Annotated in this window: 61 protein-coding genes, 1 other RNA gene and 1 CRISPR repeat array (1 of these 63 cut by a window edge); of the genes, 41 read left to right on the top strand and 21 right to left on the bottom strand. The window is 43.9% G+C overall.

What is annotated here, in order from left to right:
• Positions 1-3 carry the 5' portion of a hypothetical protein gene (locus OCC_RS12365; protein ID WP_148290369.1) on the bottom strand. It extends 411 nt beyond the left edge of the window, so only the first 3 of its 414 coding nucleotides appear in the window; the start codon lies at positions 1-3; the stop codon falls past the left edge of the window.
• A gap of 42 nt (positions 4-45) precedes the next feature.
• Between OCC_RS12365 and OCC_RS12485 the strand changes: the two genes are divergently transcribed.
• Entirely contained in the window at positions 46-213 is a 168-nt protein-coding gene (locus OCC_RS12485) for a hypothetical protein (RefSeq protein ID WP_171814821.1), read from the top strand.
• Between the two features lie 290 nt (positions 214-503).
• Here the strand turns inward: OCC_RS12485 and OCC_RS12360 are convergent, their stop codons facing one another.
• The 5 genes from OCC_RS12360 to OCC_RS00270 all read right to left on the bottom strand — a co-directional run bounded on the left by OCC_RS12360 (position 504) and on the right by OCC_RS00270 (position 4,653).
• A complete protein-coding gene (locus OCC_RS12360) occupies positions 504-1,064 on the bottom strand; it encodes a hypothetical protein (RefSeq protein WP_020953553.1) in 561 nt (186 codons plus the stop codon).
• Positions 1,024-1,416, bottom strand: a complete 393-nt coding sequence (locus tag OCC_RS00285) for a hypothetical protein (protein WP_020953552.1) — start codon at positions 1,414-1,416, stop codon at positions 1,024-1,026. Before OCC_RS00285 ends, OCC_RS12360 begins: the two co-directional genes overlap by 41 nt.
• 185 nt (positions 1,417-1,601) lie before the next feature.
• A complete protein-coding gene (locus OCC_RS00280; protein ID WP_004066317.1) occupies positions 1,602-3,335 on the bottom strand; it encodes a hypothetical protein in 1,734 nt (577 codons plus the stop codon).
• Positions 3,332-3,877: a hypothetical protein gene (locus tag OCC_RS00275; protein WP_004066318.1), complete on the bottom strand. Its 546-nt coding sequence runs from the start codon at positions 3,875-3,877 to the stop codon at positions 3,332-3,334. The genes OCC_RS00280 and OCC_RS00275 overlap by 4 nt, the downstream gene beginning before the upstream one ends.
• A 191-nt stretch (positions 3,878-4,068) precedes the next feature.
• Positions 4,069-4,653, bottom strand: a complete 585-nt coding sequence (locus OCC_RS00270; protein ID WP_004066319.1) for a 50S ribosomal protein L15e — start codon at positions 4,651-4,653, stop codon at positions 4,069-4,071.
• A gap of 156 nt (positions 4,654-4,809) precedes the next feature.
• Between OCC_RS00270 and OCC_RS00265 the strand changes: the two genes are divergently transcribed.
• The gene (locus tag OCC_RS00265) at positions 4,810-5,880 is read left to right on the top strand and encodes an mRNA surveillance protein pelota (protein ID WP_004066321.1); all 1,071 of its coding nucleotides are present in this window, start codon (positions 4,810-4,812) and stop codon (positions 5,878-5,880) included.
• Here OCC_RS00265 and OCC_RS00260 read toward each other — a convergent pair whose 3' ends face one another.
• Genes OCC_RS00260 through OCC_RS00240 form a run of 5 tightly spaced genes read right to left on the bottom strand, consistent with a single transcriptional unit; the run spans position 5,881 to position 10,589 of the window.
• A complete protein-coding gene (locus OCC_RS00260; protein WP_004066324.1) occupies positions 5,881-6,867 on the bottom strand; it encodes an AIR synthase family protein in 987 nt (328 codons plus the stop codon).
• Positions 6,845-7,660 carry a 7-cyano-7-deazaguanine synthase gene (locus OCC_RS00255; RefSeq protein WP_004066326.1) on the bottom strand — a complete coding sequence of 272 codons (816 nt, stop codon included), beginning with the start codon at positions 7,658-7,660 and terminating at the stop codon, positions 6,845-6,847. The genes OCC_RS00260 and OCC_RS00255 overlap by 23 nt, the downstream gene beginning before the upstream one ends.
• A 12-nt stretch (positions 7,661-7,672) precedes the next feature.
• Entirely contained in the window at positions 7,673-8,512 is an 840-nt protein-coding gene (locus OCC_RS00250; RefSeq protein ID WP_004066328.1) for a class I SAM-dependent methyltransferase, read from the bottom strand.
• Positions 8,513-8,559: 47 nt separating this feature from the next.
• Positions 8,560-9,492: a dipeptidase gene (locus tag OCC_RS00245; RefSeq protein WP_004066330.1), complete on the bottom strand. Its 933-nt coding sequence runs from the start codon at positions 9,490-9,492 to the stop codon at positions 8,560-8,562.
• A 26-nt stretch (positions 9,493-9,518) separates the two neighbouring features.
• Positions 9,519-10,589 (bottom strand): hypothetical protein, encoded by a 1,071-nt coding sequence (locus OCC_RS00240; protein WP_004066332.1) that lies wholly within the window; start codon positions 10,587-10,589, stop codon positions 9,519-9,521.
• Between the two features lie 71 nt (positions 10,590-10,660).
• On the opposite strand from OCC_RS00240, the gene OCC_RS00235 reads away from it, so the two are divergent.
• The 5 genes from OCC_RS00235 (at position 10,661) to OCC_RS00215 (ending at position 14,363) form a co-directional block, all read left to right on the top strand.
• Positions 10,661-11,209 (top strand): DUF531 domain-containing protein, encoded by a 549-nt coding sequence (locus OCC_RS00235; protein ID WP_004066333.1) that lies wholly within the window; start codon positions 10,661-10,663, stop codon positions 11,207-11,209.
• Entirely contained in the window at positions 11,191-11,700 is a 510-nt protein-coding gene (locus tag OCC_RS00230) for a signal peptidase I (protein WP_004066334.1), read from the top strand. Before OCC_RS00235 ends, OCC_RS00230 begins: the two co-directional genes overlap by 19 nt.
• A 123-nt stretch (positions 11,701-11,823) precedes the next feature.
• Positions 11,824-12,573: a lipoate--protein ligase family protein gene (locus OCC_RS00225; protein ID WP_004066335.1), complete on the top strand. Its 750-nt coding sequence runs from the start codon at positions 11,824-11,826 to the stop codon at positions 12,571-12,573.
• Between the two features lie 139 nt (positions 12,574-12,712).
• On the top strand, positions 12,713-13,846 hold the full coding sequence (locus OCC_RS00220; protein ID WP_004066336.1) for a site-2 protease family protein: 1,134 nt from the start codon (positions 12,713-12,715) through the stop codon (positions 13,844-13,846).
• Positions 13,847-13,850: 4 nt separating this feature from the next.
• Positions 13,851-14,363 carry a TIGR00725 family protein gene (locus tag OCC_RS00215; RefSeq protein WP_004066337.1) on the top strand — a complete coding sequence of 171 codons (513 nt, stop codon included), beginning with the start codon at positions 13,851-13,853 and terminating at the stop codon, positions 14,361-14,363.
• Here the strand turns inward: OCC_RS00215 and OCC_RS00210 are convergent.
• Positions 14,356-15,090, bottom strand: coding sequence for an RAD55 family ATPase (locus OCC_RS00210; protein ID WP_004066338.1), 735 nt, complete (start codon positions 15,088-15,090; stop codon positions 14,356-14,358). The two genes, OCC_RS00215 and OCC_RS00210, sit on opposite strands and share 8 nt — an antisense overlap.
• A gap of 116 nt (positions 15,091-15,206) precedes the next feature.
• Between OCC_RS00210 and OCC_RS00205 the strand changes: the two genes are divergently transcribed.
• A complete protein-coding gene (locus OCC_RS00205) occupies positions 15,207-16,172 on the top strand; it encodes a TIGR00269 family protein (protein WP_004066339.1) in 966 nt (321 codons plus the stop codon).
• On the opposite strand, the gene OCC_RS00200 is transcribed toward OCC_RS00205, so the two are convergent.
• Positions 16,159-17,166 (bottom strand): radical SAM protein, encoded by a 1,008-nt coding sequence (locus tag OCC_RS00200; RefSeq protein WP_004066340.1) that lies wholly within the window; start codon positions 17,164-17,166, stop codon positions 16,159-16,161. The two genes, OCC_RS00205 and OCC_RS00200, sit on opposite strands and share 14 nt — an antisense overlap.
• A gap of 102 nt (positions 17,167-17,268) precedes the next feature.
• On the opposite strand from OCC_RS00200, the gene OCC_RS00195 reads away from it, so the two are divergent.
• Entirely contained in the window at positions 17,269-17,883 is a 615-nt protein-coding gene (locus tag OCC_RS00195; RefSeq protein ID WP_004066342.1) for a hypothetical protein, read from the top strand.
• Between the two features lie 4 nt (positions 17,884-17,887).
• Positions 17,888-18,184: a transcriptional regulator gene (locus OCC_RS00190; RefSeq protein ID WP_004066343.1), complete on the top strand. Its 297-nt coding sequence runs from the start codon at positions 17,888-17,890 to the stop codon at positions 18,182-18,184.
• Here the strand turns inward: OCC_RS00190 and OCC_RS00185 are convergent.
• Positions 18,181-20,166 carry a DUF460 domain-containing protein gene (locus OCC_RS00185; RefSeq protein WP_004066345.1) on the bottom strand — a complete coding sequence of 662 codons (1,986 nt, stop codon included), beginning with the start codon at positions 20,164-20,166 and terminating at the stop codon, positions 18,181-18,183. The genes OCC_RS00190 and OCC_RS00185 overlap by 4 nt on opposite strands.
• Positions 20,167-20,287: 121 nt before the next feature.
• Between OCC_RS00185 and OCC_RS00180 the strand changes: the two genes are divergently transcribed.
• Entirely contained in the window at positions 20,288-20,881 is a 594-nt protein-coding gene (locus tag OCC_RS00180) for a hypothetical protein (RefSeq protein ID WP_004066347.1), read from the top strand.
• On the opposite strand, the gene OCC_RS00175 is transcribed toward OCC_RS00180, so the two are convergent.
• A complete protein-coding gene (locus tag OCC_RS00175; protein WP_004066355.1) occupies positions 20,878-21,153 on the bottom strand; it encodes an acylphosphatase in 276 nt (91 codons plus the stop codon). The genes OCC_RS00180 and OCC_RS00175 overlap by 4 nt on opposite strands.
• A gap of 81 nt (positions 21,154-21,234) precedes the next feature.
• Between OCC_RS00175 and cutA the strand changes: the two genes are divergently transcribed.
• The 5 genes from cutA to queC all read left to right on the top strand — a co-directional run bounded on the left by cutA (position 21,235) and on the right by queC (position 23,816).
• A complete protein-coding gene (cutA, locus tag OCC_RS00170) occupies positions 21,235-21,540 on the top strand; it encodes a divalent-cation tolerance protein CutA (RefSeq protein WP_048874650.1) in 306 nt (101 codons plus the stop codon).
• Positions 21,537-22,124 (top strand): endonuclease dU, encoded by a 588-nt coding sequence (locus OCC_RS00165; RefSeq protein ID WP_004066358.1) that lies wholly within the window; start codon positions 21,537-21,539, stop codon positions 22,122-22,124. The genes cutA and OCC_RS00165 overlap by 4 nt, the downstream gene beginning before the upstream one ends.
• A 173-nt stretch (positions 22,125-22,297) precedes the next feature.
• Positions 22,298-22,610, top strand: an RNA gene (ffs, locus tag OCC_RS12185) — signal recognition particle sRNA.
• A gap of 39 nt (positions 22,611-22,649) precedes the next feature.
• On the top strand, positions 22,650-23,063 hold the full coding sequence (locus OCC_RS00160; RefSeq protein ID WP_004066367.1) for a hypothetical protein: 414 nt from the start codon (positions 22,650-22,652) through the stop codon (positions 23,061-23,063).
• A gap of 33 nt (positions 23,064-23,096) precedes the next feature.
• Entirely contained in the window at positions 23,097-23,816 is a 720-nt protein-coding gene (queC, locus tag OCC_RS00155) for a 7-cyano-7-deazaguanine synthase QueC (RefSeq protein ID WP_004066369.1), read from the top strand.
• 44 nt (positions 23,817-23,860) lie between these two features.
• Here queC and OCC_RS00150 read toward each other — a convergent pair whose 3' ends face one another.
• Positions 23,861-24,355 (bottom strand): THUMP domain-containing protein, encoded by a 495-nt coding sequence (locus OCC_RS00150; RefSeq protein ID WP_004066371.1) that lies wholly within the window; start codon positions 24,353-24,355, stop codon positions 23,861-23,863.
• A 64-nt stretch (positions 24,356-24,419) separates the two neighbouring features.
• Here OCC_RS00150 and OCC_RS00145 point away from each other — a divergent pair, with 64 nt between their 5' ends.
• The 5 genes from OCC_RS00145 to OCC_RS00125 all read left to right on the top strand — a co-directional run bounded on the left by OCC_RS00145 (position 24,420) and on the right by OCC_RS00125 (position 29,423).
• Positions 24,420-25,622: a hypothetical protein gene (locus OCC_RS00145; protein WP_004066373.1), complete on the top strand. Its 1,203-nt coding sequence runs from the start codon at positions 24,420-24,422 to the stop codon at positions 25,620-25,622.
• Positions 25,619-26,149 carry a metal-dependent hydrolase gene (locus tag OCC_RS00140; protein ID WP_004066375.1) on the top strand — a complete coding sequence of 177 codons (531 nt, stop codon included), beginning with the start codon at positions 25,619-25,621 and terminating at the stop codon, positions 26,147-26,149. The genes OCC_RS00145 and OCC_RS00140 overlap by 4 nt, the downstream gene beginning before the upstream one ends.
• Positions 26,150-26,217: 68 nt before the next feature.
• A complete protein-coding gene (gene trxB / locus OCC_RS00135; RefSeq protein WP_004066377.1) occupies positions 26,218-27,210 on the top strand; it encodes a thioredoxin-disulfide reductase in 993 nt (330 codons plus the stop codon).
• Positions 27,211-27,367: 157 nt separating this feature from the next.
• A complete protein-coding gene (locus OCC_RS00130) occupies positions 27,368-28,711 on the top strand; it encodes an acetyl ornithine aminotransferase family protein (protein WP_004066380.1) in 1,344 nt (447 codons plus the stop codon).
• Between the two features lie 109 nt (positions 28,712-28,820).
• Positions 28,821-29,423, top strand: coding sequence for an ECF transporter S component (locus tag OCC_RS00125; RefSeq protein WP_004066383.1), 603 nt, complete (start codon positions 28,821-28,823; stop codon positions 29,421-29,423).
• Here OCC_RS00125 and OCC_RS00120 read toward each other — a convergent pair.
• Together OCC_RS00120 and deoC are read right to left on the bottom strand one after the other, a co-directional pair.
• Positions 29,420-29,707, bottom strand: a complete 288-nt coding sequence (locus tag OCC_RS00120) for a family 4B encapsulin nanocompartment shell protein (protein WP_004066384.1) — start codon at positions 29,705-29,707, stop codon at positions 29,420-29,422. The genes OCC_RS00125 and OCC_RS00120 overlap by 4 nt on opposite strands.
• Positions 29,700-30,359 carry a deoxyribose-phosphate aldolase gene (gene deoC, locus OCC_RS00115; protein WP_004066387.1) on the bottom strand — a complete coding sequence of 220 codons (660 nt, stop codon included), beginning with the start codon at positions 30,357-30,359 and terminating at the stop codon, positions 29,700-29,702. Before deoC ends, OCC_RS00120 begins: the two co-directional genes overlap by 8 nt.
• Before the next feature lie 98 nt (positions 30,360-30,457).
• Here deoC and OCC_RS00110 point away from each other — a divergent pair, with 98 nt between their 5' ends.
• Positions 30,458-31,384 (top strand): calcium/sodium antiporter, encoded by a 927-nt coding sequence (locus tag OCC_RS00110; RefSeq protein ID WP_004066389.1) that lies wholly within the window; start codon positions 30,458-30,460, stop codon positions 31,382-31,384.
• On the opposite strand, the gene OCC_RS00105 is transcribed toward OCC_RS00110, so the two are convergent.
• On the bottom strand, positions 31,377-32,204 hold the full coding sequence (locus OCC_RS00105; RefSeq protein WP_048874649.1) for a radical SAM protein: 828 nt from the start codon (positions 32,202-32,204) through the stop codon (positions 31,377-31,379). The two genes, OCC_RS00110 and OCC_RS00105, sit on opposite strands and share 8 nt — an antisense overlap.
• Before the next feature lie 5 nt (positions 32,205-32,209).
• A complete protein-coding gene (locus tag OCC_RS00100; protein WP_004066393.1) occupies positions 32,210-32,566 on the bottom strand; it encodes a hypothetical protein in 357 nt (118 codons plus the stop codon).
• 148 nt (positions 32,567-32,714) lie between these two features.
• Here OCC_RS00100 and OCC_RS00095 point away from each other — a divergent pair, with 148 nt between their 5' ends.
• The 19 genes from OCC_RS00095 to cas6 (OCC_RS00010) all read left to right on the top strand — a co-directional run bounded on the left by OCC_RS00095 (position 32,715) and on the right by cas6 (OCC_RS00010) (position 53,112).
• The gene (locus OCC_RS00095; RefSeq protein WP_004066395.1) at positions 32,715-33,575 is read left to right on the top strand and encodes a cation diffusion facilitator family transporter; all 861 of its coding nucleotides are present in this window, start codon (positions 32,715-32,717) and stop codon (positions 33,573-33,575) included.
• 5 nt (positions 33,576-33,580) lie between these two features.
• Complete coding sequence (locus OCC_RS00090; RefSeq protein WP_004066397.1) at positions 33,581-34,021, top strand: ferritin family protein; 441 nt, start codon at positions 33,581-33,583, stop codon at positions 34,019-34,021.
• A gap of 188 nt (positions 34,022-34,209) precedes the next feature.
• Positions 34,210-38,052, top strand: a complete 3,843-nt coding sequence (locus OCC_RS00085) for an adenosylcobalamin-dependent ribonucleoside-diphosphate reductase (RefSeq protein WP_004066399.1) — start codon at positions 34,210-34,212, stop codon at positions 38,050-38,052.
• Between the two features lie 151 nt (positions 38,053-38,203).
• Positions 38,204-38,992, top strand: a complete 789-nt coding sequence (gene cas6, locus OCC_RS00080) for a CRISPR-associated endoribonuclease Cas6 (RefSeq protein ID WP_004066401.1) — start codon at positions 38,204-38,206, stop codon at positions 38,990-38,992.
• Complete coding sequence (gene cas8a1 / locus OCC_RS00075; RefSeq protein WP_004066403.1) at positions 38,961-40,511, top strand: type I-B CRISPR-associated protein Cas8b1/Cst1; 1,551 nt, start codon at positions 38,961-38,963, stop codon at positions 40,509-40,511. Before cas6 (OCC_RS00080) ends, cas8a1 begins: the two co-directional genes overlap by 32 nt.
• Positions 40,508-41,584, top strand: coding sequence for a type I-B CRISPR-associated protein Cas7/Cst2/DevR (cas7i, locus tag OCC_RS00070; RefSeq protein WP_004066405.1), 1,077 nt, complete (start codon positions 40,508-40,510; stop codon positions 41,582-41,584). Before cas8a1 ends, cas7i begins: the two co-directional genes overlap by 4 nt.
• Positions 41,585-41,588: 4 nt before the next feature.
• On the top strand, positions 41,589-42,221 hold the full coding sequence (gene cas5b / locus OCC_RS00065; RefSeq protein WP_004066408.1) for a type I-B CRISPR-associated protein Cas5b: 633 nt from the start codon (positions 41,589-41,591) through the stop codon (positions 42,219-42,221).
• Entirely contained in the window at positions 42,218-44,440 is a 2,223-nt protein-coding gene (locus OCC_RS00060; RefSeq protein WP_004066410.1) for a CRISPR-associated helicase/endonuclease Cas3, read from the top strand. The genes cas5b and OCC_RS00060 overlap by 4 nt, the downstream gene beginning before the upstream one ends.
• Positions 44,437-45,051 carry a CRISPR-associated protein Cas4 gene (cas4, locus tag OCC_RS00055; RefSeq protein WP_004066412.1) on the top strand — a complete coding sequence of 205 codons (615 nt, stop codon included), beginning with the start codon at positions 44,437-44,439 and terminating at the stop codon, positions 45,049-45,051. Before OCC_RS00060 ends, cas4 begins: the two co-directional genes overlap by 4 nt.
• Before the next feature lie 5 nt (positions 45,052-45,056).
• Positions 45,057-46,025 carry a type I-B CRISPR-associated endonuclease Cas1b gene (gene cas1b, locus OCC_RS00050; RefSeq protein ID WP_004066414.1) on the top strand — a complete coding sequence of 323 codons (969 nt, stop codon included), beginning with the start codon at positions 45,057-45,059 and terminating at the stop codon, positions 46,023-46,025.
• Positions 46,026-46,220: 195 nt separating this feature from the next.
• Positions 46,221-46,586: a type I-A CRISPR-associated protein Csa5 gene (gene csa5, locus OCC_RS00045; RefSeq protein WP_004066416.1), complete on the top strand. Its 366-nt coding sequence runs from the start codon at positions 46,221-46,223 to the stop codon at positions 46,584-46,586.
• Entirely contained in the window at positions 46,577-47,524 is a 948-nt protein-coding gene (gene cas7a / locus OCC_RS00040) for a type I-A CRISPR-associated protein Cas7/Csa2 (protein ID WP_004066417.1), read from the top strand. Before csa5 ends, cas7a begins: the two co-directional genes overlap by 10 nt.
• A 10-nt stretch (positions 47,525-47,534) precedes the next feature.
• Positions 47,535-47,756 carry a hypothetical protein gene (locus OCC_RS12730; RefSeq protein WP_020953549.1) on the top strand — a complete coding sequence of 74 codons (222 nt, stop codon included), beginning with the start codon at positions 47,535-47,537 and terminating at the stop codon, positions 47,754-47,756.
• Positions 47,743-48,270, top strand: a complete 528-nt coding sequence (gene cas5a, locus OCC_RS00035; RefSeq protein WP_020953548.1) for a type I-A CRISPR-associated protein Cas5a — start codon at positions 47,743-47,745, stop codon at positions 48,268-48,270. The genes OCC_RS12730 and cas5a overlap by 14 nt, the downstream gene beginning before the upstream one ends.
• Positions 48,260-49,459 (top strand): type I-A CRISPR-associated protein Cas8a2/Csx9, encoded by a 1,200-nt coding sequence (gene cas8a2, locus OCC_RS00030; protein ID WP_004066420.1) that lies wholly within the window; start codon positions 48,260-48,262, stop codon positions 49,457-49,459. Before cas5a ends, cas8a2 begins: the two co-directional genes overlap by 11 nt.
• Complete coding sequence (gene cas3, locus OCC_RS00025) at positions 49,456-50,934, top strand: CRISPR-associated helicase Cas3' (protein ID WP_004066422.1); 1,479 nt, start codon at positions 49,456-49,458, stop codon at positions 50,932-50,934. The genes cas8a2 and cas3 overlap by 4 nt, the downstream gene beginning before the upstream one ends.
• 136 nt (positions 50,935-51,070) lie before the next feature.
• Complete coding sequence (locus OCC_RS00020) at positions 51,071-51,688, top strand: CRISPR-associated endonuclease Cas3'' (RefSeq protein ID WP_238565088.1); 618 nt, start codon at positions 51,071-51,073, stop codon at positions 51,686-51,688.
• On the top strand, positions 51,660-52,337 hold the full coding sequence (csa3, locus tag OCC_RS00015) for a CRISPR-associated CARF protein Csa3 (protein ID WP_020953547.1): 678 nt from the start codon (positions 51,660-51,662) through the stop codon (positions 52,335-52,337). The genes OCC_RS00020 and csa3 overlap by 29 nt, the downstream gene beginning before the upstream one ends.
• A complete protein-coding gene (gene cas6, locus OCC_RS00010) occupies positions 52,327-53,112 on the top strand; it encodes a CRISPR-associated endoribonuclease Cas6 (RefSeq protein ID WP_004066426.1) in 786 nt (261 codons plus the stop codon). Before csa3 ends, cas6 (OCC_RS00010) begins: the two co-directional genes overlap by 11 nt.
• On the opposite strand, the gene cas2 is transcribed toward cas6 (OCC_RS00010), so the two are convergent.
• Complete coding sequence (gene cas2, locus OCC_RS00005; RefSeq protein ID WP_004066427.1) at positions 53,105-53,362, bottom strand: CRISPR-associated endonuclease Cas2; 258 nt, start codon at positions 53,360-53,362, stop codon at positions 53,105-53,107. The two genes, cas6 (OCC_RS00010) and cas2, sit on opposite strands and share 8 nt — an antisense overlap.
• A 521-nt stretch (positions 53,363-53,883) precedes the next feature.
• Positions 53,884-56,634: a CRISPR direct-repeat array (repeat unit 30 nt; unit sequence GTTCCAATAAGACTTTAGAAGAATTGAAAG).
• Between the last annotated feature and the right edge of the window lie 28 nt (positions 56,635-56,662).

Below are 56,662 nucleotides of genomic sequence, written 5' to 3'. Positions count from 1 at the left end.
CACTTGTCCATCCTTGATAGTAGACAACCAAAGGAGGGAATCAAAATGCTCCAAATTGCACCACATAGAGAAGCAGTAAAAGGGATGGAGTACAAGGTAGTAATCTCGATTCCAGAAAATACTCACTGCTCCATCATTCCGAAAGCTGAGCAATTCCCTAAATTCCCCACTGGGATAAAGGTAGCCATAGTGATCATACACCCTACCAGGTAAGGGTCTATCACACCCCTCACATCCATAAAAAAGACATCCTTGAGGAGAACAATGAATTGGATTCATAGTAAAATTGGAGCAAACGTTGATTTTGCATGGAAATGCTGTCAAGTTCAACAGCTCAAATCTATCCTCTGAAGGAGAATAAACCACTAAAAGTTGAGTTGATGAATTTGTAATGTTAAAAATTGTTGGGTTTCCTATTAGAGCGTTGTTAATAGTCAAAGAATGAGCTAAGTGAGTAAAGAGGAGCATTAAAAAGCAGAAAATGAGAGGCTTTTTTCTCATTTTCACCACTTGGGGCACGTATTTCTAATGTATGGAACTATGTTTATGTCCCAGTCAAAGTAATATGCCCTATTTTCCCATATACTGCCACTTATGGCTTCTTGAGAAGACACATAATCACATGCCCTCTGTAATTTATACTCAGAACTTCTAACGGCACCATCAGCCTCCATTTCTATATAAACATTGGAAGGATTACTGTTTTTTATCCATCTTAGAATATCAACTAAGAGGCTGTAAGTGTACTCTATTTGGTTGCAGTTTGCACCAATCTTATCTGCAAAGTAGTATCCTGGTTGCGGAAATACATAGTCAAAGTACTTTGACAACAGAGCAATTTCCGAGTACTTATCTAACCACAGTATTACATCATTATTTGTTATTACTCCATCACCATCTTGGTCTGTTATTGTTCCGGAGCATAGAACACTCCTTAGTGTAGGGATCCAAATAAACTGTAAATCTTTTCCAAGATCTCTTCCTACTTCTTGAATACGTCCTAAGATAGTGTTGATTTCATATTCAGTGATACGTCCACTTTGTATAGGCTTGGCATCCTCCAAACTCCAATAGAATCCCTGTAAAATAATAACTTTCAATGCTAGCAACTCCATCAATCCAACCCTCCCAGTAACTCAAGCCCCTCTTTCCTCCACTGGGAGTAAAATAGGGTATTGTTACTAAATATGGAATACCGCTTGCTCCATCTAACCATCCTTTCACTCTCAAAGCAAGCTCTCTGCCATCGTTATATCCATTACTATATAAAGAACCACTGAATTTTGTTCTTGTTCCTTCTCCATCCAAAGCCACTGCAAAGTCAAATCCATTAATATACAAATCATCTGGTGTTGCATTGCTAACTTGGGTATATTCTCCAGTGTATTTGTACCACCACAGTACATACTTTGTCATAATGTCACCTCAATTAATAGTCATTCCACGACGCTTTTAAGTCTTTTGATTTCTTAATACTTTTGATAGTATAAATAACATTCTACTCCTCTAAACAGAGTCCAGAATTATTATTCTGAAGCTAAAGGGAGCTTGGAGGGCCAAAGTAAAATATAAAGGTGGGAAAGGACGGGGTTAATAACTTTTTAGAGATTTCCACCAAGTTCATCTTTGTTCATGCTCCTCCATAAAAAATAACCTCCGATGGTTACTGAAAGTATCATAACTAGCACAAGGATGTAAGCTAGATACTTAGTATTCTCCCCGTCATTACCAATTTCTGGGCGGTTTCTCTCCCAGTCTCCACTATACAAGCTCAAAGCAATAAGAGCATAAGCATAACCATCAAAGCTTCTTGAGCCATCCTTAAGGCCTTTAGTCCCCAAGTATTCAATCGCCTTTTGAAAGCCTTCATAAGTGGTTTCATTGGAAGCATAAAGCCATATTAAAGCTACTGCCGTTGAATAAACGTCACTGCTCCATGAATAGTCAAGGATTGATGGAGGGAATTCATTTAAAAAGCACTCTTTACTTAACTCTGCTTCTTTATTGCACCTTGAATTGGAGTAAATCATGAACATTGTATCGAGGACATCAACTTTAGATGCTAGAATGGCACCAGCACGTGCATTGGTAGACCTAACTTCAATTTTAATGCTCTCATTTGGGAACTTGAACCCGTAATATGCATAAAATTCTCCCTGATAATCTTCCCTAAGAGTTCCGTTTAGAACTATCAGGGGAGTCATGTTTACTACAAAGTAAGAAGACCCTTTATATTTGTAGCCGGAGATCTCAAGGTAGATGTATTTTTCTGGAACTTTTTGACTTTCTTTTAGAGCTTCGAGTATCGTTCTCGTTGCATTATTTTCAAAAATTAAACCTTCCTCTCTCAAGTAGAGCAAAGGCAAAGCTAGGCTCTCATAAGGATCCCGATAGTCAAAATCATTCACAGGAAAGGCTAAATCTTCTCTCCACCACCATTTTGGAGGTCTTCTGTGAGAGTAGTAGATCTTTAGTTCACCTGGTTCTAGATCTTTTGTTGAGATGTTTGCAAATTCGATACAACAGGAACTTAAGGGTCGATTTATTAAGTTGTCGAGAGTAAGATACTCTTGTAGAAATTTTAATTCATCCCTGACATCATAACCGAGCTTGTGGAGAAGCGCTGTTGCATAGGCCGTTGTTGCAACTCCTGGAACTTCAATACATACACTAAAGCCTCCCCTATCCATTCTGCAAACTCTTGTTGTCCAGTAAGCCCCGTGAGTTGCATTGCTCGGAAAAGCGGATCTGCAAGGTATGATAGTCCAGTTTTCACCATAGCAACCCGGGACAAATCTACTAACATTTTCATCAGGATAGTAGGGTTTTCTTTTCATGGTTTCTAAGAGATATTGGACGCCTTTTTGAATTACTTCGGAGTTTGGGTTTTCGCCTGCTTCGAGGAGAGCTAATAAAGCCAAAGCCGTTGAGCCTGCTTTGGAAGATTCACAATACTCGAAGGTCATTCCATCAGTACTCCAAGGGTAATAAATTGTTTCTTGGAGCGGAACCGCTGGAAAAGAACCATCTCTTTCTTGCAGGCTTTTTATCGTTTCCCTTAATTTCTCAAGCCTACTTTCGTTATATCCACTTCTAACGAGTGAGATAGTCTCAATGTAAAGATAGTAAATCTTTAGAGGGGAAATCCCCCAATAAGAGTGGCAAGTGTATATAAAACTCGGGAACATATTGTAGTCAGGAAAATATCCGTTAGCTGCTCCATTCTTTACTTCCAAAACCTTTTCTTGGTACTCCTTTATTGGGCTTTGAGCATTTGCAGGGAGGGGTAGAATTAAAAAGAATACGAAAAACCATAGAACTAATTTTCTTGTCATATCCTTTCAATACCTCCTCTCATTACCAAGCTCCTATAATTATAGAGTATTATCCCATCAAACCATTGGAGCGCTTCATCTATAACCTCTTGTAAATCTGACGTCCAGTAGTGTGGGTCTTCAACAGTCATTAAAAAATACAATCTTTTACTTGTGCCTGATGTTGAATATTCAGAAGCTGAGTCACCATTCTTGGCTAAATCCCTCATCCACTTTACATACATCTCATTTGGGGTGTAGTACATCAACATTGCAACGCCTGCATCTAAATATCTTGTTAGACCCTTATTGTCATCGTAAGCCTGTCCAAGATTCCAAGCCTTCATGCAACTGTAATCTACATGATCTCTTGGAGTATGTAATACTCCAAGAAAATTTCCAGAGTACAACGGAAGATTATTAGTCATGTATACCCTCAGTACTCCAGTAGCTTCTAAGTTTGCTCTTACAACTTCTGGGCTGTCGGAGGGAGTTTGGTCTTCATGCACTCCCAAAGTTATTATTACATAGACGGGTTTGTCGTCCGGTATTCTTAACGTCATAACATCACCTCAACCCATAGTTCTTGTTATGACTATTTAAACTTTTTGATTTTTTTAACACTCTTATTAGTATTAATGAAATTTCGCCCTGTTATTCAGGTTTAGTTTGACCATCTAAAATCACAAAATTGATAATTAGAGATTAGACCTAAATGCACAGATCTAACAGAAAAGAGAATAAGAAAAGCAAATCACTTACCCCTTCCTCTGTGAGCCCTAATGCTTGGTCTGACTTTCTCGGCACCCTTACCCTTATTGAGCAGACCTCTGCTTCTCTTTCCAGCGCTTGTGAGTCCTCTAAAGACTCTACCCTTGTGGGCTTTTCCAGCAATCCAGGCTATCTTTGGATCTGACTTGATGACTGGGTGGTGTGGATCAACTAGGATAACCTCAAACCACTTGTACATACCGTCCTCGCCAACCCAGTATGAGTTGAGAACCTCAAGGTTGGGGAACTTTCTTGCAGCTTTTTCCTCAGCAATCCACTGGAGGGACTTCTTTGGTGAGTACTTAACTTGACCCATCTTTGAGGGCTTTCTTCCGCCCCTCCACCTTGGTCTTTTCCTTCCGCCTTTTCTCACTCTAACTCTAACAAGAACGTAACCCTGCTTCGCCTGGTAGCCTAAACTTCTAGCCCTATCAAGTCTGGTTGGTCTCTCAATCCTAACAACGCTTGGCTCCCTTCTCCACTTAATCATCCTCTGCTTCAAGAGTTCTCCAACGTAGCTCTTTTTTGGGCTCTTCCAGGCTTCCCTAATGTATTTGTACATTCCCATCTTTTTCACCTCGTTCTTCACTGTTTGTGGTTCTCCGCAGAGCGGAACATCCCGCGGTTTCCACCGCCTAGTCGTGGTGAATAAAGGGTGTTGCTTTTTAAAAGTTGCGCCTCATTATTTAAAAAGCAAGCCTCAAATCTTGAATGGGTGGTGAGAGTGAAAATAGTTCATCAAGACCCCAAGGAGGGCAAGATCAAAGTAAAAGTTGAGACGCTCGATGATCTCTGGCACCTCTATCACATTATTGAGGAAGGCGATGTTGTTTACGCTAAAACCCTCAGAAAGCAGAGCCAGAGGAGTGATTCCCTAAGACCCGAAAAAGTCCAAGCGATACCGGTGTTTCTTGGGGTTAAGGTTGAGAAGGTGAACCTCCACAGGTTCGCAAACGCCCTAAGGATAACTGGCCCCATAGTGTATGCTTCCCGAGAAGAGGTTCCCCTAGGCAAATACCATACAATAGCAGTAGAAGAGAACGACACGATAACGATACAGAAAGAAAAATGGAAAAAGCACCATCTTGAGAGGTTAGAAGAGGCTGTCAAGGCCTCTCAAAGGGCTAAGGTTATGATAGTTGTAATTGACGAGGGGGAAGCTGACATAGCTGTGGTTAGAGAGTACGGTGTGGACATCATAGCAAACGTGACTCACAACCTTGGGGGGAAGAGGTATAACTCTGACAGGGAGAGCGAGGAGAAAAAATTCTTCCACGATCTTGCCAAAACGATGATCGAAATAATGGAAAGGGAAAATGTTGACAAGGCTATTGTGGCTGGCCCGGGATTTGCAAAGGAGAACTTCTACAAGTTCCTAAGTGAGAATTATCCCGATCTAGCCAAGAAAGTTGTTATAGAAGACACAAGCGTTACGGGAAGGACTGGCATCTATGAGGTAATCAGGAGAGGCACCGTTGATAGGGTTTATCACGAAAATAGGGTTGCAAAGGAAATCCAGCTTGTAGAAAAGGTCATTGAAGAGATCTCCAAGAACGGGCTGGTTGCCTATGGCTTGAAAGAGGTCGAAGAGGCTGCAAATTACGGGGCTATAGATACGCTTTTAGTTCTGGACGAACTGCTGAAGGGAGAACACAAGGAAAAGATAGAGGAGATAATGGAGTTCGTGAGGGGCACAAGAGGAGAAATAGTAATAGTTAGTTCGGAACACGAAGGTGGCGAAAAGCTCAAGGCCCTTGGTGGCATTGCCGCACTGCTGAGGTATAAGGTGAAATGATTAGTACACCTCTGCATATGCATCTCTTTCAAATTCCGGGAACTCCTCTTTCTTGCCGTTTTTAATCAATACTCTTTCCCTTTCTTCTGTGAATCTCCCAATGACAAAAGCCCCTATTCCGTTTGTTTGGAGCTTTTTGATTAATTCTCTCGTATTTTCCCTTGGTGAGATAATGATTAAAGTCCCCGTTGAAGAGACGGTTAGCGGATTTACGCCGTAGAAGTTCACGACCTTCTCCACAAGCGGATGCATATAGAGGTTCTCATAATAAACCTCAAACCCCACTCCGGAGTTGTCAGCTATTTCGTGCAAAGCCGTTAAACCGCCTTCAGTTGCGTCGTGCATTCCCCTTGCAAATTCCCTTGCCAAAAGTGCATCTCTAACAACGCTCTCAAGCCTGTACATCCCCCTTAGATGAAAGATTTCTGATGGAGAGAGTACGCTCTTGAGTTCCTCGGCTTTAAACCACGCAGCTCCCACTGCGAACTCTACCGCAACTCCCTTTGTGATAACTATGTTATCTCCCGCCTTAGCTAGCGGAAGCTTTAGTTCATCCTTTCTCACAATTCCAATAACAGTTGTTGTGGCTGTAAAGTCGTTAATGGTTTTATAAACGCCAGTGTGGCCTCCCACTATAGATGTGTCGTATTTTTTGCATTCCTCTTTAAGCTCCTCCATAATCGCTTTCAGCTCTTCCTCTTTGGCTCCGGGGGGTAAAAGAAGGTCAACAATCAGCCATCTAGGCCTTGCTCCAAAAACGGCTACATCGCTTGAGGCAAAGTGGTACGTGAAAAATCCAAAATGCTCCCTTGGAACTCCGAGAACCGGGTCTGTGGCAATCACAAGGTAGTTATTCTCATCATATTCCAGAACAGCCGCATCAAAGCCCTCTTTTGGCCCAACAACGATTTTCTCATCGCCAACGGGAAGGTCAGATAGAATTATTTTTCTCAAAATTTCGTTTCTAATTTTTCCCAGAGGAAGCATTGGCAGACCTCCTTTTAATGCCTTCGAGGGCAGTTTTAGCTTCTTTAAGCGCTTTTTCATTACATCCGTGGCACATTATTCTAAAAGACGGCACAAGGACACTCATCCTTACCTTATGCTTTCTTGCAATTTTGCTTATTTCATAGTTCGCCTTATATGCCAAATCGAAGTACTCCTCCTTTATTACCTGCTCCTTGTCAATATACTGCAGAGGGCATCCTTCCCTCCACTGCCTCCTCCTTCCGTACTCATACATCCTAAAAACTCTTATATCTGCCTCTTTTGCAAGGGCTTCAACTTCTTCAGCCGTATAGTTTATTAGGGGTCTCAAAATTGGAATCCCAATCCTCGGAATGGTGCTTAGTCTGTGGTCTCCTCCCCATTGATCCAGCAAAGCGCCTTTTATTTTGTCGTTTGCGTTGTCTCCTTTAGCGATGATGTCAAACCCATTAATCCTTGCAAACCAGTAGGTGTTTTTAAGCATGACCTTCTTACAGTGAATGCATATGGGGCCCTTTTTTCCGAGAGAGTTCCTCAGAAGGCTTTCGGTTATGTCAACTAGGTAATGCTCTACTCCAAGAGAGGCTGTAAATTTAAGCATGTGTGGAAGGGGCTCTCTCCAGCTCCATCTATGAATGAAAGTTATTGCAGAGATATTTAAGCCAGCGTTTTTGAGGAGATAAAGGGCTAAACTGCTGTCCTTGCCTCCGCTAAACATAAGCAGAATCTTCTTTTCATAGAAGCCTTCTCTACTTGCAAAGTCCTTCAGTTCCTCTATGGCCTTAGAGAGCACGGCAATCACCGGTTATGGCTTTAAGGCAACTACTCCTAGGGCTTCTTCGACTCTCTTAACTCCCTTAAACCCCACCTTTCTCAACCTCTCAATCACACCTCTCTGGAGATCTTTTTTCCTGTATTTCTTGCCGGGATTTCCTACGTAGTGAAATAGCCTTCCTTTTGGCTTTAAAACCCTAAACAGCTCAGCATAAAATTCTTCACTATAAAGGTGTCCGGCAAGAGAAAACCTTGGGGGATCATGTATTATCACATCAAAGCTTTTGTCATTAAACCTCTTTATCACCTCAAACGCATCTCCCTGGATAAGCTGAATGTTTTGGGATGTAAAAACCTCCCTGCTCCACGGGTTGAGTCGAGCAAGTTCAATGACGTTCGGATCTTTTTCAATTGTAATTACATAAGCCCCTCTTTTTGCGCTTTCTATTGCCGTATATCCCAACCCCATGCAGGTGTCTAGGACAAACTCCCCTTCTCTTGGATTTACTGCTTCTACTTTACTCCGGGTGTCTTTTAAGGGATTGGTGTCCTTTGTCCTGTGCATTCTGATGCCGTTTATTTCTATGGTTGGAGGAATTGTAGGAACGAGCTTGTAAAAGCCCTCAGCGGCGATTGCGGCTTTATATAATTGCCCCTTACTCAAAAAGTAAACTGTGTTTTCGTCCTTTGCTATCCTTTTCAGGATGTCTTTTTTCACTTCACTTCCATCGGGAAAAACGACTTTATCTTCCCTAACGAGGACTACATGCGATCTGTTCGTTTTCCTCAAATCAAGGTTTACCCTAACCTCTCCCCGGGAAAGCAGTATAATTCTGGCCTCTCTAAATGTTAAGAAGTAAATTTCTTCCATGTCCCCCACTCAAGAGAGAGAAATGCAAAGGAGTTAAAAGATTTTGGTTATCCAACGACTTTTTCAAAAACCCTTTCAAAGTTTTTAAATGCTATTGCTTCAACTTCCTTCTTGCTAAAATTCTCGCTTAGTCTCTTCAAAAGCTCTGGAATTCTGCTTTCGTTCTCAAATCCCTTGATGCTTTTTCCACTCCATCCTTTGAGGTAGTAAACGAAGTCAAAACCAAATCCAACGTGTTTGTAACCGGTTAAATCCACTATGTACTCTACGTGGGCAACCATTTTGTCCAGCGTTGGGTTTTCTTTGTCTACAAAACCCGGGATTGCATTGATACCTATAACACCGTCTCTCTCCGCTAGGGCTTTTATCTGATCGTCTTTGAGGTTTCTGGGATTTGGGCAAAGGGAGTAAGCATTCGAGTGGGAAGCTATCACCGGAAACGCTGTTGTGTTGATAACGTCCCAAAAGCCCTGCTCGTTTAGATGGCTTACATCCACAACTATGCCGAGTTCTTCCGCTTTTCCAAGCACTTCTATGCCGAAGTTGGTTAGGCCTCCTTTTGTTCTCTCAAAAACACCGTCCCCTATGGCGTTTCTTAGACTCCACGTCAACGTTAGAACCCTTAAACCTAAGGCGTAGAAAACTTCAAGCAGGTCTAAGCTATCTTCTATCGGCTCTCCACCCTCCAGTCCAAGCCAGAGTGCCACTTTTCCATTCTTAATGGTATTTCTCATGTCTTTTACGCTGGTCACAAGCTCAAAGCTTGGACTCTCAATGACGTCTTTGTGAAAGTTGTTCAATACCTCCAAGGCATACCTCAATGCCGTGGCTCTTTTTTCTGGTTTTGTCCAAATAGCCATTACCCTCGACTTTATTGTATCTCCAAAGAACCTCTCAAAGTTTCTCTCTAAGACTGCGTTGCCGTTCTTTCTTTCCTCATAGATATAGGTTGGCAAATCAGAATGAGCATCGAATATCACGATTTTCACCCATAAGGTATCTGCTTTTAGTATTTTAGTATTTTTCTCAGTTCCGCCAGTGTGGCGGCACGGATATGAATATCAGGTATCAGCTCAGCTATCTTGAAAGCACCTTCAATTTCCCCACTTTTTAGCATCCCCACGGCTATTTCTGCCATAATCTCAGAGCGCAGCTCCACGTCTTCAATGTTCATAGAAAGCTTTAACGCTTCTTTAAATCTTTCGAGTTCAATCAGTAGCTTTATTACGTATTGTAGATAGTGCTTGGGCATTTGGAGTTCTTGGAGATATTTAAGGGCTGTTTCAACTATTTGGCCATACCCAAGGGTTTCGTTCTTTTTCATCCATAGTGCTACCTCTAAAAGACCAATAAACATCTTCTCGTCGTTAAATGTGCGTATAATTAATTTGGTGGCGTAGATATACTTGCCTTCCGAGACGGCTTTTCTTATTTCGGGCAAACCAACTGTGGCCAGGGTTCTCGCTAGATCGATTTCCCTTTCAACAGTCGCAGCTTTTGCTGGTACGCGGAGCTTTTCAAATAAGTCATGGGCTCTCTCGTAGAATTTGATAGCCTCTTCTGAGGGGAGCTCATCTCCAACGCTTTCTATTATGTTTCCTAAGTCTATGAGGTACTCGGTCTTCTTCACATAGTTTACCCTTAGGTTGACCACTATGTCAAAAACCCTTTCAAATAGATCCAAAGAGAGATCCACAAGTCCGGAAATGCCCATATAATACGCAATATTTGCAAGGGGGTATATCCTATCTTCAGGCTTCTTTATTTTTTCCGCTTCCTTTACTGCGTCTTCAAACAGCTCCAGGGCGTATTCTGTATCTCCTATCTTGTAATATGCAGAGGCAATATTCGCGAGTGCTTTTGCTTTCTCTCCCTTGTCTTTAATTTTTTCAGAAAAATATTCTGCATCCTCCAAAAAACCATAAGCCATCTCCATGTCTTGTGGGTAAATTACCTTAGCCATAGCACTGAGAGCTAACACTTTATCTAGATTATTGTCTAGATTGTTAACTAATTCCAATGCTTCTTCATATTTTCCGTTCCTCACCAAAAACACAATATCCCCAATCTCAACCATCGTTATCAAAAAATATATTGGGGAAACAACTTAATAAACATTCCCACTTTCCTAATATCAGGTGATTCAGGATGCTTACCTTGGCCCTCTACAATTCATACGATCCCAAGAAGCTTCACGAAGCGCATCTGAGAGCCATCGCTAGAGCGGCTCCCATCTGTTATGCCTTCGATTTCCACCTTGCCCTCATAGGGTTCCCCTTTGAAAAAAAGAAACCGGCTGAAATAGCTGAAGAGATATCCCAAAATACAACAATTGGAGAGGGCGGAAAATACCTCATAGAGCTTGCAAGGACAAACAAGTTTCACCTCATTGAGTTTCCAAAAGGCGGCTTCCCTCCCCAGTTTGGGCATATTGTGGCAACTACACGGAAGCCCAATAAAAACAAGGAAATATCTTCTCATCAGCTTGCAGAAAGGGCTCTTAAAGGGGAAAGCTTTATGCTAATTGTTGGCCTTGGAAGGCATGGACTTCCGAAGGAAATCTTTAAGTTGGCTAACTATCATTTAGATATCACCGATGGAAAGAGAATAAGTCTGGAAACATGCACTGCCATAGGTTCAATACCAACGAAGATTAGAACAATCATGGAGGAATTGAAATGGAGGAAAAGTTATTAAGTGGATGGAAGGGGGACGTTGCATTTCTTCTCATCAGCCTTGTGGTTGTTTTTGCTCTTCATAGTGGTTTAAAGATTGCCCTTCATACAGACTCGCCACTGGTTATTGTAATAAGCGGCTCAATGGAACCAACATTTTACCGGGGAGACGTTGTTCTTCTCAAGGGAGTTCCTCCGAGTGAGATAAAGGTTGGGGACGTTGTGGTTTACAAGAGACCCTACACGAGGTATCCAATAATTCACAGGGTTAGGGATATAGTTGAGTACAATGGAAAAAGGTGCTTTGTGATTCAAGGTGACAACAATTGGATACACGATTTCTACCCCCTTGACATAAAGGAGTTTCCTTATCTTAAAAACTATATCGGTCTAGCTGAGGGAGATGTCCTTCCCTGCATCCCTCAAGAGGCTATTGAGGCAAAGGCGCTGCTGGTCTTTCCAAAAATTGGGTATCCTCCACTAATCGTGAGAGAAAGGCTTGGACTGGGATGATGTGAAGGGTAGGTTGCTGAAGGGTGATGAGCTAATCGGCCCCTGACCGGAATCTTCCCCTCTATTTTTGTTCTTTAGGCACACATTTTTAAGCTCTAGCTCTCTTCACTCTTTGGTGATGTTATGAGATTCATTCCCCTAATAGTTGCAAGACCTGAAGTGCAGATGGCAATAGATGAGGCAATAATGCAGGCTAGAATTGAAGGAAAAGTTGAAGATACCGTTAGGCTTTACGTTTTCAAGCCGAGTTCCATTACCATCGGTAGATTTCAGAGCGTTGAACACGATGTTAATCTTGACAAGTGCAGGGAGCTTAACATCCCTGTAGTGAGAAGAATAACCGGCGGAGGAAGTGTCTTTCACGACCAATACGGCGAGATAACCTACAGCGTGATCATAGGGGAGGATTTTCACGAGAGCTTGAAGAACATAGAAAGAAGCTACAGGTTTTTAGCGGCTCCTCTCGTCAGAGCGCTTGAGGAATTGGGAATAAACGGTGGCTTTTCTGGGCTAAACGACATAGTGGCTAACGGCAAGAAAATCAGTGGGTCTGCACAAACGAGAAGAAAGGGAATTATCCTACAGCACGGTACCTTTATGTATGCAACTCGACTTGAAGTTCTCGCTTCAGTACTCAAAGTTTCCCGGAAAAAACTGCAGGACAAGGGAGTTTCGAGCATATGGGAGAGGGTGACAACACTTGAAAGGGAAGGGATAAGGCTCAGCAGAGATGAGGTTTATGGGCTGTTGAAGTCGAAGTTCTTTGAGGAGTTCCCCCTTGAGGAAGGAGAACTGACAGATTATGAACTTGAACTTGCAGAGAAGCTTATAGAAGAAAGATACGGTAACGAAAAGTGGAACTTCCAAAAATAATGCTCAGCGATCACCTTTCCATCCTCATCTTTCGGTTCGCCCATCACTCATCATCGCATACTTTTCTTGAGGGCTTTTGTTTTTAAGGATATGCACTATCTTTTTAAACTTCCCTTGGGAGTGAAATTAGGTGGACAAAATGGTGAGCTTAATTACAGCAATAACTTTGATACTTGGCTTCTGGGGAGTTCTATATCTCGCATTTGGAAGGAGGGGAGAAGAGAAAGAAGAAGGTCTGCAGGTTGACCTCTTCGTTGCGATATGGAGAACCAAAAGGTTTGTTAACTTCATAGACAAAGTTGGGACGAAGTATAGGAAGTTCTGGAAAGGTTATTCCACCGTTGGTATAATAATCGGCTTTATCGGAATGGTTTATGTTTTCTACACCCTCTTTAATCTTGCCATGCAGAATATTCGCACAAAAGCCGCCACCCCAGGTGTTCAGCTTGTTATACCCGGCATTACAATTCCCCTATGGTATGGGCTGATAGGGCTTATTGTAGTTATGTTCGTCCATGAATTAAGCCACGGATTTGTTGCTAGGGCTGAGAATTTGCCCTTAAAGTCCGTTGGTCTTGTGCTTTTCTTCGTGATTCCGGGTGCGTTTGTTGAACCGGATGAGGAGGAGTTGACAAAGGCTCCCCTGCTGAGTCGTCTAAGGGTTTATGCTGCTGGCTCTATGGCGAATATTGTAACGGCTCTTCTGGCTATTCTGCTTTTGAGCTATGCTTTAAATCCCATAATACAGCCAGCTGGAGTCGAGGTTTCCAAACTGGCTCCAGAGGGCCCTGCTAAAAGCTACCTCCAAGAGGGAGACATCATCGTGGGGATAAACGGCCAGCAGATAGCAACAGTGGAGGAATTCTTCAACATAATGAACAAAACAAAGGCTGGAGAAACGATAGAAGTTGAGGTAATACGCAAAAGGAAAAAGGAAGTCATTAACATCCCCTTGGGCTCTCATCCAGACAATCCGGAAAAAGGATACCTCGGAGTTTACCCAGCGCAACACATAACCTCAAAGGTGGGCTTTAACGGGATCGTGCTCCCTCTGGCGTTTTCACTTTACTGGATTTACGTGCTAAATCTTGGCATAGGATTGATGAATCTCTTCCCCTTAGTTCCGCTTGATGGAGGAAAGATGCTTGACGATGTTTTGAAAGCCTTCCTTCCTTCCAAAGTTGCCAAATCCATAACGTACCTATTTGTAGGGATAGGATTGTTTTTGCTCGCTGTGAACCTCTTCCCGGCTTTAAGAAGCCTTCTGGGGTGATAGAATGATCCAAATAGCCATAGCGGGTTCGAGTGATAATGAACCTCTGCCAAAAGCAGTCAAAAAGACAAAAGAATTCATCGAGGAGTTAGCTAAGCACAAAGATAAAGTAGTTCTCCTTACCGGAGGCAGAGGGGGCATTATGGAGATAGCGAGCAGGGAATTTGCGAAGTTTGGAGGAGTCGTTGTGGGAATTCTCCCGGAGAGGCAGGAAGGAAATGAGTTCAATACAATCAGAATAAAAACCGGGATGGACTTTGCGGAGAGAAGTGCAATTATGATTAATTCAGCCGATGTTTTGGTGGTCTTGGGAGGAGGAATCGGAACTATGGTGGAAGCATTGATGGCATATGACTATTCGAAGCCCCTTGTTGTGGTTACGGACACAGGTTATCCAAGCGACAGACTTGAGCTTCTCGCTCAGGATGGCTACTTTGACCACAAAAAACTCGTGAAAGTGCACTTTACAAAAGATGCAAAGGAAGCCGCCAGACTTGCATTGGAGCTTGCTAGATAATGTTTATCTTTCCGTTTTCCAACTTAAATATGCGCGTGGTTGGTTTAAAGTTTGGCAAAGGGGATTTTCTTATGAACATCTTCTCCTCAAGCCTTCCTTCTTGAGAGCTAAAGTCGATCTGGTACTGGCTGTAGAGGGAGAGCCATGAGAGGTATCTTTGGGAGACCCTGTCCCTGTTGAGGAGGGTTATGTTTATCGGTCTCTTCCTTTTCTCATGAAGTAGAGCGTTTTCTTTTGCTGCCAAATTCTTTTGGAGGTTCCTGAGTTCTCTTTCCTCCCCTATTAGAAACGCAAATCCATCCGCAGTTACCTGTATCCCTATTGGTCTCCTGTCTTTTATTCTCTCGCTCAGCATTTTTCTGTAAAGGCTCATAAACTTTGGGAGATAAGTTTCTCGATCCATATTTTCATAATAGACGTACGGTTGTTGGTAGTTTATTCCATAAAACGATGCAAAAACGTCAATTATGCCGAGGTTTCCCTTTTCGCCTTCTTTAAAGATGTCAAAACCAATTCTCCTAAGCTCCATGTTCAGCATCGAAAGGGGAAGCACGGAGTTAATTATCACCCCAAAGTCTCCTTCTTCTATCCTTTTTCTTAGGATTTCGAAGGCAAGAGTCCATCCCTGTGAATAGGTATCATAAGTTATCAAGACAATACTGTCCTCTAGTATCCCTCCTCCCAAGGCTTCATCGAGCTGTGGAATCTTAGTATTTATGAGCTCCATAGCAATCACCAACAAAATTATCACTGTAAGTAACGAAAAGATTTATTTAAATCTTTTCGTCTATAGGGAAAGGTTTTTTAAAGAAAAGTCTCTTCCTGCAGTGAGGCGAGAGAAAAATGAAATGTACAAAGTGTGGAAGAGACGCTGTTTATCATGCGAGATATGAGGGGAAGTTTTACTGCCACAAACATTTCAATGAAATGGTTGAGAGCAAAGTAAAGCAGACGGTGAGAAAATACGGATTAATTAAGAGAGGGGATAGAATAGCGGTGGGAGTGAGCGGTGGAAAAGACAGCGTTGTTCTTCTTCACATCCTTCACAAGCTCAGCCAGAAGTTTCCTTTTGAAATAATAGCGATAACCATAGATGAGGGAATAGCCGGTTACAGGCCAGAGAGCGTTGAAATAGCGAAAAAGAATGCAAAGATGCTTGGAGTAGAGCATCGCATCTATTCCTTCAAGGAATACATAGGCTTTACCCTCGACGAGACCGTCAATATAATGGGGAGCTTTGAAAAGGGAGAAAGGGTTGGGGCATGTTCCTACTGCGGCGTTTGGAGGAGGTGGTTGTTAAACTATGCCGCTCAGGATGTCAATGCTGACAAGCTTGCCGTTGGTCATAATTTGGACGATGAAGTTCAGATGTTTCTCATGAACATTATGCGTGGAGATGTGGCTAGACTTGGGAGAACTGGCCCTTACTATGAAGTTATTCACGAGGGTCTTGTGCCGAGAATAAAACCCCTTAGGGAAGTACCGGAGAAGGAAATAGTACTTTATGCGGTTTTGAACAACATTGAAGTAGATTTTTCTGAGTGTCCCTATGCGGTGGAGGCATTTAGGGCAGAAATCAGAGACTGGATAAATGAAATGGAAGAAAAGCACCCGGGAACTAAGTACCAAATCCTGAGAAGTTACGATAAGATGTTTCCACTTTTGGCGAAAGCTTATGCCCATAGGGATCTCAATAGATGCAAAATCTGTGGGCAGCCGACAACTGGAGAGATATGTAAGGCATGCAGCTTCAAGCTTCAAGTGCAGGAGAAGGCAAAGGAAAAGGGAATCACTTTTAGAATCGAGTGAATTCTCCATAGACTGGAATCTTTTCGCCACATCGGGGACATCTGTTGTCCCTTAGATTCCATTTCAGCACTTTGTAGCCAGAACGTATTATCAGCTTTTCGCCGCATTTAGGACAATACGTCGTTTCGTGTTCGATTGAGCCAATGTTCCCAATGTAAACGTAATTCAGATTGTACTCCTTTTGAGCGATCTTCTTTAACTTTATCAGCTTTTCTACTGGTGTAGGTGGCTCTTTCCAGTAGTTCATCGGGTAATAGCGGTTTATATGTAGGGGAACATCCTCTCCGAGCATTTTTAAGTGCATATTAAAAATCCAGTTGTAACATTCTTCAAAATCGTTGGTATTTGTGACCACAAGGTAAACCATCTCTACATGGGCTCCTAAGTTTATTGCTTCTTTGGCGTTTCTGAAAACCTTCTTGTGATCAACGCTTAGAACTTTCATCTTAGGGCACCCTTTGATGTCTATGCTGAAGCCCGAAGCTCCGCTTTCGATGAGATTTCTCAAAGCTTTGAGGGTGAAATAACCATTTGTGACTAAACAGCTGTATAGCTCTTTCCTTTTTCCGAGCTCAAAAACATCCAGAAGGTAAGTGTAAAGGGTCGCTGGTTCGTTAAAGCTTGCACAAAGACCGGTATCTCCATTCTTTAAGGCTAGGCTCACGAGCTCTTCTGGCGGAACTTCCATGATCCACTCGGGAATATCGGAAAAGCTTAGATGGTAGTTTTGACACCAAGGGCAGTAGAAGTTGCACCCAAAGCCGGAGAAGGTCAATGCGGTGGAATTTGGATAGTAATGGAAGAAGGGCTTTATTTCAATAGGTCTGCTTTCGATAGCACTCAGTTTTCCATAGCCTATGTGCACCAGTTTTCCCTCTAAATTGGTGTAGTTCCTGCATATCCCTTTCTTGCCCTCTTCTATCAAGCATCTTCTTTCACAGACAAGACACCTAACGCCCCTGCCCTGTTTTTCGTAAAGCTCTTCAATTTTCATCAGAGAAATTTGGTTTTTATTTGGCTTAAGGTTTTCTCTGAAATTCAGAGAACCCCACGCTATAAATAAATAAGAGTACTATTCTAAATTAAGGTGAGGAATATGGAAGATGTTAAAGAACTTAAAAGTGTGCTTGAGAGGGTTGAGGGCAAGCTGATAGCAGCTGGGAAGATGTACGGGGCGATGAACTTCGGGGCGTGGCTGTGTGTAATGCTGTTCTACTATGTACTCGTGGGTCTCTTCGACCTCCCGTGGCAGTTCAACCTCGTTTACTGGCCGGTCGGCCTTTTCGTGGCGATGAGCTTCACGGGAAGGGCGTGGAGAATGTTCAAGAGGCTCGGAGAAGTCACGGGAGAGAAGGTTGAAATCTCCAAAAGCGGTGCAACTCTAATCATCGCATCCTGGGTGGCTGCCATGATCATTGGATGGGGGGTCATTCCCCAGTTGGGCCTCGGGGTCAACGGAGAAGCAAGCAGTGCCATGGGTTTCCTGACCTTCATCACCCTCGGCGTCCTCGGAATGTGGTTGATTTTTGCCAAATACGGCGGAGCGGAGCGCGAGATAATCCCTGCCTTCCTGCTCCCCGCTATTGGCATCCCCCTCGCAAGGGGAATGGAGAGCGGATCGATGGCATGGGCGGGCTTTCTCGTTGCGCTTGCCTTTTCGATGACGATCATGTGGTACATCTACTCCGCCTTCAAAGCCGTCGAGCGGTGATAAAATGGAAGCCCTCAGGGAGCTGAGCTCCAACAGCGTCCTTGGCAACCCGATAAGGCTCGCCATCATGCTCTACCTCCTGCCGAGGGAGAGGGCCCTCTTTAGAGACCTCTTGGAAGTACTCGAGGTAACTCCGGGCAATCTGGATTCTCATCTTAGGGTTCTTGAAAAAGCCGGGTATGTAAAACTCAAAAAAGTCTTTTCCGATAGGCCAAGAACTGCAGTGGAAATAACTCAAAAAGGCGCTCAAGAAACCGGGAAATACTTGAGGTTGCTTCGAGAAGTCCTGAATGGGATTTAATGCTCTTCTTCTGCCTTTTTCTTAAGCTCCTTGATCCTCTCAAGCCGATATTCCTCAACAAGCCTTAGGAACTCTTGAACTTCCCTTTCTTTTTCTTCTTCTTCCCAGCGCTTCAATTTTTCTTCTATTGCACCTTCGAGCTCTTTCCTATCAACTATTGCAAAGTCATCAACCCTCTTCACTTCAATCTCATCCTCATAGAGGACTGGTATTTTGTTTTCCTTTAGCGTTTCATATACAAGGTTTGGTAGTGTTTTTGCACTTATTAGGGCTTTTATCCTCTTTTCTGCAAGGTGTTCTGCTATGCTCTTTCCAGCACCTGAGGGATTAACAACGTAGAGGACGTCCTCTTTTTTAATACCCGCAGAACGCTCCAGCTCCTCAATCTCTTTCCACGTTAGGTTTTCGATTACCTTTAGAGGAACTGCAGTGCCTTTAAGTTCCAACAGGTGCATCCTCTTTGTCAAGACCAAGTCTTTGCTGAGCTTTTCTATTATCAATCTCGCTTCTCTAAGTTCTTTCTCAAGGTACTCTATTCTTTTCTCTCTAATTTCCATCTCCTTCTCTCTGATGATCTTTTCCCTGATTCTCTCGTCATAGGCTGCCAATCTATTCTCCAAGCCTTCTATAATTTTTCTCTGCTCTTCAATTACGGCTCTTAGCTCTTGATTCTCTTTCTCCAGCAGATTTATGGTATTTTCGAGTTCCTTTATCTTTTCTATGTAGGGAGTAACGTCAACAGAGGTCTCAGTTACCTCGGCAGTTTTTATTTCTTTGCTCTTTTCTTTTTCTTTTACTTTCAAAATAGCCTCTCCAAGATTGTATCCCTGGATTACGAGAGCCTTTATTTCCTCTCCCTTCTTTGTGATGCCCATCTCTCTGAGTTTTGCTTCGACATGGTCAAGCTTTGGCTTCAGGCGGAGGTATGCTTTGTAAGCTGCAGCTAATGCATCTCTTTGGTGATCGTCCTCAACGCTTATGCCTAAGTTCTTTAAAAGCTCATTCTTTTCCTCAACTTTTAAGCTCTCCCGCGGAACGAAGAGCATTGCCTTAAAAGAGCGAGAAATTTTCTCCACCAACCCGGGAGCAGGGTTCACATCGGTGGCTACTATTATTGGATGACCAACCTCGCTTATAAATCTCACAATATCGCTAACGGCCATGTTTCTCTCACTGTAAAGTGCTAAAATCTCGCCGTTCAAATCCAAAGCGGCTATTCCAACGGTAATACCGGGATCAAGCCCTACAATAATGCTCTTCCTTTCTCTTATGGCGCTTTCACTCTTTAGGGGCACAAACTCAAAAGTCTTCCTCTCCACCGGACGGATTCTTATTTCAACATCTCCCCCCTTCATGGGCTTTATAAGACCTGCAAGCTCCTCTCTGGATGTATAGACCCTAAACTCTCCCCTTTCCAGCCCCTGGTCTTTCTCTTTAATTTCGAGGTCGAAAGGTATGTCGGCCCTCTTGAGGGTCTCTTCAATTTCTCTGACTTTGTTCTGGATTAAGTTATGGACCCTTCTCCTGTATCTATCTTGACTCCACCCACCTTTTCCTTGACTTCTTCCTCTTGAGACCTTTATAATGACCTCATCTTCAAAAGGAAGAACTTCATAACCTACTCCCTTAGCGGCTAAAAGGGCACATACCTTTGCTTCCTCATAGGGGTTGAACTTATCCCCTACTCTTATTCCGTGTTCCTTAGCTAGACTCCATAGGGGTTTTTGCTCTCCAGGTCTGCCGGTTACCTGAACTATCTTTGTCCCCTGCGGAATTGCCCTTATAAACTTCCTAAGGTACTCTCCAAGCTCGTGGATGTTGTCCATGGCAACAATATCGGGTTTTTTAGCCCTTATAAATCTCAGAAGTCGATAAAAAGTAAACTCACCGTGCTTGATTATCTTTCCATTAAACCAGCTAACCACGGCAAAACGTTTTGGTTCTTCACTGATTATATCAATCCCAACGATCAGAATAGGCATCACCCTCACTTCACTTACGTGTCTTATTTAAGATACACGCTTTAAAAGATTGTCTCTTCGAACTGCGGAGAAAAGCTTAAATATTCATCTGTACACAATATTGTATAAGAGGTGGTCAAAAGTGATGCTTGTATTGGATGCTTATTTTAAAAACTTTCCAGCCAGGAGGAAGGTGGCGGAGTTCCTTTTTGAAAACGGGCTAAGTGTGAAAAATGGAAAAATCTATCTGAGAAACGTTGAGGTACCAATAAGCGAGCTCTCTCGTGTAATAGGTGTGAACAGGAAAATAATCTACCACACCATAGATTACATTGAAAACACCTATCCTCTGCGAATGATATTTGAGAAGCTAAACCCACTTCCAAGCCTTGTAAACGTAGCACCCATCATGGGATGGGAGGTTCTTGAGATAGAACTTGAGAAGGAGGAGTACTCCCATGCCCTTTCTGAATTGCTTAGGTACCTTTACGAGAATGATGTTCCAATAATGGAGATATTCAGCAGGAACCTTAGGCAAGAGGACGCCAAAGCATACATCGTTATAGATGGGACTCTGCCCGTAGAGGTTTTTATGAGAATAAAGGACATCCCAGGGTTTAGAAAGCTCGTTCTCCACACTCCCGAAAAGAGCAAAGAAAAAGTTGTATGCAGTTACTGTGAAGTTAACTACTGCCCCAAAAAAGTTGTTATTGAAGGGCTAAATTACAAAGGTTAGCCCACTACCCTAAATCCCTTCTCACCCTTTGGTTCTTCCCACTCTACCTCTACCCTTGTAACCCTTGCCCAAGGCGGCCCCTGATGTGCCCACCCTATTAATGCCTCGACTCTCTCCCTTTCTCCCTCAATTACAGCCTCTACGCTGCCATCTGGGAGATTCCTTACCCATCCGTTAACACCGAGTTTTCTCGCTTCTCTTTGCATGCTCCACCTAAATCCTACTCCCTGTACTCGGCCGTATATCCTTAGATGTGCCCTCACTATCTCCATCCACTCCCCCCATTAAAAGTAACCTCCATAAAATTTAAGTTTATCTTTACCAACTCTTCCCGGGTGTGTGAAATGGGTGAGATGATACTCGTATACACAACGTTTCCTGACTGGGAAAGTGCTGAAAGGATAACAAAAGAGCTGCTGGAGAGAAAACTAATTGCCTGCGCCAATTTGAGGGAACACAAGGCTTTTTACTGGTGGCAAGGAAAGATTGAAGAGGACAACGAAGTTGGTGCAGTGCTAAAGACAAAAGTTGACCTCTGGAGTGAGCTCAAAGAAGCTCTAAGAGAACTGCATCCATATTCTGTGCCAGCAATAATAAGGATAGATGTGGATCACGTTAATAAAGAATACCTAGACTGGCTTTTAGAGGTAACAAAATGATCCGGAAAGTAAAGCCCCAGATAAGGGTTATCGGCTTCGATGACGGCACTTTTTCTTTTAAATCTAAGCTCAGAAAAGGTCGCACTATTTTAGTTGGCGTTGTTATGAAGGGTTCTCAAGATGTTGTAGGAGTAGTCACAAGGTGGATTGAAATCGATGGTAAAGATTCAACCAAAAAAATGATTGATGCAGTAAATAACTCCCGATTTAAGGACTTGAGGGTTATAATGCTCAAGGGAATAACGTATGCGGGGTTTAACGTCGTTGACGTGGAAAGATTAAGCAAAGAAACTGGATTGCCTGTGATAATAGTAATAAGGAAAAAGCCCGATTTAAAGGCCATGGAAGATGCCCTGAGAAAGCATTTTGTAGATGCCGATGAGAGAATTGCGCTTCTTAGAAAAGCTGGGGAGATAAGGGAACTAATCCCTGGGAAAGTATTCTATCAAGCTTATGGGGTTCCTCCACAGCAAGCAGAGGAGATAATAAAACTAACCCAAAAGAGCTCCCTTATACCTGAACCTTTAAGATTGGCTCATATGATAGCCTCTGCCGTAATTACTGGAGAGTCTAAGAAGGAGTAGATCTAGGCTGAATCTTTGTTCTAACCAAGCCTTCAATGAAATCAGTCCCGGAGTAACCTATCGCAATCAAACCCAGAGCCATCTCGCGGGTTATCTCTTTTTCACCCCAGTAAAGGCTGGCCCAGAGATGATTACCAAACCTTTATATAGGCATCGAGAATATTATAAAATGGCGGCGGACTAGGCTGGGGGGTTCGGCGTCCCCTGGAACCCGAAACCGTCGATATGCGGGGGCCGAAGCCCGAGGGGCGGTTCCTAAATCCAGCGGCGGAAGCCGAGAGGAGCCATGAGCCCCTGTCCCACGGGGCCGGCGGTGGGAGAGGCGGAGCTGAAGGGCTCCGCTAACTCCCTTTGCCCGCCGAACCCCGCAAGGCCCGGAAGGGAGCAGCGGTAGGCGGGACGTTCGGCGCTCGTGGGGTAGCGGGGGCGAGCAAGTCTCGGTGGAAGCCGCTGGAGGAGGGTTCCCACCCTCGGGCGCGTCCGCCGCCGTAAAAATTTTAACTAAATCAAAACAATTTTCGTTTGATGATTACTCTTTCCCAAAAATCAAAAATTCAAAAACTAATCTTAGCTGTTGCACTTCTTGAACTATTTATTGGGTTATCTCATCTGGGTTATGCTTACTATGCGAAGTTCACTTGGGAGTATGATGAATTTCTCTACGATTGGGATGATGTTGGGGGAAATTACGGAGTATTTTGGCTATTTTGGGGCATTTTAACGCTTTTGTATTCATTTGGGGAGGTCAATAAAATAAAGATCCCTGTTCTGCTTTTGCTATCCGTTCCACTCTTTATGGGAGGTATTGGAGTTTTGGCCTTGGCTGATAGGTTATTTGGGCAACTTAAATTTGACGTATTCACTATTTTTGCTCTACTTTACAGCCTTTTGTTCTTTGAGTCTCTGATTGTGATAGTTTTTCTTTGGAAAAGTTCATAACCTCAAGGTTCTACCAAGGAAGGGGTGAGGTGAATGAAAAGAGCAGTTGTCTTGTTTAGTGGTGGGCTTGACAGTACGGCTTGCTTATACTGGGCAAAGAAAAATTATGATGAAGTTATTATGCTAACCATAAACTACGGCAGCAATGAGGAGAAGGTAACCAATAAAGTGGCGGAGTTTTTTTCAAAGGAGCTTAATGTTCCGCTGAAAGTCATCAAACTTGAGTTTTTAGAGGAATTCTCCAAAATTAGGGGAACAACTTTAGTTGGAGGGGAAACTCCAAAAGTCGCTGCAAAAGATTTAGAAAGCATGGAAATCGCTCAAGAAACAGCAAAGAGCGTTTGGGTTCCAGCAAGGAATGTAGTGCTAATATCTGTAGCTGCTTCGCTTTTGGATGCCCTTGGAGGAGGAGACATTATAGTGGGCTTCAATGCTGAAGAAGGGGTTACTTTTCCTGACAATACTCCCGAATTTGTGGAGAAAATAAACGAGATGCTAAAATATGGAACCATGGTAGATGTAAAAGTGGTCGCCCCCCTCATAAATCTGGATAAGAAGGGCATAGCAAAGCTGTTGAAAGAGCTCGATGCAAAATACGAGTATTCCAATTCATGCTACATGCCCCAAGGTTTTACGGAAGATGGGAAGCCCATTCACTGCGGCGAATGTGAGAGCTGTGTTAGAAGGCATAGGGGGCTTATTGAAGCCATCGGGGAAGACAAAACCGTCTATAAAATCAAGCCTAAGGTATAACTTAGCACTTATAACTTATACCAGTGAAAGTTAAAAGTGAGAGCTTAAAACTCCACCCTCTTTTTTACGATTTCTTCTGGCTTGATTATGCTTAGACCAGTCTTTTTGCCGAGAACTTCAATCCAGACGTACCAATCTGGATTTGTGAGGTCTACTTTAGCATTTAACTCCTCCTTTATTTTTGCTCCGAGCTCTATCTCTATCTCCTTCCCAGATGAAATCCAGTTGCCTCTTCTTTTGCATCTGACTGCAAAGCTGTCTCCCTTTTTGATATATTCCTTTGCAAGCTGAAAGGCTTCCTCAAGAATCCTCTCTTTTTTGCTCTCCACGAACTTTTCTATGGGGAGTACCCTGAAGATAGCCGTCGTCTCAAATTCTCTGATTCTCTTGAGTGCCTCATCTTTGCTTAAGGAAGTCCGAACTATCAGCACTCCTCTCCACTTTGTTCTCCTTACCCTTGCATCCCCAAGTGCCCATTCTAGTTCAAGGGCAGCATCTCCTTCTCTTCCACCCGGCACGGTTACAAGCAACGTTGCCATTTTCTTCACCTCTATGGACAAACTTATATATTCCCCCGCCTAAAACTTAGACTTGGTGGGTAAAATGGAAAGGCAGAGTACACTTAAAGTTTATTCCCCTCCCTCTTATGAAGTCTACGGTTTGGCAAAAAATCCTTTCGAACAGTTAGCAAGCGAGGGCATAGAGGACGTGGAGAGCATACACGTTTATCAAGAGGTAGACATGCGTCTCTCGATGATAATTTCAGAGGTAGTTGGGAATAAGAGCTCAATAGCCTTCTCCCTGATCGGCCCCCTTGGAATGGGGAAAACACAGAGGCTTAAAAGCATCTATAAAGCGATATCAGAACAAGGTGGGAAACCAATCTACATTAAAGTTGACACAAATGACATTTTGAAGCTCACGAGAGATATGTTTAACGGTCTGAAGCCTCCAAAAACAAGAACCAACATCTTTTTTGAGAACCTCTCAAAGAAGCTCGGCTTTATAGACAGGCTTGAAAAGATGCTCTCTTCAACCAAGGAGTATAAGTCTAGGGACATTGCAGAGATGCTTACAAAGGAGCTCAGCAAGTATCCATATTCCGCCCTCCTTCTTGACGAGCTGGAAAACATGCAAACGGCAAGCGAGGAGGATAAGATTCTATTTTTTGAGATGCTCAGGCATTTTATAAGCAACATGCCTCCGGGATGCATTTTTGGCTTTGCATGCGTGCCGGAAGCGTACGAGGAGTACTCCAAAATCTTCCCGGCGTTCTTTATGAGGCTCCACTACGAGTTCAAGCTTAGACCCATGAGCCTTGAAGAAACCTTTGAACTTGTCAAAAAGAGACTCAACAAGGTTAGAATAAGAGATACAGACGATCCAATATATCCCTTTACAGAGGATGCTATAAGATTAATCCACGAGCTTGCAAAGGGCAATCCAAGGCAAATTTTAAGACTTCTGCACTACGTTTTAAGCGAGGCCAGCAAACATAAATTTGACCCCATAGATGACTATGTCGTCACCACAATTCTGGAAGAGCCCAAGAGCCTGGAGGAATACCTGACAAGGATTCCCAAAGAGTACAGAGACCTCGTGGAGGTTATAGTGTACAAGTTCAATGGAGGGCCAGTGAGTTATATTCAGGTTGCAAAGGAGGTCAAAAAACCAGGAGTCCAGGTTTATGAGCATCTTGAAGAGCTCATACGGCTTGGATTCCTAGTGGGAGACCCAAAGGGCAACTATAAAGTGCCAGAATACGTTAGAAAATTCCTAGAAGAGCAGAAGGAGGGCGAGGAGTGAACTACGAAGGGCACGTGCTTAGCGGCATCTTAACCTATCCCCTTGCTGTCCTCCTTGCATCTTTTTTGAAATACTATGCAAATATCCCCTTTGAGCTTACCGCACTTTCCATGATACTGGGATATGGGGTTTATGTTCTAGGCTCTGACCTGCCTGACCTTGATCATCCAGAGGCGCTTATACATAGGGGCGCTAAAGCGATAGTGGCTGTAATGGTTGGCAGTGCAGTTTTTGTTAAAGGAGGAAATCTCTTATCAATTGGAAACAACGTAGTAGATCCGGCCTTTGGATGGTTTATAGCTGGATTGTTTGCTTTTGGCTCTTGGTACGCTTTTTCAGCCTTAATGCCCAAGCACAGGGGAGTTGTCCATTCCTTAACCTTTGCACTCCTCTATGGGGTTTTGGTTTTTGCTACCTTTGAGTACGGTCTTGGGTTTAAACTTGGGGAAGCATTGTTTATTGGGTTTGCCGCATTTTTGGGGTACACTCTTCATCTGATAGTCGATCGTGAGGTAAAGATAATTTAGTTCTCAGATCTGTTCCACAATGTTTTTAAATATTCAACCAAAAGTTGCAAACCGGAGGTGAGGGAAAGATGTTCAGCTTAGGGGGACTTTCACAGACAGTTGATGAAACAAAAACGTGGGATGTTCTGATAATAGGAGCCGGCCCGGCAGGTTTTACTGCGGCAATATATGCGGCACGCTATGGGTTGGAGACCCTTATGATCTCAAAGGACATAGGTGGAAACGTTGCCCTTACAGACCTCATTGAGAACTACCCCGGATTTCCCGATGGAATAAGCGGTGCAGAGCTTGCCAACAGGATGCATGAGCAAGTAAAAAAGCTTGGAGTTCCGATAATTTTTGATGAAGTTGAGAGAATAGACCCCGCTGAGTGTGCCTATTATGAAGGCCCATGCAAGTTCCATGTAAAGACAAAAAATGGGAAGATTTACAAGGCCAGAACCGTTATAATAGCCGTTGGAGCAGAGCCTAGGAAGCTTAGAGTTCCTGGTGAAGACAAGTTTTACGGAAGGGGAGTTAGCTACTGTGCAACCTGTGACGGTCCTCTATTCAAGGGGAAAGATGTGATAGTTGTAGGGGGCGGCAATACAGCGCTACAGGAGGCTCTGTATCTGAAGGAGATAGGAGTTAACGTTACCCTTGTTCACAGAAGGGAGCAGTTCAGGGCGGACAAAATACTTCAAGACAGGTTCAAAAAAGCTGGAATTCCAGCAATTTTAAACACGGTTGTGGTTGAGATAAAGGGCAATCAGAAGGTCGAAAGCGTAGTGCTGAAAAATGTAAAAACCGGCGAAGTATTTGAGAAGAAGGTCGATGGTGTGTTTGTTTTCATAGGCTACGAGCCTAAGACGGATTTCGTTAAACACCTCGGCATTACCGATGAACAGGGATATATCCCGGTTGATATGCACATGAGAACAAAAGTAAAGGGGCTCTTTGCCGCTGGAGATATAACAAACGTCTTCAAACAGATTGCAGTGGCCGTTGGGCAGGGAGCTATAGCGGCTAACTCAGCAAAGGAGCTTTTGGAAGAGTGGAAAACTCAAGTGAATGAAGAGTGATTCTCCACTAAACCTTTTTTGCAAACTTTTTTTGCTGGCTTTATTGTATAACTAATGCTTAACTCCAATTATTTTCGAAACTTTTTCGAGTAAAGAGGGATTTTAGTGAGCATAAAATTATATAGGGGTAAAATGTCCTATACATCGGTGAGCGAACATGGTGAAGGGACCTCAGGTTAAGGAAATCCCCGGACCGAAGGCTAGGGAAATAATAGAGAAGCACCACAAGTATATGGCAACCACAACAAACGACCCAAACGAATACTTCTTGGTTATAGAGAGAACGGAGGGCAACTACTGGATTGACGTCGATGGAAATAGAGTTCTTGATTTCTCCTCTGGTATAGGTGTTCTCAACGCTGGTCTTAGAAACCCGAGGGTTGTTGAAGCTTTGAAAGAGCAACTAGATAAACTAATTCACGGTGCTGGAACCGATTATTACAACCCCTATCAAGTGGCTCTTGCCGAAAAGCTTGACAGCATCGCCCCTGGTGACTTTGAGAAGAAGACCTTCCTTTCAAACAGCGGTACGGAAGCTAATGAGGCAGCCTTGAAGATAGCAAAGTGGTCAACCCAAAGAAAGCTCTTCATAGCCTTCATTGGGGCATTCCACGGCAGAACTCATGGAACAATGAGTTTGACCGCAAGCAAGCCCGTCCACAGGTCGAGGATGTTCCCAACAATGCCCGGTGTTGAACACGTCCCATACCCCAACCCCTACAGAAACCCATGGCACATTGACGGTTATGAGGAACCAGATGAGCTCGTGAACAGGGTAATTGAATACATTGAAGATTACCTCTTTGACCACTATGTCCCACCGGAAGAAGTGGCAGCTTTCGTAGCGGAGCCAATTCAAGGTGAGGGAGGCTACGTAGTGCCACCAAAGAACTTCTTTAAGGAGCTCAAGAAAGTTGCAGACAAGCACGGTATACTCATCATAGACGATGAAGTCCAGATGGGAATGGGAAGAACGGGCAAGATGTTTGCAATTGAGCACTTTGGAATTGCTCCAGACATCATAAGCCTCGCAAAGGCACTTGGTGGTGGAGTGCCAATTGGAGCAACGATCTTTAGGAAGGATCTGGACTTTGGTATCCCTGGAGTACACAGCAATACTTATGGTGGAAACGCATTGGCATGTGTAGCGGCATTGACGGTAATTGAGGAGCTTGAGAAAGGCTTAATTGAAAACGCTAAAAAGCTTGAGCCGCTCTTCAAGGAGAGACTTCAGGAAATGTATGATAAATACGAAATCATCGGTGACGTCAGAGGACTTGGCCTTGCTTGGGCTATTGAATTCGTAAAGGACAGAAAGACAAAAGAGTACGCAAGCAAGGAAAGAAACCAGGTTGTTGTTGAAGCCCTCAAGAGAGGCCTTGCAACCCTTGGCTGTGGAAAGAGCGCTTTAAGACTAATCCCACCGCTAACAATAGACGAAGAAGAGGCCAAGATTGGTTTGGACATTCTCGAAGATGCCATCAAAGCTGTTGTCGGCTGATCCTGTTTTCTATTCTCTTTTTGTCCCTTCTGCGCTTGCTGGGAGTAAGGTTTTTAAGTTTAAATTTCAAGTTAAAACTTGAAAAATAAATAAAGTGGAGGGATGAATAATGGCCATGGAAGCACTTGCACCATACGGTAAGTGGGTGTTAATAGCCGTTGCCGTTCTTTACTTTGTTTACCTCTTCGTGCTCAAGAAGAAAGTCTTTGAAGTTGCGGTAGGAGTGGCTTTATCCGGCATAATGGCGGCACTAGTGGCGGTAGCAACGATGCTAATCCAAGTTCCAACGCCCTTAACGAGGGGATACATCAACGTTGGGGACAGCATGGTAATGCTTGTGGCAGTCCTTTTTGGCCCCACAATAGGAGCATTCGCCGGGGGATTTGGTTCCGCAATGGCAGATTTAATTACCGGCTATGCACATTGGGCACCGTTCACTTTAGTTATAAAAGGAGTGGAGGGATTCGTCGTTGGATACTTAACCTCAAAGAAAGACGACTTTACAACAATCCTCCTAGCTACAATCCTTGGTGGAGCCCTAATGGTTCTAGGATACTTCTTCGTTGAGGTCTACTTTTACGGATGGGGAGGAGCCATAGCAGAGGTTCCAGGGAATACCCTCCAAGCAGTCACCGGAATTATCGTGGGTGGTGGAGTAGGGCACGTAATAAAGAGAAGGGTCAAGGACATGCTTGTATCACTTCAGATTTAGAGTTCTCCAATTTCCCTTATCTCCTCCCACATCTCCTTTTCTTCCCTTAAGGGTTCGAGCGATATTCTGCGTGAGGCTTTTCGGAGATGCCCGAGGAATCTTGGGTCGGCAATTATTGCGTCGCAATTAAGCTCTTTTATTACATAAACATTCAATCCAAGAGTTTTCAATTCTTTTGCGGCTTTTTCAGCAAACTTTGGGCCTACAAGCGCCACCTTTGGTTCAAACCCATCTTCTCGAATCTCTTTTATAACAGTCCTTAAGAGCTCCAGGGTTTCACCCATTTTTAGCCCCTTCTACGATTTTCACACCGCTTGATGTGCCTATTCTGTTAGCTCCAGCCTCTATCATTGCCAAAGCCTGTTCGTAGGTTCTTATGCCCCCGGCAGCTTTTACTCCAAGCTTATCCCCAACAACCCTGCGCATTAACTTGACATCTTCAACAGTTGCTCCTCCAGTTCCAAATCCCGTTGATGTTTTGACAAAATCAGCCCCAGCCTCCATGGCGAGCTTACATGCTATCTCTTTTTCTTCGTCAGTGAGGTAGCAAGTTTCAATTATGACCTTCACTATTGCCCCCTTTTCGTGGGCAACCTTTACAACCTCTGCTATGTCATTTTTAACGTACTCGTAATCCTTATCCTTCAATGCACCGATGTTAATGACCATATCAAGCTCATCCGCTCCATCTTCGAGGGCTTTCTTTGCCTCAAAAACCTTCACTTCCGTCGGCGTTGCCCCAAGTGGAAATCCAATTACACTCGCAACCTTAATCTCTGTACCCTTAAGCTGTTCCTTTGCGAGCTTTACCCTGTATGGGTTGACACAAACTGCGTAAAAGCCGTATTTCTTTGCCTCTTCACAGAGCTTTATTATGTCCTCCTTGGTGGCGTAGGGCTTTAAGTTTGTGTGGTCTATGTACTTGGCAATATCCATACCTCTCACCTCACCTTAGTTTGGGGTTATGTTGTATTTTAGGGTTTTCACCCAAAGGCTTTAAAAATTAGTCATTGAAATACCTTCCGGGAGGCACAATGGCGGCGGAATACATTATAACCTTTGGAATCTTTGCCTTGGGACTGCTAATGCTGATCAAGGGAAGCGACATATTTGTCGAAGCAGCTACAAGGGTTGCGAAGGGGTTTGGAGTTAGCGAGTTCATAATCGCTTTAGTATTGGCTAGCATCGCCACAACTCTGCCAGAGGTCACGACTTCTGCGATAGCTGCGTATCAAGGGTTCAGCGATATAGCCCTCGGAAACGCCATAGGGAGTGCCCTAGCAAACATAGCCCTAATCTTGGGTTTGTCTGCTCTCATCATGCCGCTTGATGTTGATGAAATAGCCTGGAAGAACGCCCTTTTTATGATTGGTGTGACATTTTACGCGTGGATTTTAATGAGGGATCTCGTAATATCTAGGATTGAGGGGTTAACGCTGATCATGATATATTTGGGATTCCTCTATTACCTCTATAAGAAGCATGTAACGCTGGAAGAAGTTAAAGAGGGTAGAGGAAACCCCAAGAAAGATGTTGTAATTTTGTTTGCAAGCGGACTTGTGGTTGTTTTCGGGGCTAGACTTGTTGTTGAAAGCGCTGTAAAGATCGCCACAGCCCTTGGAATTCCAGAAGTGGTTATAGCCCTCACCTTGGTCTCAATTGGTACTTCTCTTCCGGAGATGGCAAACTCATTAACCGCCACACTGAAAAAAACCCCCAACATAAGCGTTGGCAACGTTGTAGGGGCCAATATACTGGATATCCTCATGGTTATCGGTATTGCGGCTTTAATAAGGCCGATAAAAGTGGATTACAGCATATATTCCTTTACAACCCCTCTAACGTTGCTTGTAATGGCGGTGCTTGCGATTTCTCTAAAGCTAAACAACAGAGTTGGGCGGAAAACAAGCGTAGTCCTCTTAGCTTTGTATGCTTATTTCCTCTATGCTAATTTCACATAACGCAGCATTCGTAAATAACCTCTACCTCCCTTATTGTTTTTGCCCACTCAATGACCTTTCTTGGCGGGTTTGTTATTCTGTCAACTCCTTCCTCTATAGCCCCTTTGTCAAACTCCAGCCTCCATTTTCCCAGAGGTCTCATACATCCGATGCTCAGCTCTCCATTGAACCTTTCTCTGGCATATTTAACAACCTTTAGGCTCTCCTCTACAGAAGAAGCTTTTACGTTCTCCATCTCCGTTCCTCTTGTTGGAATTAGAACGTCAAAAACCAAAACCTCAATTGGATACTCCACGAGCATATCAATTGCTTTGTACTCCCACCAAACCTTTCCAAAGTCCAGACCTATGGTTATATGCGGCGCAACTTTGATACCGTTTGATGTGAGAAGATCTATTATCTCGAGGTAGTCTCTAACGCCCTTTTCTATTTTATAAACTCTCCTAATAACATCGTCATCCCCAACAAAATCGAGAGAAACTGCATCCACATGCCTTATCCATTCCAAGTCCTTCTCGTCTATAAAACCTACATGGGCGTTGAGCTTTAGCTTCGTTTCTTTCTTTATGCGCTCTATCTCTGAAGAATAAAGGTCAAGTGGCACTTTAAGCCTTGAGTCCAGCCCACCGCTTAAAAGACAGCCCCTATAGCCCTCTTTCTCAAGCGATTTGCAGTATTCGACGAGGTTATGCTTCGTTACTTTCTTCATTCCCTCAAGGTAGTGCTTCCCACAGTGGGCACAGTTTAGGGTGCAGTAGTTTCCAGTAAGGGAAATAGATGGGAAAGAAATACCCGGTATGTAGACCTTGAGCTTTTTCAAGAGGATCACTCCTCATCAACGCTTGCGTTTATCCTCTCTACGTCTTCGATAATGTCCTCCTCTTCTTCTTCGAGAAGGAACTGCTCCTCAAGCTTCTCTTCAAGACTGATCTTTTTCTTTTCTTTCATGGTCAGCTTCTCCGCCTCAGCCACCATGTTTAAAAGCACCGCTGCAAGCCTAGCAGCTGTCTCAGTCCTCATTGAAGCCTTTGCCTCAACATCTTCGTTGTGGATTATCATGCTTATGTTTGCCGGTCTGAAGGTTCCATGCTGGTCTATGTATGCATCCCACAGACTTAGGGCAATGTACTTATCCTTGCTCCCCATGTAAATTCTTATTGTGTATCTCGGCTTATTTGCCATTAAACTCCACCGATTGTTGCTTGTCTATTAACAATAAAAGTCTTTTGAAAAAGATTTAAAAGTCTCATGCGAATTGTGTAACACCCAATGAAGAGTTCAGCCTTACCTGAGTCGTGATGATGGAGTGACGGACTGAGGGGTGTAACCTATGGAAGAGGTTTACAGGCCTTTAATAGCGAGCATCCTTGGAAACGTTCTTTTGGCTATTCTGAAGGTTTTTGTTGGGTTCTTATACTCCAGTTTGGCTTTGATTTCCGATGGTATACACTCTCTCTCGGATGTTGCGACAAGTATCGTGGGCTACTTCGGGGTTAAGATCGCATCAAAGCCTGCCGATAAAACCCATCCCTTCGGCCATTCCAGATTTGAATCCCTGTTTGCCTTTTTTATAGGCATATTGCTCTTTCTGGTTGCTTATGAAATAGCCAGAGATGCCCTGAAAAGAATCTTCAGCGGGCATGTTATTGAAGTGAACTCGGTCATGCTTGCCGTTGTTGTGATTTCTATTGTCTCAAAGGAAGCAATGACCCAGTACGCCCTTAGAGTGGGAAAGAAGCTCAACAACCAGATACTTGTTGCAGATGCTTATCACCACAGGAGTGATGCACTGAGCAGTGTCGCTGTTTTAATAGGCTTACTCCTTCAAAGGCTGGGCTTTACCTATGGGGACGCTTTGGCAGGACTTGTCGTGGCTTTGCTTGTGGGTAAGGCTGCTGCTGAGATAGTCTTCAAGAATGTGAACTACCTAACAGGAACTTCTCCACCCTTTGAGCTGTGTGAAAAGATTAAAGAAACTGCACTCAGCGTTGAGGGTGTTGTTGGGGTGCATGACCTGAGGGCACACTACGTTGGTCCAAAGCTGCATGTTGAGCTGCACATAGAAGTTCCCCCACATTTCACCCTTAAAGAGGCACATGACATAAGCGAAGAAGTTAAAAGGAAAATCGAAGACCTGGATGAGGTTGAGGCGGCGTTTGTCCATGTAGATATCAAAGGGATAACGGAGTGAGAAAGATGAAGCTTGAAGAGCTCCTGCAGAAGATAGTTCACCAGGAGAACGAGCTTTACAACCTCTACAAGCTCGGAGAGACCTTTGCTACCTATGAGCACCCCTCTTTAATCGAACACTTCCAGTGGCTTGCAAGTGAAGAGCTGAGGCACAAAAATACAATTGAGAAGTTCAGCAGTGAGAAGACTCTGGAAAAAACCGCGGTTATAGATTACGTGGATTCTTTAAGCCTGGAGCCATACTTCCAGGATGAGAGGGCTGAGCCTCAGACACTGACTGATCTTATCTTAGAGGCCCTCATAAGGGAAAAGCACAGCTATGAGCTCTACAAAAAACTAAGCCAGATACTTAGCGGTTCTTTAAGCGAGATATTCAACATGATGGCTCAAGAAGAGCTCAAACATGCCTACAGGCTGAAGATTATCTATGAGGGTTTAGAGGAATAGTTGGATAAAATATCCGACTTGGGGGTTTTTCTACTCTTTATTATTCCGACGGGCTCTGTCTTCAATATTTGTCACCTTGGCAATCTCAGCAAGGGCAAGATATATTTACCTTACCTGCTCATTATTTCCTACCGATACTTTTACTATGGTACTGCGGAATAGCAAAATAATATGACAGGGTGGTTTATATGCCAGTTGAAAAAGTGATGAAAAGAGATGGCCGGATAGTTCCTTTCGATGAGAGCCGTATAAGATGGGCTATACAAAGGGCAATGTGGGAAGTTGGGGTAAGGGATGAGAATCTTCTCGATAAGATTGTGAAGGATGTTGTTGATAGGATCAATGAGCTTTATGATGGGCAGACCCCCCACATAGAGAACATTCAGGACATAGTAGAGCTAGAGCTGATGAGAAATGGCCTTTTTGATGTTGCCAAAGCTTACATAATCTACAGGAAGAAGAAAGCAGAGATTAGAGAAGAGAAAAGGAGAATACTCAACAAAGAGAAGCTCGACGAGATAGACAAGCGCTTCTCAATAAATGCCCTTAGAGTTCTGGCAAGCAGGTACCTCATGAAGAATGAAGAAGGAAAAATAATCGAGAGTCCAAAGCAGCTCTTTGAGAGGGTTGCCATTTTAGCCGCAATTCCCGATCTCCTGTATGACGAGAGAGTGTTCTCTAAAGAAGGGGGCTACGCCCAAGATTTGAAGAGAGTCGAATACTACCTGCAGAACCTTGAGAACTTCGATAACGTTTACAGCATAGGTCGCTTCAAGCTCAACAAGTACCACTTCGAGAGGATGGTAAACCTTTACAGAGAACTGGCAGAGAAAGGAAAAATGAAGGTAAGCATTGACGAATTCTTGAATATGCTCGATAGGGGAGAGTTTGACAAGTATGAAGAGGTCGTCGAGGAGTTCTTTAACTTAATGGTAAGCCAGATTTTCATGCCAAACACCCCGGCCCTTATAAACTCTGGAAGACCGTTGGGAATGCTCTCAGCCTGCTTCGTTGTGCCGATAGAGGATGACATGGAGAGCATAATGAAAGCAGCCCATGATGTAGCTATAATCCAAAAAATGGGTGGCGGTACTGGTTTGAATTTCTCAAAACTCCGTCCAGAGGGAGATTTGGTTGGAACGACGACTGGAGCGGCTAGTGGTCCTGTCTCGTTCATGCACCTCATCGATGCCGTTAGCGATGTAATAAAGCAGGGTGGAGTGAGAAGAGGAGCAAACATGGGAATCCTTGAAGTGTGGCATCCAGATATTGAGAAGTTCATCCATGCAAAAGAGCAGAATGTTGGAACAAACGTTTTAAGCAACTTCAACATAAGCGTTGGGCTGTGGGCTGATTTCTGGGAAGCCCTCAAAGAAGGGAAGAGGTATCCTCTCATCAATCCAAGAACAGGGAAAAAGGTAAAGGAAATCGATCCTAAGAGTCTTTTTGAAGAGCTAGCTTACATGGCTTGGGCAAAGGCAGATCCGGGCGTAGTGTTCTTTGACATAATAAACAGAAGAAACGTTCTGGAGCCTGCAAAGGGAGAAAAAATCCGTGCAACCAACCCATGTGTTGTTGGAGATACAAGGGTTTTAACACCCGAGGGCTACCTCAAGATTGAGGAGCTCTTTAGGATTGCAAAAGAAAGGAACGAAGAAAAAGTTGTTGCAGTTGAAGGAATAGCTGAGGAAGGAGAAGAGTTCGCTTATCCAATAACGATCCTACTTCCAAATGAAGAAGAGAAAGAAGTCATTTATGAGACTGCACACGGAAAGCAGCTCGCTGTAGCAGACCCCATTGAAACCAAAGCCTATGTCTGGAAAGTTGGAAGAAAGAAAGTGGCTAGAGTAAAGACAAAAGAGGGTTACGAGATAACCGCTACCCTTGACCATAAGATAATGACAAAGGATGGCTGGAAAGCAGTTGAAGAGCTTAAAGAAGGTGATTTAATAGCCTTGCCAAGGTTTGAGATCGAGGATGACTTTGGAAGCGAGAGTATAGGTGAAGATTTAGCGTTTGCCTTGGGATGGTTTATTGGGGATGGATATATTAACACAAATGATAAGAGGGTTTGGTTCTACTTCAACGCTGAAAAAGAAGAGGAGATGGCGCATAAAATCTCTGAAATACTCAAGAAGCACTTTAACTCCAAAGCCGAACCTCACAAATACGGAAGTGAAATCAAGCTTGGAGTGAGGGGCGAAGCCTACAGATTCTTTGAGAAAATAGTCAAAACGAACGAAAAAAGAGTTCCAGAAATCGTTTACCGCTTAAAGCCAAATGAGATCAGAGCATTTTTAAGAGGTCTCTTCACAGCTGACGGCTACGTGGACAATGATAGTGCAATAAGACTAACTTCAAGGGATAGGGAGCTTTTAAGAGACGTCCAAGATTTACTGCTTCTCTTTGGTATACTATCAAAAATCTACGAAAGGCCATACAAGGGTACATTTGAATACACAACCAAAGACGGTGAAAAGAAAATCTACGAAGCGCAGGGATATTATGAACTCGTTATAGCAAACTACAGCAGAAAGCTGTTTGCAGAAAAGATTGGCTTCGAAGGAGAAAAACAAGAAAAAATTAGGCTCAATAAAACAAAAATTGACGAACCCTACGCAAGAGTTGATAGTGTGGAATTTATTGGAGAAGAAATTGTTTATGACTTAACGGTACCGGAGATTCATAGCTATGTCTCCAACGGATTTATGAGCCACAACTGTGGAGAAGAGCCCCTCTACGACTACGAATCGTGTAATTTAGCCTCTATAAACCTTGCAAAGTTCGTAAAGTACGACGAGGAAGGAAAGCCCTACTTCGACTGGGACGAATATGCTCAGGTTATAATGAAAGTCGCCAAATACCTCGACAACGCTATCGATGTAAACAAGTTCCCTCTACCGGAGATAGACTACAACACAAAGCTCACCAGAAGAATCGGCGTGGGAATGATGGGGTTAGCAGATGCGCTCTTCAAACTTGGCATTCCTTACAACAGTAAAGAAGGCTACGACTTTATGAGGAAGGCCACGGAGTACCTGACCTTTTACGCATACAAGTACAGCATAGAGGCGGCAAAGAAGAGGGGAACCTTCCCGCTTTATGAAAAAACCAAATATCCAGAGGGAGAGCTGCCGATAGAGGGCTACTACCACAGGGAGATATGGAACCTCCCATGGGATGAGCTCGTTGAAGAAATCAAGAGATACGGCGTAAGAAATGCTATGGTAACCACATGCCCACCGACGGGAAGCGTTTCAATGATAGCAGATACCTCAAGCGGAATTGAGCCAATATTTGCTCTCGTTTACAAGAAGAGCGTCACGGTTGGGGAGTTCTATTACGTTGATCCAGTGTTTGAGGCTGAGCTTAAGAAGAGAGGACTCTACAACGACGAGATCCTTCAAAAGATAAGCGACAACTACGGTAGCGTGCAAGGCTTGGAGGAGATACCAGAGGACATGCAGAGAGTTTTTGTGACCGCAATGGATATCCACTGGCTTGATCACCTCTTAGCCCAAGCAAGCATCCAGCTCTGGCTCACCGACTCAGCGAGTAAAACGATAAACATGCCCAACGATGCGACCGTTGAAGACGTTAAGGCCGCTTACCTCTTAGCCCATGCCCTCGGATGTAAGGGAGTCACGGTTTACAGGGATGGAAGCTTGAGCGTTCAGGTGTACTCTGTGGAAGGTGAGAAGAAGAAGCGTGTACCGGCAAAGCCGAGCGAATATGCAAAGAAAATACTTAGAGAGATCGTTGAGAGCGAATCGTGGCTCAAGAAGTTCATCAATGTTGAGGCGATAATAGACGGCACCAACGGGAAAGAGGTACCGACGTTTTCTTTGAGCATCTCGAGAGCCCAAAGACAAGCGGAAGAAACAGCTAAGGAGAGAAACGTAAAAGACCTTCTTGGAGTAGCCTACTGTCCAGTCTGCTATGAAAAAGATGGAGAGCTCGTGGAGCTTAGGATGGAGAGTGGATGTGCCACCTGTCCAAAATGCGGCTGGAGCAAGTGCGTGATTTCTTAGTTCCTTCTTTTAAATTTGTTTCATGTTGGTTTAATAAGGTGTGGGAATTCTTCAAATCGTGGTAATAGTTATATTACTATTTGTTGAGTAAAGCTTAAATACTTTGAAGACCTAGCTAATACTACTAAAGATCCCCTTAGGGGATGATAAATTGAGGTTCCTAATAAGAATGGGTGGAGAAAATTCAGAGTTTAAAGTTCCTTACAACCATCAGCATTACCTTCAAGGTCTTATATACCGGAGGATCCAAGCTGTAAACCCCGAGTTAAGCCTTAACCTGCACCGCCCAAAGGTGCCCAAGCTATTTACCTACTCGCTCTTCATGACCGAGAAACGAAAAACACTTCGAGGAGAGAGGTACTTCATTGGAAAGGGAAAAGCATTCTTTTACTTCTCAACGCCTATAGCGGAGATTGCTGAAGCGTTTATCGGGGGCCTTCTTCAAGAGCCAGAAGTAACGCTGTGGAACGAGAGGTTTTACGTGGAGGAGGTTAAGGCTTTGGCGGAGCCTTTCTCTTACAGCGGGAGGACTTACTCAACACTCTCGCCAATAGCCGTAACCACTTTAAAGCCCGAGCTCGGGAGGCTCAAACATTATGACCTCTCTCCCATGGAAGGGGAGTTCTACAATAATTTGAGGGAAAACCTTAGGGAGAAGTATGTTCTGCTTTACGGGAAGGCTCCTCCAGAGGATTTTGAGGTTAGGGTGTTGAAGGCAAAGCCCAAGCGCTTTGAGGTCAAGCCGGGCATCTTTCAGAGGGCTTGGCATCTCGTGTTCAAGGCTTATGGTGATGATGAGCTGATAAGGGTTGGCTATCGGGCTGGCTTTGGGGAGAAAAACAGCCTAGGCTTCGGGATGGTGAAGGTTGATGGGCGGAAGGAGAGAGTGAAGAAGAGGTGGAAGGGAGGTGAAAAATATCAAAAAAGAGAGGAGACTTAATGAGTTCTTGACAAGATTGGAAATTCAAAACACTCAGAAGGGAAGGACAGACTCACATGCCATATCTCCAATTTTTACTTGGACAGGACATCCATTTACTGACGCAGGCCTCGTTGCATTGTTGCTTTTAAGTGGAAAGGAGAAGCCTGAGGAGCTGACTGAAGAGGACGTCAAAAGAGCCGTTAAGTTTGTGGCTAAGTTGTATTCGCAGGAAGGATGGGCTCAATTACTGGCAAGGATATACAGAAACAACAATCCAATTCTAATGATTAATCCATCAATGAGAAAGTATGCAACTCCAGACAAACTTGAATTTAGTTTATGGGGCTTATACCAACTTATCCTCTCAACAAGAAAGCATAAAGACAGAAAAGTATGTCAAATTTGTGGCAGATATCCAGTTGTATCTGGTCTTGAACTGAGATCAATAATAAACACTAAAGAAAGAGAACGCCCTAAGGAGATAACGGGAGACATATTTCCATTGTTGGGAACAGGAGACTTAAGAAACTATTTCCCCCATGGAAACGAAATGGGGGCAGATATATGTGCCCACTGCCTGTTTTTAGCCCAACTCTCCTCAGTAGGTAGCTATGTAATAACGACCAAAAATGGAAAAACACAAGGAGTTCTTATTGTCCATGCCTATCCTTATGAAAAAATGGTAGAATTAAACAAAGCCGCGGTTAACAGTGCCAAGAAGGCGTACTTATATAATACTGCAGAGGGCTTTAAACAACCAGTAAACTTCCTCTTTGAGCTCATTAGAAAAGTTGCCGAGAATGTGGAAACTGGATACTGGGAGGATGTTTCAATTTCAGCATACTACTATCTCAACGGCAACAGAACTGGGGAGCAGTGGATAGAAATATTCTACATCCCCAATCCGATTCTCCGCTTCGTAGCTTTTGCAGCTAGAAAAGATGGTATTGGTTGGAAAAAGATAGTCTTAATGGGCTGGAGAAAAAGACCCAGTGAGAAGGAGTTCGAAGATTTCAAGAAACGCTATCCCAACGATGTCTACTCAAAACTTCTTTCGGGAGAGAGCATACTCCCATACTTCCTCGATATCCAAAACCGTAAGGTGAATGCAGGCTGGAATCTCCTCTCATTTTACTGCTCGGAGGTGTTAGGTTTGGATAAAGAAGCTTTGGAGTTTATTAAAGGAGTTGCTGACAGGATTGTAGAAACCGTTGAAAAGCTGCCAGATAACAAGCTCTCAAGACGGATCAGAGAGTTGGAGAGGGCAGAGAAGCTCTACCAGTTTGAGAGCTTCTTCATAAGAGTTGAAAAGGATAGGCAAGAGTTCGGCATTCCCGAGGCACTGATGAGCTTTGACGATTTCGCGAGGATATTAACAAGCTATGGCGAAGACTTGAACGTCTCCTGGAAGACTGTCAAAAACCTTCTCCTTTTCCGCATCTATGAAAAGCTCCATGATCGGCTTATGAAGGCTTCCCTTGAAAAGGCTGAGGTCGAAGAAGCCGAAGAAGAATTTGAGGAGGGTGTTGAGAAATGAGGTTTGCAACTGGGTTGGTTTTGATAGACGCGCCCCACTCGGCGCTGAACATGCTAGGTATAGATGAAAGCCTCGCCGACAGGAACGTTACGAGGGTCAAAACCTTTAAACGCGGTGGAAAACGCTATCCCTACGTCTCCCCGCAGGCTTGGCGCTACTGGTGGCGCTCTACACTGAAGGAGCACTTCAACTGGGAGCTCTCACCCCTATATAGGGAGCAGAAGCAGGTATTCACAGCCGCAAATCCACTCAAGTACCCTGACGATGATATCTTTGGTTACATGAGGGCATTTAAGAAGGGTGGTGTCAACGTAACGGTTACCAGAGTTTCTCCTTTGAAGAACACACCGTTAATTTCGGTTCTCCCGGATAGGAACTCCCTAACGGTTGATGAGGGTTATGCTTCAAGGCACGAAGGCGATCCCGTCCCATATAGCCAAGAGTTCTACTCCACTGTCTTCAAGGGTGCTTTTTCTCTAGATCTCGATGCAGTTGGGCGCTTCACTATCATAAGCAAAGCCGGCTTTAAGAACCTCCTCACAAGAGGTGACCTCCCCAAAAGCAGAAACAAAAACAACGAAGAGATATTCCAAGAAGTTGAGGAAATGGAAAAGCTTGCTCAAGAGCTTGGAGTCCAGATGAATGAAAAAGAATGGCTCATGCCAGCTGAGATCAGAAAGAAACGTGCGAGCGAAGCCATAAAGGCTCTTCGCTTCTTCTCAGGTGGGGCCAAACAGACGCAGTACCACACTGATATAACACCAAAATTCGTGCTCCTTCTCAACGTTGATGCTGGGATAAACCCATTCATAAGCGACATAGTTTACGAAGAGAAAGGAGACATCAAGTTTGACGCAGAAGCACTTGCAAAGAGGCTAAGCGACCTTAAAGACGTTATCCCAGAAGGAGCAAAGCTCTACCTTGGCTATGATGATGGCTTTGTTAAGTCTCTTGGTTGGGACATGGATGAGATAGTTAAGAAACTCAAAGAGAGCGGTATTGGGGTGTTTGTTGGGACAGTGAAAGAAGCCATAGAGGGGTTCGTGAAGGAAGTCGAGGCATACTACGGGTGAGCCCATGATACGGGTAAAACTGAGAGCATGGACGGCATCTTTCCGCTTTCCCACATTTCAGTCAGGATACCAGCCAACCTTGCCAGTTCCACCCCCATCGACCATTCAGGGAATACTATCCGCCGCAAAGGGAGAACCAGTTTACCTCACAGAGCTTCCATACGTTGGCTACGTCTTCAAAAGCGGAGGAAGAGGAGTAGATCTTGAAAAAATCTATGCTCTCGGAAAGGTTGAGACAGACATCATGAAACGTGAATTTCACTACAATGCAGAGCTCTACCTTTATCTTCCGGACGAGTGGAAAGAACACTTCAAAAGACCTCGCTATCAGCTCCTCCTTGGGAGGTCCAGTGATCTAGCAGTTGTCGAAGAGATCAAAGAAGATGTTGAGCTTGAAGAAAAGGAAGCGCCTCTCGGAGGAACGATAGTGCCCATCGAACTTGGACTCTCTGGTATGGTCCATGCGCTCGTTGTTGAATATGATTATTCCATCATTCCGAGAAGGGCAAAACTCGTAAAGCCCTTTGTTGTGTTGCCGTATCCAAGGACAGATGCAGAAAAAAGAAGACAGACAACAAAAAGCCTCTACGATAGCGAGCTTGGAATAGGTGTTTATCTACATAGGTGGAGCAAATGAAGCTCTGCTACGCCAAATTCAACCCACACCAGTTCCTTGAGTGCCATATCCTTGACGCTATTAATGTGTTGAAGAGCATAAAGAACTCCTTTAGCTGGCTTGAGGAAATTTCCCCTGGCATCTTTGAACTTTCATTTTATGCAGTTCTCCTACATGATATTGGAAAGTGCGCCTCAGGCTTTCAGAAAAAGAAGAACAATTGGGGTTACCGTCATGAGATTCTTTCGGTTCCGTTCGTGCAGTTCTTGGACTTCCCGGAGAGAGAACGCAACATCATAGCACTTGCTATACTTACCCACCATAAAACCCTGGACGACCTCAAAGATATCCTCCCAGTTCGTGTTGCTGACATAGGCCCTCTTGAGTTTGATGAGAAACTTGGGGAGCTCCTTGAACGAGCAGATTACATAGAGAAGATGTTCCTGCCAAGGATTCCCAACATCGAGGCGTATTACTTTGGCACAACGAGACCACCAAAAAAGTTTAATCTTCCACCAGAATGGAGAGAACAACTTAGAGACTTCGATTTTCAAAAGCTAATTGAGTGGTACGGGGATAATCTCGAAGCTGAGAGAGCGATATTAACGTTTATGCGTGGCCTTCTCAATGCCTCAGATCACCTTGCATCTGCCGGTGAAACTGAAATACTTCTTCTTCCCGACATCGCGGAGAGACTTGAGTTGAAAATCCCACTAGAGAATCTTAGACCACTTCAGGTTGCGGCTTCTAATTCAGAAGGAAACTTGCTCCTAAGAGCACCCACTGGATACGGAAAGACTGAAGCAGCTCTTTTATGGGCAAACAGAAACGCTTTTAGGAACAGAAAAGGTATAACGAGCAGAATTTTTTATGTCCTACCTTACAAAGCTAGTATAAACGCAATGCACCAGAGAATGATGGGTATATTTTCTGATCCCTCCTTAGTGGGGGTTCTCCACAGCTCTGCGAGCTTTTATCTCTACTCATCCGCTCTTGAATACAGGCGGCTAAGTTCACTGTACCACAAAATATACACCCCTCTGAAGGTTACCACACCCTTCCAGCTTATGAAGGCTTTCTTCGGGGTTGGATTCCACGAAATGTTGAAGACCGAGCTTTCAGGGTCTCTCCTTATATTCGACGAAATCCACGCCTACGAACCCAACGTTCTTGGGATAATTCTCGCAATGCTTAAAGAACTTGAACACCTGAAAGCAAAGACCATGGTAATGACTGCAACCCTACCAGACTTTCTCGAAGAGCTTATTAAGGATACAACCAATTTTAGAAAACTCAAAGCCTCTCCAGAAGAAGCAGATATGTTTACGCGTCATAGAGTCAATGTTGTCAATGGAAGCATGGATTCTGTAAGAGAGCTGATAGACGAACTTGGACTCCATAGAAAGATCAAGGAAACTTCGAAGCCTGCATTGATAGCATGCAACAGCGTGGACAGGGCAATGAGTGTTTACGATGAATTAGGCGAAGATTATAGAGTCCTGCTCCTTCACAGCAGGTTTACCCAAGGTGACAGGGAAACCAAGGAAAGGTTGCTTCTTGAAAAAATGTCTGAATATGACTTTGTCATTGCTACACAGGTCGTAGAGGTTTCCCTTGATGTTAGTTTCTCGACTATACTAACAGAACCAGCACCTCTAGACGCATTAATACAGCGATTTGGAAGAGTAAACAGACAGGGATGGAGAGAGGGGAAGGTAGAAGATGTTTATGTCCTGACCAAAGGCTCAGAAGCTGATAAGAAGATATACACACCCTACGAGGTTGTTGAGGAGAGCTTAAAGATGCTCCAAGACTTTGATGGAAAAGAACTGAGAGAATCCCTAATCCCCGAACTGGTAAGCCGCGCCTACATGCCCGTTTCCGACAAGCTTGTAGATGAGGTTCGCTACTATCAGAATATGGCTCAAGAGGTCTTCAACAACGTAAAGCCTATGATGGAGGGCGAAGATGAGCAAAAGTTCTACCAGATGTTCAATGGTCTCGAAGCAGTTCCCGGGACTTATCAGGGAATAGCCAGTGAACTTCTTGACAAGAAAATGGGCATGGAAGTGTATAGGTATCTCATTCCAATTCCTTGGTGGTTCTATAAAGCTGAACAGGAAAACTTCCACAGACTTTCTGATACGGGTTATGGAAAATACATTCTTGTTGCAGAGCTTGAGTATAACCCCGACAAGGGGCTTCAGAGGGTCCCACTAAGCGGAGGAGAGATACTTTGAGTGATTATGGGGAAAACCATAGTAAAAATTACAATTTCGACTGTAACAGCAAAAACCGTAGCAAAAATTACAGTCAAAATTATAATTCCCGAACAACGTCAACTGAGGAATACTCTCTCAACGAACTCCTTCTCACCGGCACCGAAATCAACTACCTCTTCATCTGCCCTACAAAGCTCTGGTACTTCTCGAAGGGCATCACCATGGAGCAAGAAAGTGAGTGGGTCGACTTGGGCAAATTCCTACATGAGAAGAGCTATTTCGGAGAAGAAAAGGAAGTCCAGATAGGAAGCATAAAGATAGACTTCATTAAAAAAGGTGACATTATCGAGGTTCACGAAATTAAAAAGGGCAGATCAATGGGGAAAGCCCATGAGATGCAGGCTCTCTACTACCTTTACTACCTCAAAAAGCTCGGCATAAAGGCAAGAGCTATCATTAACTATCCCAAACTCAGAGAGACCAAAGAGCTAACCCTAGATGGGAGAGAAGAGGAGGTTGAAGACGCAATAAGGGAGGTTGAAAGGATAACCTCTCTCCCTGCCCCGCCGAAACCGCTTAAATCGAAGAAATGTAAAAGATGTGCCTATTATGAGCTCTGTTGGGTGTGATTGGGATGAGGAAAAAGTCCATAACCCTGCTTTCAGATGGTGCTCTTACTAGGAGAGAAAACACCCTCTATTTTGAAAACGCCCAAGGCAAAAAGCCTCTTGCCGTTGAAGGAATTTACGACATCTATATTTACGGCCATGTGAATATAAGCTCACAGGCTCTCCATTTTCTAGCCCAGAAGGGGATTGCAGTCCACTTTTTCAACTACTACGGTCATTATGATGGTTCCTTTTACCCGAGGGAAAGCCTTCATTCTGGAGATTTGCTTATCAAGCAGGCCGAACATTACCTGAATAAAGAAAAAAGGCTCAAGCTTGCAAAGCTTTTTGTTACTGGTTCGGCAAAAAACATGGAGCTCAACCTAAAACGCTGGAAAATAAACGCTTCCTTTGGGGAGCTTCTAAAAGAGCTTGAAAGCGCGAGGAAGATAACGGAGGTTATGAACGTTGAGGCAAGGATAAGGCAGGAATATTATAATCTTTGGGACGAAGTTCTGCCGGATGGATTTAAGATCGTAAGGAGAACAAGGAGACCACCAGAAAATGAAATGAACGCCCTGATAAGCTTCTTGAACTCAAGGCTCTATGCAACAATAGTTAGTGAACTCTACAACACCCAACTGGCTCCAACGGTGAGCTACCTCCATGAACCGAGCGAGAGGAGGTTCTCCCTTGCCCTTGACTTAAGTGAGATTTTCAAGCCGATAATTGCAGACAGGATAGCAAACAGGCTCGTGAAGCAGGGGATAATAAAGGAGGGACACTTCAGGGAGGAGCTAAACGGTGTCCTGCTAACAAAGGAAGGCATGAAGACCGTTTTGAAAGCCTACAATGAAGAGCTTGGAAAAAGTGTAAAACACCCTGGGCTCAAGAAGAACGTGACAAAACAGAGACTAATAAGGCTTGAGGCATATAAGCTGATAAAACATCTCGTTGGAATCAAGGACTACGAGCCGTTGGTGGCGTGGTTCTAAGATGTTCGGAGATCTCTAAACAAGAACACATGAAGTCAAGTAGCTCCTACAAAACGGCTTTGATAAGTATCCTCCTCACAGGGTGAAAAAAATTATGTTTAGATTTTTCTGAACATTTTCCTTATCCTTATTAAACATATTCTAAACGTAAACCTTAAATTCAGTAAAAATCATTCTATAATTGAGGTGAACTACATGGTAGAGACAGAGTATGAAGGCATCGTGAAAATGCTGAGGTTCTTTGTCCAGACAAAGAACTTCAGCTATGTGGATCGGATTGGGAACGCACTAAACCCAGAACCTGTTGAAGTGACACTTCTTGAGGCTCTCAGAGCTTTTAGGTCGATCAGAGAAAGTGCTTCTATTGGAGGAGATGGAAGGAGGTACGTGGAGAAAGACGGAAATAAAATCCCTGTGCCGGGAATTCCAAGCGATGAGGAAGTAAAGAAATTCCTCGACGACGTTCGCTCGGATATGGGAGTTGCAAAGCTCGTGGCGACCCTTGCCCTCTCGTATCCCTCAAAGAAAGAAAACTCGGGAGGTGATGAGTGGTGTTTTTGAGTGTTGGAGTTAGGTTTGAGGCCAACGTTGAGGCCCTCAACATGGTCGAAACAGCCGGAAACTACGGCAAGCACAGGCGTGTTCCCTACCTAGTCGAGGAAGACGGAAAGCTGAAAACGGTCTACGTGCCAGCTATAAGTGGGGAAAGCCTGGCCCACGCATACCAGGAGCACCTCGTTAGGGAGGCCCTCTCGGCAGGTCTACCTGTCTGTGATGACTGTCAGAGAGGCGAGTTCTACAAGTCTATGAACAAAGTGCATCTTGGGAAGAAAGTTAACCCCATCCCAGACGATCCTAAGGCCATCGAAGAGGCAATAGTCAAAGCTTGTGTTGTTGAAGACGTTGGTGGTTTTCTATACGCCGAGAAGCCACCAGTTAGAAGGAGCTCAGCATTCCAAGTAAGCTACGCCCTCCCAGTCAAGTCGGTCGCTCTCTTTGCCACTTCTGAGCCGCAACTCCATGCTAGACACGCACAGATGGACGCATCGAGCAAGAAGGGTAACGCCTCCGAGCAGATGATATACTACGTTGAAACTGGCACCGCACTCTATGGCTTCACCTTCAACCTCGACCTTGACGCAGTGGGTGTGAGCGCGATAACTTCAAAGCCGGTACTCGATGGGGACGAGATAAAGAAGAGACGCGAGGTGTCGCTAAAGGCACTCTTCAGAATGCTGTCATCCAGTCAGTTTGGAGCCAAGCTCTCCCGCTTCTTCCCAGTTGGAGGCATAACGGAGCTTGTTGTGGCAGTCACAGATCATCCTTTTGTCGTTACCTCTCCGATTTACGACGACTACATAGAAAAAACTAAGAGACGGCTGGAGGTTCTTAAGAGCTTTGGGGAGGAGAGCTTCCTCGTCGTGGCGGGAGAGGAGAAAGTCCCAGAAGAGGCTCTGAAGGAGGCAATTGACTACCTCAACGAGAAGGGAGCCTTCTGAGGTGGTTCCCTTGCCTTTATTTTTAAAGGTTCAGCTGAGGCCCACCGGGATAATAGCCCTCCGCGCCCTTCCTCAGAGCAAGATGCGAACTGCTCTGCGCTACGTTCCACCAACCACACTGATAGGTGCAATAGCGTACCCTCTCCTCCACATCAGCGGCGACAGAGGAGAGACCACTTACGAGAAAAAAAAACTTCAAAAGCAAAGCGGAATCCGTAATGAGCCTCTTTAAGTGGGCCACCATTAAGGTAGAAGGCAAACCAAAGCTCTATGGATCCCTATTGAAAATCAACACCATTTACCGTGGGAAAGTCCAGAGTGCAGTAACCTCTTTTCCCTTCGCGGTTCTATATGGTGAGTTTGACGGCTCTCTAACGGCTGCTTATCTTATCGATGAAGATGCATTGTCAAAAAGCACATACACTCCAAAAGACTTAGAAAGGGCAGCATGGGGAATAACGAGGCTTGGCTCAAGGGAATCGATAGTCAGTGTTGAAGAGGTCAAGATGGGAAAGACAGTATTTCGGGAGAGGGACAAGGTCAGAACAGCATATGCCTTCCCCTTTAAGGGAGTCCATGTGCAGGGAAAGGGAACTCTCCAAACGGTTGTTGACTGGCGTTCTGGAATCGGTGACTACTCCAACGCCAAACGCATGGTAATGTTTTACCCCGAAGGGACAGTTGAGGTCAGAGGAAAATTCTCAACTGCAGAGATCGACGAGGAGGTGATAGTTCTTGCTCCTTGAGGCTCTTTCAAATTATCCCTACGAAGGTCTAACCAGGGAGCTACTTGCACTGGGCATGTCTTGGGTTGTAATGGACGCCGGGATTGAACCCGACGAAGAAGAGCTTGCCGATGCACTTGAGGGGGCATTGAAATCCCTCGGGAGCAGGATGAAGGCACACACATCCAAAATGGGTAGAAACGACAGGAGTTCCTTTGATAAGGTTTTAAATGCTTGGTTTGGCAGGAGCGCTCCTGAAACTTACGGTGAACTCTTTGAACTTGTGGTCACTGAGACCATAAAGCTACTCAGAGATGGAGATATAGATCCCAGCGAGTCTTTATCCTCAATAAAAATAGACAAAAACGGAACTTATCTCGGAGTGACGTATAATGGGGAACAGGCCATTTTACCAGCAATAATCAAGCAACCCGAATATTATGAACGCCAAAGTGGCTTCCTAAGTCCGACAACCGGCCAGAAAGCTCAGATACGTATGGATCCCCTGTGGTTCTCTTTCACGGCTCTCGGATTCTTCACAGGATTTGCCGGGTTCATAGGCGGAAAATACTACCTCATGACAAAGCCGGGAATTGAAGGTTTCTGGCCCTATGAGGTTGAGGACGTTATTAGGAATGGCCTTCTACAATTAACAGGTGCTGGAGCATCGGGCAGAATCTCTCTGAGCACGGAGGAGCTCTATGAGATGAAGCTGGCGATGAAACTTGCTGAGGAAGGACGAAACGTCGTTGAGGAAGTATATCCGGTGACGCTACACCTAATAAGCCTTGAGAGGCAGGTCTATACAGAGCTTAAGACCACACAGCTCAACCTAGCAGGGCTGAGCGAGTACATGACAAAGTACATGAGAAAGATTGAGGCCATTAGCATAGGGGGTCTGCCCCTTCTCGTAGAGCTCAAGGAGGGAAACGCCACGGTTCAGAAGTACCCCCTCTGGGCCCTTTTGGACGTTGCGGAAAAAGAGCTCTGGAAGGGAGTAAACGGAGACGGCGAGATGCTGGCATACATCTTCGTCAAAGACCTTTACAGGGCCATTAACAGCGGGAGAAGGGAGTTAATCAGAGATGCCGTTTTCAGGCTATTCCGTCAAGGTAGAGCCCTTCTGGAGGGAAGCAGCAGAGCAAGCGGAGAGTTCCGGAAGGTTATGAAAACGTTCATGTGGCAGGAACATCTGGGGGTGCTTCTTTGAGAGCGTTCAGGGAGGCACTCCAAAAGCTCGCAAAGGCTAAGGGATTTGAGCCAGAAAGAAGGCCACTGCTTGAGGAGGCTTTTCATTTTATCACCTCCTCTGAGAAGCCACCTTTTTTAATTCTCCAGGCCCCCACAGGATACGGAAAGACACTCTTAAGCTTTGCCTTGGCGGTTCACTCCCTTTGGGACGCCTCCATCTTTGATAGGGTAATTCACGTTCTCCCGATGCGTTCAATCATAGAGGACATCCAAAAAACAGCGGAAGAGGCGTTTGGGTTCTCCAGAACCAAGATGATGGGTTCAAGCGGTGAGTTCCTTCACCTCTTTCCGCTCAACATAACCACCGCGGACACATTCACGTGGGATTTGCTGAAGCTCAACACAAAGAAGAGACACAGGGTTAAAGCGGGCCAGGAGTTCGGCTATGACTACTTAACCCAAGCCTCAATACTGACATCACTGGTAATCTTTGATGAGGCCCACTTCCTTCTTGAGGATGAATCAATGGTGACTGCATTTCTATCAGTTATTGAGTTCCTCACATCCCAGAAAGTTCCCATCGTGGTCATGACTGCTACTCTCTCGGAGGCTCACAGGAGAATTTTCGAGAAATATGCAAAGAAAAACGGCTACGACTTCACTGTTCTATCTCCGCAAGAGAATGATCCCTTCATTGAACGAGAGTTGAAAAAAGACATCAAAATTGAGTTCAGGCATGGGGATCCCATCAATTTTGTAGAACATGGGAAGAGAAACGCTGTTATAGTTAACTCGGTTGCAAGGGCCGTTGAGTTGTTTGACAGGGTTAGAAACAACCCAAATATCTGGCATGAGAGCGAGAGAGTTATGCTAATACACGGTAGAATGACTCCAACCCACAAGAGGGAACTTATTGACCGCTTGAGAAGATGGATAAAAGAGGGGAATTTTCTTCTCATAGGGACACAAGCGGTCGAAGCTGGCGTTGACTTTTCAGTTGATTTAATGATAACCGATAAGGCTCCTATAAATTCCCTTCTCCAACGCTTTGGGAGAGTAGCCCGCTACGGGAATGAAACAAAAGCCAAGATAATCGTCCTTGAAGATGCACCCTGTGGACCATACCCAAGAGACAAAGTTGAAAAGACAGTAGAATTGATGAAAGGGAACAGGGTCTTTTCGAGGGTTCCAAAGACCTATCAGGGGATAGTCACGGAAGTCCATGGAAAAAAGCCAACTTCTATTACCAAAAATGTCAACAAAGAGCTGGAAGGAAAACTACTTCGGCTCATGAAAGACCCGACTAAAAGGGCACCCCACGTTTTAAGTGCAATAGAAAGCTTAACTGCCAAGGGAATTTCAGTTATGAGAGGCTTCCTAATTCCGCTTTTGGTGGGGGAAGAAGCCGTGCTGATAAGCCCCTCTAAGCTGATGGAGCTTTACTCCAAAGGAATCGTGGAGGTAAGGGGTTGGAAGGGGAGATACGGAACTTAAACGATGCTTACAACGTGGCGAAATCCATTGCACTCGGAGAAAATGTTGAGGTCGTCTTCACAGGCGAGTATGACTGGGAGCGTGGTATCCCATGAGTGCGTGCGCATTTTTTGAGAATGGAGCCTGTGTGGAACCGATGGAAGCCCACATAAGAAAGGGTCTTGAGATTATCGACGGGTTATACCTTCGTAGGAGCTATGCTCGATTCCTGTCCAGAATTTTGAACATAGATTCCAAGCTTGCAGGAGAGCTTCTAAGAAAAGCTTACATCCTTCACGACGTTGGAAAGTGCCTTGAAGAATTTCAGAAAAGAAGGGCGAGCTTTGGTTTTCACGAGTTTTACTCTGCCCTCGTAGCGAGAGAAGCCTTCAGAAAATATGGGGACGTCGGGGATACGGTGTCCGTTGCGATACTCCTCCACCACCACGACTGGATCAGAATTGGAGCTCCTAAAAGACCGGAGAATTCCGGGCTTTGTGAGGAATGTTTATCCGTGCTCGAAGAGCTTTCGGGAGAAAGGCTACCTAGGAAAACCCCATGGAAGAATTGGAATGAATTCATGCAAGAGGCAGAAGAAGTTATGAGACGAAACCTGAGAGGCGTTTATTCGCTCCTACTTCCTCTGGTTGTTGCAGACAACTACGCTGCGGCATTAAACAGGGGCGGAAAGGGTAGCACCCTTGGAAAAGAGATTTTTGAAGTCTTAAAAGTGAGGGGGTGGGACGTTGCTCGTGGTCTTTCCAATAGGCTTTGACGAGAAGTTCATTGTCCGGGCACTGGTAAGAAAGAGAGAGGACGTTAATGGGCTCGAACCCGGAGACAAACTATTGGCAATCGTTCCAGAGAGCTATCACAAGGAGCAAAGAACTGCCAACGCAATCAGTTCAATAAAAAACATAGCCTCACCGATAATCGGAGAAGAGCATTTTGTGATTTTAGAGGTCCCCCTTAACGGCGAAGAGCTAGTAGTTAGAATAATCCAAGCCATAAGAGACAATCTTACCAACGACCGCCTCGTTCTAGCAGTTCTCTCAGGAGGTATGAGACCGCTTATCGTATCAACTTTGCTGGCACTTTTGAGCATTCAGGACGTTAGAATTATAGTGGAAAGTGACTTCGAGAACCTTTCAGGGCATATCTCCTTGGAATTAGGGTCGTTTCTAGCCCCCTCCAACAGAAGATGGGTAAGAATAATCTGTGGTCTCCTTGGGGGTAAGAGTGTAAGAAAGATATCCGAGGAGCTTGGGGTTTCTCCAGCGACAATCAGCAATGAGCTAAAGGAAATGGCAAAATACTACCTTGTTAAGGCTGAAAAGCCTGATGGGAGAGCACCTAAGTACAGAGCAACCAAAGCTGGAAAGTTATACCTAAAGATCAAGGGGGAAGAGTGTTATGAGGATTAGACTGCTTCTCCACTTCGAACCCCCATTCCTTATCCCATACGACTATCCCCGCTACCTCTATTCCTTCCTTCTCCATGCTATTAAACTCGCCGATAAGGAAGTTGCTGAGAGGGTGCACAACAACAAGAGGGACATCAAGTTAGTTGCGTCAAAGTTCAAACCCGTTGGAAGAACAAAGAGGGTGAATGAAGGCTTGCTCGTAGAGTCAGGAACCGTGGAGCTCCACGTTGCCTCCACGGAAGAGACAATCTTAAGAGTCCTAGTTGAAGGTCTTGGATATGGAATAGGTGAGCTCTATGTGAGGGGTCAAAGGCCCCTCTACTACGAACCCAGGCTTGAAGAAACTCCCGAACATCTCTCGGGGAAGCGCTTTAAGACCATCTCCCCAGTCAACGTCTATTACAACAACCCACCAAACGGCTTCAAACAATGGGATCTTTCTCCAGTTGGTCAGCCTAACAGCCCCTTTGAGAACGAGCCTAAGGTTTGGAAGGAGCTTCTCTTTGAAAACCTCAAGTCAAAGTACCTGATGGTTTACGGCGAGCCTTATGAGGGGAGCTTTGACATTAGAGTTCTCACAAAGAAGCCGAAGAGTTACAGACTTCTCGTCAAGATAGATGAGAAAACAGGAAAGCCAATCTACACCCGCGCCTGGGAGTTTGATTTCAAAATGTGGGGCGAGGAAGAGCTCCTTCGTGTAGCCTACGATCTTGGCTTAGGAATGAGGAATCCACACGGGTTTGGAATGGTAGAAATGGAAAGAGGGCTCAGATAATGTCATCAATCGGATTCTTCTCTACTCCTATTGTTTCTCTTTTCGGCATTGAGCGGAGCTTGTAAACAACAATAGAGTCCTCGTTTTCATCAATAATCTCTTTGAGGCCAGCTTTTATGCGCTCAAATTCCGCCAGTGTTATTTCTCCCTCAAAAACGCTGTTCTGAACCCAGTGGAGGTACTGTCTGAGGAACTTCTTAACTTTATTAACCCTTTCAACAGCAACATCATAGACGATAATCACATACATGACTCATCGACACTAATTTTAACAAGCTTTCTTTTATGTTTTTTGGAATGTTATCACGTTAGAATAGTCCTATTTTTAGTTCACTCTTGTATTGAGGAATTAAATTTAAAATCATTCTATAAGAGGGTTCTAGAAGTCTTTAGTAACTATAAGTTACTATCAAACAGGAGGTTATGATATTTTGAGGTTTTTGTAACGAAATTTTTTCGGAATTTTGAACAGGGTCTTTTTAGGGCTTCTCTGATATCCTCTCCTCGTGGAAATTTAACCTTTTTTAGTTCAAAGTGTTTTTATTAGCTTATTTTTGATTTTGGCTTTTATTTTGTCTCTGGAAGTCTCATGGACAAGATTGGACATGGAGGAAAAAAGAGTAAGTTCAGGCGAGTGAGTGCTTTGAAGTCTTCTCTAGTGGCTTGGATTCGAGCTTTTTGAGGGGATTTTTATTGACCCTTTATGGAAAGGCTTATAAGATTTGGGCTTTCTAATTACTTTGTAGGGAGTTTAGAGGAAAATTCGCCCCTGTTCCAATAAGACTTTAGAAGAATTGAAAGACTCTCCACGTAGTAACTTAGCTTCGTCCCGTTCTCATCGTTCCAATAAGACTTTAGAAGAATTGAAAGAATATGTTGTGCCTAAAAAAGTTTATTGCCGCTTCAAGGTTCCAATAAGACTTTAGAAGAATTGAAAGATGCTTGGAAGACTGTTTGACCACCAAAGAGAACTTTTAAGTTCCAATAAGACTTTAGAAGAATTGAAAGACTTGCAAGGTTAAGTGTTTCTCCAGGTGTCCTTCTTGGTTCCAATAAGACTTTAGAAGAATTGAAAGAAAACTTCTACCATTAAACATCCAACTATCAACTTCAGTTCCAATAAGACTTTAGAAGAATTGAAAGGATTGTCTTTAATTTGGATTTCGGCGTCCGGAACACCACGTTCCAATAAGACTTTAGAAGAATTGAAAGTCCATATACCTAACGGTGTGATAACTTCAAGAGCTAGTTCCAATAAGACTTTAGAAGAATTGAAAGAAATACTAAGAATAAACGCCGTTCTTAATCTACCGTTCCAATAAGACTTTAGAAGAATTGAAAGCCTTATACGTAACTCAGCGCCGCTTATTGTAAAGGGTTCCAATAAGACTTTAGAAGAATTGAAAGTCTTTTCTAGTGCTTTAGCCCATGCGTTAAGCTCGGACTGGGTTCCAATAAGACTTTAGAAGAATTGAAAGTTCGTCTTCTTCGTCTTCATTTTGTAGAACGGCTTGTTCCAATAAGACTTTAGAAGAATTGAAAGGTATGAATGCTAGCCCGTAGCCGCCCCGTCCGAACCGGGTTCCAATAAGACTTTAGAAGAATTGAAAGAAATTTTTTAATGTTTCTCAATGTTCATTAATGTTTTAAGTTCCAATAAGACTTTAGAAGAATTGAAAGAAAGGTACCGCCTTCGAAATAGTCGCGGACGGCGTCGTAAAGTTCCAATAAGACTTTAGAAGAATTGAAAGACATTTATATGAGAGATAAGAGCGGGGAAAGGCTAGGTTCCAATAAGACTTTAGAAGAATTGAAAGTCGATAATTCCGCGACGATAAAAACGGATTTAGTCGGTTCCAATAAGACTTTAGAAGAATTGAAAGTCATTCACCGCCCCCGAATTTCGTTTCTAGGTATTCTTGTTCCAATAAGACTTTAGAAGAATTGAAAGAGATTTTATAGACTGTACAGCATGGGTTAAAGTCTATGTTCCAATAAGACTTTAGAAGAATTGAAAGAAAATCTGCATTATTTGGGCGGTCGTTGCCCCTCTAGTTCCAATAAGACTTTAGAAGAATTGAAAGTTCTAGCCATCCGGCTTTAGGGACTCTAGTTTCGCCCCGTTCCAATAAGACTTTAGAAGAATTGAAAGCCAAAAGACCTAGAAACCCTATTAGCTAACATAAGGGGGAAGTTCCAATAAGACTTTAGAAGAATTGAAAGTTCTTTAACAATAGTTCGACGTCCTCTTCGGTCGCGTTCCCGTGTTCCAATAAGACTTTAGAAGAATTGAAAGTCTTCATTTAAAGCCCCATCGGCCGTTAAAGAATAACTGTTCCAATAAGACTTTAGAAGAATTGAAAGTAAGCCCGGCGGTTCGTTCTAATATATCGGAATTTGGTTCCAATAAGACTTTAGAAGAATTGAAAGTTAAAAGAAGACAAAAGCATAATTAACAAAAAGGTGGTTCCAATAAGACTTTAGAAGAATTGAAAGCCTTAAGGCGGGTACTTAGGGGGCGACTTACGGCGCCCGTTCCAATAAGACTTTAGAAGAATTGAAAGAAATTTGCCTTTATCCGTTACTTTCCATTCGACCGAAAATTCCGTTCCAATAAGACTTTAGAAGAATTGAAAGAGCATTACAAGAGAGCATAGCCATAATGGGCGACGTAGAGTTCCAATAAGACTTTAGAAGAATTGAAAGTTCGTGATGGCATGGAATAATATTTCTATGCCATCCGTGTTCCAATAAGACTTTAGAAGAATTGAAAGTCATTCACCGCCCCCGAATTTCGTTTCTAGGTATTCTTGTTCCAATAAGACTTTAGAAGAATTGAAAGAGATTTTATAGACTGTACAGCATGGGTTAAAGTCTATGTTCCAATAAGACTTTAGAAGAATTGAAAGAAAATCTGCATTATTTGGGCGGTCGTTGCCCCTCTAGTTCCAATAAGACTTTAGAAGAATTGAAAGTTCTAGCCATCCGGCTTTAGGGACTCTAGTTTCGCCCGTTCCAATAAGACTTTAGAAGAATTGAAGCCAAAAGACCTAGAAACCCTATAGCTAACATAAGGGGGAATTCCAATAAGACTTTAGAAGAATTGAAAGTTCTTTAACAATAGTTCGACGTCCTCTTCGGTCGCGTTCCCGTGTTCCAATAAGACTTTAGAAGAATTGAAAGTAGGTATGCTTGCGAGCGCATTTACTGTCTGCTCTACTGTGTTCCAATAAGACTTTAGAAGAATTGAAAGTCGTTGTATAGGTTGATTGCTCCCTGAGTTCTTTTTCAAGTTCCAATAAGACTTTAGAAGAATTGAAAGAACAGCAAGACCAACCCAATTGTTACGAGTTGTCTTTGTTCCAATAAGACTTTAGAAGAATTGAAAGTATAGTAAAATCGCCGCGAAATCTCAAGCAAGTTTAGTTCCAATAAGACTTTAGAAGAATTGAAAGTCAAGAGCGCAGTTTTTTCATTCAAAGCCATCAAGCTGTTCCAATAAGACTTTAGAAGAATTGAAAGTCTATTTTCACCTCCTCCTTTTGGTTCT

Origin of the sequence: Thermococcus litoralis DSM 5473 (assembly GCF_000246985.2) — an archaeon.
Taxonomy (GTDB): domain Archaea; phylum Methanobacteriota_B; class Thermococci; order Thermococcales; family Thermococcaceae; genus Thermococcus_A; species Thermococcus_A litoralis.
This window is presented reverse-complemented; position numbering and strand designations above follow the sequence as displayed.

Bases quoted from the DNA above. Each gene is read 5' to 3' on its own strand.
- OCC_RS12485 (WP_171814821.1), top strand. From the start codon at position 46: ATGCTCCAAATTGCACCACATAGAGAAGCAGTAAAAGGGATGGAGTAC.
- OCC_RS00285 (WP_020953552.1), bottom strand. From the start codon at position 1,416: ATGACAAAGTATGTACTGTGGTGGTACAAATACACTGGAGAATATACC.
- OCC_RS00280 (WP_004066317.1), bottom strand. From the start codon at position 3,335: ATGACAAGAAAATTAGTTCTATGGTTTTTCGTATTCTTTTTAATTCTA.
- OCC_RS00275 (WP_004066318.1), bottom strand. From the start codon at position 3,877: ATGACGTTAAGAATACCGGACGACAAACCCGTCTATGTAATAATAACT.
- OCC_RS00270 (WP_004066319.1), bottom strand. From the start codon at position 4,653: ATGGGAATGTACAAATACATTAGGGAAGCCTGGAAGAGCCCAAAAAAG.
- OCC_RS00260 (WP_004066324.1), bottom strand. From the start codon at position 6,867: ATGCTTCCTCTGGGAAAAATTAGAAACGAAATTTTGAGAAAAATAATT.
- OCC_RS00250 (WP_004066328.1), bottom strand. From the start codon at position 8,512: ATGGAAGAAATTTACTTCTTAACATTTAGAGAGGCCAGAATTATACTG.
- OCC_RS00240 (WP_004066332.1), bottom strand. From the start codon at position 10,589: ATGGTTGAGATTGGGGATATTGTGTTTTTGGTGAGGAACGGAAAATAT.
- OCC_RS00235 (WP_004066333.1), top strand. From the start codon at position 10,661: ATGCTTACCTTGGCCCTCTACAATTCATACGATCCCAAGAAGCTTCAC.
- OCC_RS00230 (WP_004066334.1), top strand. From the start codon at position 11,191: ATGGAGGAAAAGTTATTAAGTGGATGGAAGGGGGACGTTGCATTTCTT.
- OCC_RS00225 (WP_004066335.1), top strand. From the start codon at position 11,824: ATGAGATTCATTCCCCTAATAGTTGCAAGACCTGAAGTGCAGATGGCA.
- OCC_RS00220 (WP_004066336.1), top strand. From the start codon at position 12,713: ATGGTGAGCTTAATTACAGCAATAACTTTGATACTTGGCTTCTGGGGA.
- OCC_RS00215 (WP_004066337.1), top strand. From the start codon at position 13,851: ATGATCCAAATAGCCATAGCGGGTTCGAGTGATAATGAACCTCTGCCA.
- OCC_RS00210 (WP_004066338.1), bottom strand. From the start codon at position 15,090: ATGGAGCTCATAAATACTAAGATTCCACAGCTCGATGAAGCCTTGGGA.
- OCC_RS00205 (WP_004066339.1), top strand. From the start codon at position 15,207: ATGAAATGTACAAAGTGTGGAAGAGACGCTGTTTATCATGCGAGATAT.
- OCC_RS00200 (WP_004066340.1), bottom strand. From the start codon at position 17,166: ATGAAAATTGAAGAGCTTTACGAAAAACAGGGCAGGGGCGTTAGGTGT.
- OCC_RS00195 (WP_004066342.1), top strand. From the start codon at position 17,269: ATGGAAGATGTTAAAGAACTTAAAAGTGTGCTTGAGAGGGTTGAGGGC.
- OCC_RS00190 (WP_004066343.1), top strand. From the start codon at position 17,888: ATGGAAGCCCTCAGGGAGCTGAGCTCCAACAGCGTCCTTGGCAACCCG.
- OCC_RS00185 (WP_004066345.1), bottom strand. From the start codon at position 20,166: ATGCCTATTCTGATCGTTGGGATTGATATAATCAGTGAAGAACCAAAA.
- OCC_RS00175 (WP_004066355.1), bottom strand. From the start codon at position 21,153: ATGGAGATAGTGAGGGCACATCTAAGGATATACGGCCGAGTACAGGGA.
- cutA (WP_048874650.1), top strand. From the start codon at position 21,235: ATGATACTCGTATACACAACGTTTCCTGACTGGGAAAGTGCTGAAAGG.
- OCC_RS00165 (WP_004066358.1), top strand. From the start codon at position 21,537: ATGATCCGGAAAGTAAAGCCCCAGATAAGGGTTATCGGCTTCGATGAC.
- OCC_RS00160 (WP_004066367.1), top strand. From the start codon at position 22,650: ATGATTACTCTTTCCCAAAAATCAAAAATTCAAAAACTAATCTTAGCT.
- queC (WP_004066369.1), top strand. From the start codon at position 23,097: ATGAAAAGAGCAGTTGTCTTGTTTAGTGGTGGGCTTGACAGTACGGCT.
- OCC_RS00150 (WP_004066371.1), bottom strand. From the start codon at position 24,355: ATGGCAACGTTGCTTGTAACCGTGCCGGGTGGAAGAGAAGGAGATGCT.
- OCC_RS00145 (WP_004066373.1), top strand. From the start codon at position 24,420: ATGGAAAGGCAGAGTACACTTAAAGTTTATTCCCCTCCCTCTTATGAA.
- trxB (WP_004066377.1), top strand. From the start codon at position 26,218: ATGTTCAGCTTAGGGGGACTTTCACAGACAGTTGATGAAACAAAAACG.
- OCC_RS00130 (WP_004066380.1), top strand. From the start codon at position 27,368: ATGGTGAAGGGACCTCAGGTTAAGGAAATCCCCGGACCGAAGGCTAGG.
- OCC_RS00125 (WP_004066383.1), top strand. From the start codon at position 28,821: ATGGCCATGGAAGCACTTGCACCATACGGTAAGTGGGTGTTAATAGCC.
- OCC_RS00120 (WP_004066384.1), bottom strand. From the start codon at position 29,707: ATGGGTGAAACCCTGGAGCTCTTAAGGACTGTTATAAAAGAGATTCGA.
- deoC (WP_004066387.1), bottom strand. From the start codon at position 30,359: ATGGATATTGCCAAGTACATAGACCACACAAACTTAAAGCCCTACGCC.
- OCC_RS00110 (WP_004066389.1), top strand. From the start codon at position 30,458: ATGGCGGCGGAATACATTATAACCTTTGGAATCTTTGCCTTGGGACTG.
- OCC_RS00100 (WP_004066393.1), bottom strand. From the start codon at position 32,566: ATGGCAAATAAGCCGAGATACACAATAAGAATTTACATGGGGAGCAAG.
- OCC_RS00095 (WP_004066395.1), top strand. From the start codon at position 32,715: ATGGAAGAGGTTTACAGGCCTTTAATAGCGAGCATCCTTGGAAACGTT.
- OCC_RS00090 (WP_004066397.1), top strand. From the start codon at position 33,581: ATGAAGCTTGAAGAGCTCCTGCAGAAGATAGTTCACCAGGAGAACGAG.
- OCC_RS00085 (WP_004066399.1), top strand. From the start codon at position 34,210: ATGCCAGTTGAAAAAGTGATGAAAAGAGATGGCCGGATAGTTCCTTTC.
- cas7i (WP_004066405.1), top strand. From the start codon at position 40,508: ATGAGGTTTGCAACTGGGTTGGTTTTGATAGACGCGCCCCACTCGGCG.
- cas5b (WP_004066408.1), top strand. From the start codon at position 41,589: ATGATACGGGTAAAACTGAGAGCATGGACGGCATCTTTCCGCTTTCCC.
- OCC_RS00060 (WP_004066410.1), top strand. From the start codon at position 42,218: ATGAAGCTCTGCTACGCCAAATTCAACCCACACCAGTTCCTTGAGTGC.
- cas1b (WP_004066414.1), top strand. From the start codon at position 45,057: ATGAGGAAAAAGTCCATAACCCTGCTTTCAGATGGTGCTCTTACTAGG.
- csa5 (WP_004066416.1), top strand. From the start codon at position 46,221: ATGGTAGAGACAGAGTATGAAGGCATCGTGAAAATGCTGAGGTTCTTT.
- cas5a (WP_020953548.1), top strand. From the start codon at position 47,743: ATGAGCCTCTTTAAGTGGGCCACCATTAAGGTAGAAGGCAAACCAAAG.
- OCC_RS00020 (WP_238565088.1), top strand. From the start codon at position 51,071: ATGGAAGCCCACATAAGAAAGGGTCTTGAGATTATCGACGGGTTATAC.
- cas6 (WP_004066426.1), top strand. From the start codon at position 52,327: ATGAGGATTAGACTGCTTCTCCACTTCGAACCCCCATTCCTTATCCCA.
- cas2 (WP_004066427.1), bottom strand. From the start codon at position 53,362: ATGTATGTGATTATCGTCTATGATGTTGCTGTTGAAAGGGTTAATAAA.